Origin of the sequence: Pseudoalteromonas sp. S1650, from assembly GCF_005887195.1 — a bacterium.
GTDB classification, from domain to species: domain Bacteria; phylum Pseudomonadota; class Gammaproteobacteria; order Enterobacterales; family Alteromonadaceae; genus Pseudoalteromonas; species Pseudoalteromonas simplex.
Map to the genome: position 1 here is coordinate 1 of NZ_PNDF01000040.1, position 57,671 is coordinate 57,671.

A 57,671-nucleotide genomic window follows, 5' to 3' on the forward strand; every position below is an offset into this window, starting at 1 on the left:
GCATCAGGTGGTCATTACGTTAACGTACATACACCTGCTAACACGGGTGGCGAAATTAGAGGTCAGATCCTAACAGATAACTATCAACTCGTTACTTTCCCACTTAGTGGTATGCAAGAAGTTCCAGCGGTTGATACGATGGCATCAGGTAGTGGTTATGCCTTAGTTAATATGGATAACTACCATTTAGAATTGAGAGCATTAACCGAAGGTGTGAGTGACGCCACTGCAGCCCACATTCATACAGGTCGTATAGGCACCAATGGCGACGTTCTTGCCGCGTTAGAGCAATCAAGCGATAACATGAACCTGTGGCAAACACCTGAAAACACCATGATCAATGCAGATATTTTTGCAGTACTCGCATCAGGTGGTCATTACGTTAATGTGCATACTCCTGCTAACCCAGGTGGTGAACTACGTGGTCAAATCCTTACCGACAACTATGTGTTTGTCACCTTTCCGCTAAGTGGTGAACAAGAAGTACCTGCGGTCACAACGGATGCGTCTGGCGATGGTTATGCGCTAGTGAATACCAATGATTACAGTGTTGAGTTGCAAGTGCTTACATCAGGTGTAAGCGATGCAACTGCTGCCCATATTCATACCGGTGTAGCAGGTGAAAATGGCCCTGTGTTAGCTCCACTTGTACAAGACAGTGATGATATGAATCGCTGGATGAGTAGCACAGGCTTAATGATAGACGCCGATATCTTTTCAGTTTTAGCCTCAGGCGGTCATTATGTAAACATTCATACCCCTGCAAACCCAAGCGGTGAGATACGAGGCCAAATTCAATAAATATTAAATACAGAGGCCAACATACTTGGCCTCTTTTACTTACCTTTCAAGCTCAATTAATTTCACAATAACATCCCTCGGCGTCTGAATTAATAAACTGGCTATTAAAACCCGCTCGTAAGTTTGCAATTACTAACTCAACAAAGCCATTCTGACTTGAACACGCGAGTCCTTTTGATAATGGCCCTGCATACACAAGCTGTTGATTTTCAGAAACAAGTACTGCGGCAGGTTGAGCGGGTAATATTGCAGCAACCGCAGATGTTGGTTTAAGTTTTATTACTTCAATACCTTGCTCTGCTGCATAGCTGCTAAGGCTTGTTATGTGCGGTTGTGAGCGCTCTGAGCATACACAGGTATTTTCATCAATAATGTACAAGGTATCTGTATGGGTGATGCCAAGTCCCATACTTTGTTGAAATGTAGTCAGCCAGTTAGCTGTTGCCAGCTTTTTATCTGGATCAAAGGTGCTTGCTTGTTGAGAATAAGCAAATACCAAGGCTAATGCCACAGAGGCAACCCAAAGTAGAGTTGCCATTATCAGCCATTTGCTATTTGAATTTAGCAATACCTTGCTCCAGTACATCGATACTTACATCAATTAACTGTACGCGATCGGTGAGTTTTTCAATCATTAGATTATCGTTGGCTTGGTTAGCAATTAAGGCTTGTGAATTATCGGCAATAGCACGCGTATTACCCGCTTGATTTTGCACTACATGTGCAACCGATTGTGAGCTACTTGCAGCAACATTCACCTGCTCTGTCATCTCGGTAATTTGCAGTTTCATCTGCGAACTAATGGCCGACAACTGCTCTATAAGCGCAACACTCCCCTGCATCGACTTAGTTGATGATGCGCTGTTTTGCATCAAGCTTTCAAGCGTATTGGTGATTTTATCTGTCGTGTGTTTACTACGTGTTGCCAAGTTTCTCACTTCATCAGCCACCACTGCAAAGCCACGGCCTTGTTCTCCAGCACGGGCGGCTTCAATTGCAGCGTTTAGTGCAAGTAAGTTTGTTTGCTCAGCAATTGACGAAATCTCATTGAGTAATTCTGAGATATGCGAACATGCACTTACAAGTTGGCTAATGTTTTGATCTGCCTCTTGAAGGTTATTAGCAAGCTCAGCCGTTTTGCTGTCGGTATTCGCCACTTCATTTAATGCCTCTGTGGCACTTAAATGGAGCTGCTCAAACTGTGTTTGTAGTTCATTACTTTCTTGTTCAACATGGGCAAAGCCTTCGGCGACTCGTTCACCTGACTGCGCGATATCTGCAGATAACTGCTCACGATGAAGTGCTTGCTCATACAATTCGTCGTGTACTTCAAGTAATTGTTTAGACTGATTTTTTAAAACACTACTTTGGCTTTGAACATCACCGATCACACTCGATACAAAACCCAGTAAACGGTTAAAACCCGCTACAGCTTCACTGTGACTATCATCCGCTCTTAAACTAATATTAATGCTGTTTTCGTCGGCCATTATCTGCTCTGTTGTTGTGCTTAACGATAAGCCAGAACTACGTTCACGATGTAGGGTTTTAGCAATATAGCCGGCTACAATTGCTTCAACAATGGCATACACGGCATGAATAAGTACCGTGCTAAAATACAATCGGTCCGGGTCAAAAACGTATAAGCCCACTTCGTTTATCTGTAAAAAGTAAAAGCTCAAATGGTGAACGGCCACAAAAGCAAGTGCAGTTATAAACACGCGCCATTCAACAAACATGATCAATACGGCCATTAAAATGAAAATTTCAAAATGTACTTCAATGAGGCCGTAGCTTTGTTGGATGTGTAAAAACGAAAACATCATGCAACCGGCAGCTACAACATGAGACGTTAATTTGCTCGTTGGGTAGTGATGGAGCATCCAAAGTGGTAAAGACAGCAATAATAAACCAGTTACTACACCCGTTATCAAGGTCGAATAGATAAAGCCTAAAACCAAAGACTCAACAAACAATAAAAGGAACAAATAAGTAAAAAGGCGGCGCACACTCGTCATAGATAAAGCCTTAATGATTAAATACTTTACAAGAATACAATTAATCGAGCCAATACGGTTCGAACCGCATCGTGGTTCACTTTATTAATTGCAATAATGCTCTAAATTGATCGGTCCCTGCTTTTTCTAGCCATTGAAATATCACACTTTCTGTACAGGTAATAATAGCACCTGCTGCCAATAACTGCTTAATTGCTAACTCTTTGTGTTTTTCGTTGCGTGAGGCAATGGCATCTTCAACCACAAACACCTGATAACCTTTGGCAATTAAGTCTAAACAGGTTTGCAGTACACACACATGCGATTCTGTACCCGTCACCACTATTTGCTTACGATTGAAGCCAGCTAATTGTTGGTTAAATTGCGCTTCTTGGCATGCGCTAAAATGTATTTTGTGATAGCAATTATTACCATTTATGAAGGGTAAAAGCTGTTCACTACTTTTACCTAACTTGGTTGGGTTTTGTTCAGTAAATAAATACGGAATGTCTAAAGCTTTAGCTGCATTTATCAACTTTTCGGTGTAATTAACAGCTTGGCCAAAGTCGCTTATGACAGGCTCAAGCCCTGCTTGAAGGTCAATAATTAATAACAAGGCATGATTCTTTTGACTTATAAATGAATGACGCATAACTTTCCCTTAGGTTGCCTATGGGCTATTTATAGCACAGCTAACACTATGTTGTACCTTAATTAAACATTTACTAATTTATCTTTTCAGCTGACTCAATAACATTCATAATTGTGCTATATTTTGTTAAAAATTATATGCAAATAATAATTTAGGGTTAATCAGTCGGTGCCTAAACTTTTTCTTTTGATATTCAATTTGCTGTTCTTCACGCTCACCTTTTCAGTGAATGCACAAAACTATGCTTTGCAAATGCAGCGGATCTCTACAGATGAAGGGTTAACCCAAGGTAGTGTAACTAAAATCGTGCAAGATGATTTAGGCTTTATTTGGGTTGGCACTTATCAAGGATTAAATAGATATGACGGCTATCAAGTAGCCGCTTTTGCTGGCGAATATATACTTGATCAACGACAGATCACTTTTATGACTAAAACCAGTGATGGCAAGATTTTTGTGAGTACTGAGTTTTCAGGTGCTTACTTCATAAACCCAAAAACACTCAGTGTCGAAAAAGTCTATTCAGGAAAACTAACCCCTGAAGATGTTTATTTTTCCCCTATTCTTGCACTCGAAGAAGATGACAGCCATTTCTTTTTCGCAATCAATCAGCACCTTTATTCTTACCATAAGCAAACCAAAAAGTTTTTGCATGAGTTTTCAATCGATAAGCAAGATGACTTTATTCGTGCTTTAGCTCTGCATGATAATTTTTTATACATTGGAACAACCGCAGGACTTTTTTCAAAAAACTTAGTGGATGATCATGTTTCTCGTATTGAGCTTGCTGATGAAAATAAATTAAATAACGATAATAAAAACGCAAAATTTTTGTACCTTGATCCTCAATTAGGTCTGTTAGTTGGTACAGTCGAAGGAATGTACAACATTCCATTTAATGCAGATAAACTTCTCGCAGTAGATAAAACCAAACTATTGGTTCCTGAATTAAATATTTGGGATTTCGCATCTAGTAAATTTGGTGAGTATATTGTCACTGAAAAAGGCTTATTCGAATTTAATAGGGAAACTCTATCCGCCGAATTTATTTTGAGCTATGAGCAAAGTAAATTTTTAATGACCGACAATACAATTGTCGACGTGATGATTGATAAAACAGGATTGCTATGGCTTGCATCTCGTTCGCAGGGAGTTTTTACATGGTCCACCTTAGCAAGGCGTTTTAAGCATATCGAATCAACGTCTACTTCTGGTAATGTCAACAATAGTGTTTGGGCGGTATTGCAAGACAGCGAAAACATTATTTGGATCGGCACCGAAAATGGCATGCTGAAGTATAACCAATTAACAAACTCCATCAGCCCTTACCTAGTTAATGACGATATAAAAGCCTTTCATGGAGAACATGCTGTATATGGCATTGCACAGGCAGAAATAGAACCATCTGAACGCTTTCTGTGGCTTATGAAGTACAGAGGCTTAGCGCTCTTTGATAAGATCAGCGGTGATTTAGTGCCTTTAAAAGGCAGTAAAGAAGTGATTAATATATTAGAAAATGAGCCAAGTTGGGGCTTTCATACTTTAGGTTCAGATCAATTTGCATTTATTACTCAAGAAAACTTTTATCGCTACAATGGTAAAACAGGTGAATTACGAACTATTAAGGGACTAAAAGAACAAGTCGATATTATCAATGCGCACTCTTTTTTAAAGCCACTCTCGAGTCACCCTAACGACTATTTGTTAAGTATGTCTGGCCATTTGTATCGTTATAATGAGCAAACTGAAAAATTGACACTTGTTTATCAAGTCGAAAACTTCAATCCACTCACATTTTCTGTGATTGATGATTGGGTTATTGACCACAATGATACACTTTGGCTGGCTTCATCTAACGAAGGGTTAATTGCTGTTGACTCTCACTCCTACGCTATTAAACATCGCTTAGGCACTCAATCTGGTCTCAATGCAAAATCAGTGTATGGCTTACAAATCGACCGCTTTGGTTTTTTATGGGCTAGTTCGCAAAATGGCCTGTATAGAATTGATTTAAGTTCAAGAAGTATCAATTCGTATTTTATCCGTGATGGCCTTTCAGCTAATGAGTTTAATGTTGATGCCGATGCAACGCTAGACAATGGCCAAATTGGCTTTGGTTCGACAAGGGGCTTATTGTTAATCGCACCTGAAGACTTTTTAACTTCACCAACAGAATTAGATGCGATAAATACTGAAATTACTCATGTTTCTTTGCTCTCTCGCGAGCTGAACTATCATCCATACAAATATATCAATAACCCTCTTCAAATGACTGCTGAAGACATCGGTCTTGAGGTTAGCTTTTCTAACTTTGATACTATCAATAAGGATAAAACAACTTATAAAGTAACTTTAGAGGGACCAACGTCATTAAATTACGACAAATTAACCACTAACAAAGTATTTTTTACCAAGCTACCTCCCGGACAATATATCTTGTCTGTTGCTTCTAACTCCGAGAGCTCCAAAGTCAGTTCAGCAACAAGACAACTACAGTTTAATATTGCCTATGCGCCTTGGTCTTCACCAGTTGCGATAACAGGTTATGTGCTGCTCATTTTTGCCATACTCTTTTTCTTTTTTTGGCAATACAGAGCACGTCAACAAGTACTGAATAAAGCGCATGCTGATGTTGTTAAATCGCAACAACAAACTGAATTAGCACTGAGCAGTAACAAAAGTGGGGTATGGGAAGCCAATTTAAGCCAGCAAACGCTTTTAAATAATCGCTTTGTGACAGAGCTGGGTTACCACAAGAGTAACGAGAGTTTAGCCCTCATTGAGTTCCTTGATTTTATTCATCCAGCGGACCGTAGTGCCTACTTAAACCATTGGAATGCCTTTGCAAAACAATCAAATCAAGAACAATGGAATATCACCTACCGTTTAAATCATCAAAATGGTAAGTGGTTATGGTATCAGGACATTGGCCGTGTCGTCGAAGTTGATGAAGCAAATAAGCCAATAAAAGTAACAGGTATCTATACCAACATTACCGAACAAAGAGCAAATGCACTACAAGCAAGTGTGCTCGGTGAAGCTTTCAGCCAGATAAATGACTGGCTTTTAATTTTAGACAGCCAGTTAAAACCATTTTCAGCAAATACAAGCTTCAGTGATACATTTGCTATTACGGGCAATATAACTGATCTAACAATTAAGGACTTTGTTCGCACAATAGGTAGGGCTCAGTTCTTAAGATACATCAATGTGTTAAAAACATTAAAACCAAAACAAAACTGGAAAACAGAAGCTTATATACACACTCAAAAAAATCCAACCCACCCTGTTCATATCAGTGTTACTGCAGTTGCGAAAGATAATCAAGCGATTAGTCATTATGTGATTGTAATTTCAGATCTTACAGAACAAAAGCGTGCTGAAGATGAGTTACGTTATTTAGCGAATTACGATCCATTAACGGGCTTACCAAATCGTTCATTAATGCATTCAAAAATCAATAATTGTATAAATCATTCTAAAAAGCATAACAAGTTAGCAGCCTTGTTATTTATTGATTTAGATAAATTTAAGCCAGTGAATGACTCTTTTGGCCATGCTGTTGGTGACCAATTGCTGTGCAATATTACGCAACGTGTAAGTTTACTTTTACCTAATAATGCAACGGTTGGTAGACAAAGTGGCGATGAGTTTTTAGTGTTAGTCAAAGATCTTCATTCGCCTCAAACGTTGAGCGAATTAGTTAAGCAACTTACACAAGAATTAGCAAATAAAGTCATTATTGACGATTTTTCTATCAATATTTCAGCCAGTATTGGGGTTGCACTCTATCCTTTTGATGCTAAAACAGCTGATGAGTTAATACGCAATTCTGATATTGCCATGATGCATGCCAAACAATCTGGGCGAAACAATTTCAAATACTTTACCGAGCAGATGAATAACCAGCTCACTAAAAAGTTATTACTCGAAAATGCGTTAAAAGATGCCTTTAAAGATGATGAGCTTTTTAATAATTATCAGCCAATTGTTAATGCTAAAACGAAGCAAATTAATGGTGTTGAATTATTAATGCGCTGGAAGACAGAACAAGGTTTTATTTCACCTGCTGAGTTTATCCCTATTGCAGAAGAAATTGGTTTAATCGATGTACTTACAGAACAGGCTTTAAATCGAGCTTTAACAGAATTGCAGCCAATTTTAAGATCAAACCCTCGGTTTTACCTTTCTTTAAATGTATCGCCAACGCACATATTAAAGGCGAACTTAACCGAAAGACTCTTGTTGATCCTGAATAATTTTCGCATTAAGCCTGCGCAATTGCGCTTAGAGATTACTGAAAACACATTACTAGAAGACAAAGATAAAGCCTCAAAGCAGCTACGAAAGTTAAAAAATGCGGGTTTTAAACTATTACTTGATGACTTTGGTACCGGATATTCTTCACTGACTTACCTCAGTCAGTTTCCAATTGACGTCATTAAAATAGACCAAAGTTTTGTGCGCAATATTGGGCATGATCGAAGTAACGAATCAATTATCAAAACAATCCATGCGTTATCCGCTAATTTAGGCCTTTATTGTATTGCCGAAGGCGTTGAAACTACTGAGCAAATTAAATTTTTACAACACATGGGCTGTGATGACTTTCAAGGTTACTACTTTGCAAAACCTATGCTTTCTGAAGACCTACTTGCAGAACAAAACTTGCAATCTATTGTTGCTCGTTTAAAAGAGCTTTAAGCCATTTGTTTAAACACGCATATAATTGGTCTTTATTAATTGGCTTTGAGATAAAATCATCCATGCCAGCAACAAGGCAACGCTGCTGATCCTCTTCAAATGCATTCGCAGTGATGGCAATGATTATAGCCTGACCATACAAGTGCGGGTTCTGTTTTATTTCTTTTGTACATTGATAGCCATCCATATTTGGCATTTGGCAGTCCATAAGGATAATATCAGCTTGATAACTCTGCAGTATCTCAAGTGCTTCAAGGCCGTCATTTGCTTGTTTGAGATTACACTCAGTGGAATGCAGCATCTTTTTCAATACAATTTGATTAACAGGGTTATCTTCAACTAGTAAGATATTCAAACCTGCTAATTGGGGCGTCGCAGTGCTTTGGTTATCCACTGAGGCTGAATTACTAATAATTACAGGCATCGTGATGGTGAACTCACTACCAACGCCTTCTTGACTTGTTAGCTTAAGCTCCCCTGCCATTAACTCAATAATTCGCTTACTAATGGTTAGCCCAAGTCCCGTTCCGCCATATTTACGTGTGGTAGAAATGTCGGCTTGAGTAAACTCGGTAAACAGTTTTGCCTGCTGCTCACTTGAAATCCCGATGCCTGTATCACGAATGCTGATCTGCATTCGGTCATTAACCATAGTACAGCTCATGGTAATGTCGCCCGACTCTGTGAACTTGCCAGCATTACTCAAAATATTATTTATAACTTGGCTAAACCTTAAAGGGTCTAAACTGATACAACTTGGTACAGAGTCACTAATGTTAAGCTTAAATGTCACCCCTTTTTTTACGCTTGTACTACTAAACACCTTGGCAATTTGTTCAAGTAACTTAGTTATTTCAACTGCACGATACGCTAACTTTAAAGCACCCGCCTCTATTTTGGAGAAATCTAAAATATCATTTAAAATCAGAAGTAAGTTATTCGCACTTTGATGGATCATCACTAATTCTTCGTGTTCTTCTTCTGCTAAATCTTTATTATCTAGTAACAGCTGGGTCATCCCTAAAATACCATTTAGCGGAGTTCGAATTTCATGACTCATATTAGCCAAAAACTGAGATTTAGTGCGGTTAGCATTATTTGCAGCCCGTACTGCTTCAACCAACTCATTGGTTTTATCATCAACCTGTTTTTCTAGTTGTGCATTAAAGTCTTTCAGTCTTACGTTTAGTAATTCATTTTCGTGGTTCGCTTGATGTAGACGATTGAAGCTCAGTGCGAGCTTATTCGCAAGGCTCGAAAATTGTGATTGCAAGCGGCTCACTTCTAACCAAGTTTGCGGTAAATACGTGTCAGTATCAGCATTTTCTGGCTCAAATTTATCAATTTGTTCAGCAAGTTTGCGTATCGGTGTTGTCAGCCAACGACTTAGTTGAGTGATGAAAACGCTTGTCAGTAAAATAATAAAAATGATCATAACCAATGACTGTCCCCATGCATTTACAGCGACATCATTCGCGTGTTTTCGGTTTATCATGGTCATAACCATCCAATTATGGTCAGCTAAGCGCGCTTGCTTAGCATAATATTGCTGCTCATTGTGTGCATCAAATATGATAAAACGCTCTTCATTCGCAAATGAATCAATCTCTTCATTGCTTAGTTGTTGCATCTCTTTAAAATCATCGATGGTGCTAAACACAACTTTATTAGCCGCATCGAGTATTAGTAAATCACCTTGATGACTAAATAAACTTGGACGTAAACTAGCAAAGTAATCAAACATCAGCGAGCCTTCGACCACGCCAGTAAACATATCCTCAATATAAATAGGCGCTGAAACCGCAACAATGGGCAGAGAACCAAAACCACGCCCTTTAAAAATAGTCGAGATATAACCCTGCTTATTGGACGGTGCATGAATAAAGTAATCACGATCTGAAACATTTGCGCGAATGTTTGACTGCTGCAAACTTACAGCTAATGATTGGGGGTAAAAATGAGTAACATCTGCAAAAGCATCAGTGATGATTTGAGTTCTAAAATCTGGGTACAGATTAGCCATATTCTCAAGTGCAACCTGTTTGGGTAGCCCATGAGCAATACTTTTTGCGGTTAGAACCACTCCTTTTTTATGGTGCTCTAAATGCGAATCGATAACTCGCGCTATTTCATTCGCTTTTTCATTAAGTTGAGCGTTAACCTCATACTCTATGCGAGCATAGTGATTGTTAGTCAAAACAATTGAAGTGAGTATTACCACTAAAATGACTAACAAGCTAACCACGTAATTAAGTATTTTATCCAATGAGGAATAATATTTGTGCCAAGAGTATCGACTAAAGAAAAAGCTCAATAAATCTATTACAGACAAGTAAATAACTGCATTTAAACAGTACTTAGCCAATGCTATCAACAGAGTGAGTGTAGGTAATGCTAAAAAATAGTGCCCAAATACCCAAAGAATGGGTGAACCTATAACAAACCAAAAAAGCATCCCTCTCAAAAAGACAGGACGCGCCTTAGACAGGCAATATAATTGTAAAAATATAAGCTCTAAGGCAAAAACAATGGATGGCCAAGCATGGCCCCAGCGATAGAATATGAAGCCAGTACTAATGATAAAGGTGATAATTGCATAGCGCCAACCGAGTAAAAGCAGGCTTAAAATGACAAAAAATTGCCCAAGCAGAAACTCAGAGCTATCCAAAAAAAATACTGGCAATAAATTAACTAGACCTGCAATGCAACCAAGCAACAGCGCAGCTAAAAAGTTAATATAAAATGGCTTATTTTGAAGCAAAAAAGGCATCCTAACACCCTAGCGATACCTTTAAATTAAAAGAAAATTAAACATTTTGCCACTTTAATTAACATAATGGCATTCATGACTTTCGATTTGTAAAACACTTTTGTTTACTTTAAAGCGTGAAAGCAATAGCTGTTCTACTTTGAGTCGACACGCCTCATCATGCTTTTCCACGGTACAATGCTGCTTTAACACCACATGTGCTCCCACAACAATATCTTTGTCTTGGCGCATTACCGTTACATTATGCACATTTTGAACGTGTTCTATTGATGCAATACTTTGCTCAATAGCTGCTACATCAGGAAGCTTACTACGGTTTTCCAGTAACCCTTTAATACAGCGAATAATCACTTTAACCCCAGTGAACAATACAAAGATCGCTATGAGCATACTCGAAATAATATCGATTTCTGCCCACCCGGTTAAGTAGATTAAAATTCCAGCAAAGAAAGTAGAAACTGTCGAAATTAAGTCAAAGAACGAATGGAGAAATACCGCATATACATTAATGCTTGCCTTACGCCCTTTATACAAAACCCATGCAGCTGCGCCATGAAACAAAAATCCAATAGCAGATATAACTGACATCAAATAGCTATTGATTTGTAGTTCATGCCCATCACTGTGATGGAAATAACGTTCTCCACCTTCGTAAAGAATAACTAAGCTAATGCTTAAGTACAAAACACCATTGATCAAGCCACCGGTCAGTTCAGCTCGTTGGTAACCATCGTTAAAGTTTTTTGCAAAGTAAATCGCCATGCTTGAAGCAATAAGTGCAATAAATAAAGAACTGTTATGAACAAACAAATGCCCAGCATCAGCAAGTACAGCAAGCGAATTAGAATAATAGGCACCAATGATCTGAATAACCATAAACGAGCACGTTATGGCTAAAGCAATTAACAAGCGGCGTCTAGAAGCTTGGTGTGTTGTAATATCTGTCATGAAGAAGTGGAAAACCTATTCGCTGGAGATGGAAATGATATAAAGTCGCAATTGTAATACGTGACGCGGCTAAACGCACTAAAAAGTTATGAAAGGCGGCCAAAAACCTAGCCTCGACCGCCTTTTGTAAGGTAATGCTATTGTTTCACTCTTATAAAGGGGCTAATCATTCCAGTAAAGAAAATCCCGCCTAATAGCCACCATAATGTATAGTCAGACTCTGTCTGTTTACCTTGTTCAACCTGTTCGAGTTTTTGGCCACTCACTTGCTGGCTAGCTGAACTTACACTGTTAGCAAGTTCTGGTGCCGCTTGCCCAGGTACTAAAGGAGCAAGGCCAAAGCCTGCATTTTGCTCTTTTACGAATTCGGTAAATATTTCATTGTCTGTAACTACATCATGTTGATTAGCAATTTCAGTGTAGGTTTCAAGCATTTTCTTCAGTGTCTCGGCATCAGCTTGCCAATAACCTTTGCGAACAGCCTCTAACATTCGCTCAATGATTTGTGCTAATGCTTCAGCGTTATGTTGCTCAAAGAATTCGCGCATTTGCATATCGTATTTATCATCAACATACACTTCAAAGAATTCTTGCCATTGATCATCTCTTACCGCGTCGGGGGTCATAACTTCCCAGCCCCACATGTTATTCATACGGTCTAAAATAGCGGTAGCCCCAGCATAACCTGAGTCTTGCATCGCTTTAATCCAACGAGGGTGGAAATAACGACTGCGCATCTCGTTACTGATAAACTGATCTAAAGTTTGAATTTTCTCCTGCCCCTTACGGCGCAAATTAGAGACATACATTTGTGGTGTTTTACCATCAATATTACGAACCGCTAGGCCGATGCCACCAAAGTATTGGAACGGATCATCATTTGTCATGAGTGCATAAAGGTTACTTGAACGAGAAAACACCACCCCATCAGTGCCCGACAACACCTTTTTGTATAGCCCTGTTTCTGATAAATTTTCGCTCCAGCGAGCCTCATCTTTACCAAAACCAAAGCCCATTCGATCTAAATACAAATTAGCTAGCTTACTATCATTTTCCCAGCTATCAGAGTCAAGCGCTCCTCCCGCAAGCCCTGTACCGTATGCACCACTTTCATTAGAGAAAATACGCACAGAAGATAAGTAATCTGCATCTTCTTCACTTTTACCTTCGTCTAATAATGTTTGCTTGAGGGTCATTGAGTGACGATAAACAAAGTTATTGTCTTCTTTCATCTTTGCCACTTTATCTATTGCCTCGGCAATCCAAAGCATGACATTAGGAAATGCATCACGGTACAAGCCTGTCGCAGAAACCACTACATCAATACGTGGCCTGCCAAGCTCTGAGTATGGGATCACTTCAGTGCCAACAATGTTGCCCTGATTATTCCACTTCGGCTTTATCCCCATTGCATGGAGAATTTGTGCTTCTAACGCACCTTGATGACGCATTGTTTCAAGTGACCAAAGTGAAAAAGCAAGCTTCTGTGGGTAGCGGCCATGTTCCGCTTGATACTGCTGTACAGTTTGTTCAAGCATCTTAACCCCAGCCTGATAAGCTTCTTTTGAAGGTACTTTCGCTGGGTTAAAGCCAATTAAGTTTCGACCTGTTGGTACAGCCGCCGGATTACGAATAGGGTCATTACCGTGGCTTACTGGTATATACTGACCATTTAAACCATTTAGCAAACCGGTGATTTCTTCACTTTTGTGAAAGTTTTGCCAGTACTCTTTTGCTGTCGCAATATCACTTTGTAACGACTCAGGGATGGCTAAGTTACTATTTTCACCCAGCACTCGCGCTAGTAACTGAAATCCTTCTAATGCCTCTAACTTTACAACCTTACGTTCGTCTTCACGTTCAGACTCGCCAATAGCAATACCTATTTCTCGCTCAAATTCACCTGCTTGTTTAGTGAAATCATCACCAAGCATTTGCAAAATAGTACTGTAAAGATGGGCATTGATTGGTAGCTCACCAAAAATATGAACTCCCAGCGGCTGGCTCATCTGTGCCAGTGTGTTCAAGTGATCTTGTAAGACGGTAATCTTGTCAGCAAATTGAGCAGCTAAAGTAGCTTCATCAAGATCGAGGTCTTTTAACATATTCAATTGCTTAGCAAGCTTAATTATTTCTTGCTGCGTATTTGATTTTGTTTGCCCTTCATCCAACATTAAATAGTTGGTGATCAGTTCGTTTAATTTTGCCACCTCAGTGTATAGCCCTGCTTTTGCAAAGCCTGGGGTTAAGTGACTTATCATGGTGGCACGACCACGACGCTTTGCCTGCATCGCTTCACCGACATTATCAATAATGTACGGATAGAAAACAGGAATATTGCCTATCGCTAAGTTTGGCGCATCATAAACCGATAAGCCTCGCTCTTTACCACTTAGCCACTCTTGTGAACCATGAGTACCTAAATGCACCACCGCATCAGCATTAAAAACATCACGTGCGTATAGATAAATAGCTAAATAACTATGATTGATGACCGATTTAGTACTGTGATACTGGGCAGCATGCTGCTTTGCCGTTTCACCACGCACACCTTGAGGAAGTACAATCATGTTACCCAGTTCCATGCGAGGAATGACAAACATCATTTCGCCATTGTGCATACGCAACATACCGCTTTCACTTGGTTGGCCATATTTATCAATAATTGGCTGAGTGACATCCTGAGGCAGGCTATCAAACCAAGTTTGATAGATACTTAGCGGTAAATAATCTGCGAGTCCGAGTTTTACCAAAGCCTCAGCATCTTCACCACGATAATAAGGGCGAAGCAATTTACCCGCTTGCTCAACTAACGTGGCTGTATCCGTTTGTTTTACTTGGTAACCCTTTTCGTTCATCGCTTTTGCGATGTTAGCAATCGAACTTGGTACATCTAAAAATGCAGCGCCAATATTCTTTTCACCCGGCGGGTAGTTCCATATAAAAGTGGCGACTTTTTTATCTGTGTTTTTAATGTGCGCTAAATTGGCATGATTAAATGCCCGTTCAACCAACGCATTAAGTTGTGCTTGCATTGCCACCTTACTGCCCTTTTCATTGGCAGCAATAATAATTGGGTCGGTACTACCCGTATCTTCTGGCATTACAAGAAAGAACGGAGTGAGTGCTGGTGATACACCCGCATGATCTTCTTTAAAAGCCTGTTCATCGCCTTCGGTATAGTTAAGTGCATGAATAACAGGCACACCAATTTGCATAAACTCTGCGCGGCGTTTCTCAACATAGTGTAATGAACGATAGTTAATGATTAAATCTACCCGTGAACCAGTTTCATCACTCAGTAACTCTGGGTAGGTTAATGCTTCGTCATTGCCTTCAAAGAAAAACGCCAATGCTTTCGCACCTTTGTTCTGAAGACCTGTAATTAATGCATCAACTATTTGTTGCTGTTCGTAATCAATGACTGAACGATGAATCGCTATCGCTATAACTGGTTGAGCTGGCTTAGCATCTAACCAATTAAAAAACTGCATTTCATCAGCACTAACATGGCCGTCAAACTCAGGATGATATAAACCAACGTTTGGAATGACTTTAACTGGCTCTGCTGGCACATCTGAGAGTTTAAAAATGGCATTTGCAATATAAAGCATCATATTACGATAATTATCGCGCCCAGCATTATTGTAATAACCGCCAAGGTGAGTATGTTGCTGCTCAGATAAACCGCTATTCATTGCTGAGTTTTCCATATCACCGAGTGAGATCACTGGCACATTGGGGTACTCAGTTAAATATGGCTGATACTTAGCAAACATATATTTTGAAAGCGCAGGGTTGATGCCATCCAACAAAATCAGCTCAGCATTTTGCCAAGCTTGTTTAATCTCTTCGTCTGTTTTGCCTTTAGTACTAAAATTAGTAAAGGTGAACGGTTGATCTTCAGCAAGGCTTGTTAGCAATGCCCCTTTCGATTTAGCCACATGACCCGACATCATTATAAGCACTTCAGGCTTTTGTGCTGCATGTGAAGTCAGTGCGCTGAATAAAAGCAGCGCATACGTTATTATTCTTATCATTGTGTATTCTCTTGTTTGCCCGTTGCTGAGCCATCACTTTCGGGGACATATACAAAGCTACCGTCAGCCATTTTATAAGCCACACCAGCGCGCATGCCCTCGCCAGAACCAATTTCACCGTTAGATTTATATTGTTTAATCTCCTTGCCCTCTTTAACAATTACTTCCATATTTGGCTCACCGGCATTTTTAACAACAGTCACGTTTTCTGCCGTAAAAGGGCTGAGTGGGTTTTGTGCAATTGCAATAAGAAGTGCAGCAATAATCACCAGAAATACATCAACAAGATTAACGGCACTGACAATTGGGTTTAACTCTTCATCTTCGTCTAAAAAGCGCATGTTATTGCCCTCTTAATTTACGAATATTGATAAGTTCTTGAGCGCACCAACGTTTTTTAACCGAAGCTGGCCAAAACGTTAGGGTCGAAATAACCAAGCCCCAAATAACCGCTGCAAAGGCAATGATTAAATTTTCGCTGATCCCCTGAATGTTGCCATCGGCAAGGGCTTTTAATGCAGGTCCCATTGGGATCATAGTAGCAATTAGACCAAGCATAGGTGCGATACGGGTAACAACTCTAAGTACTTCTAGTTGTTTTAACGCAAACACTTCAAGCTCATCCTCAGATGCCGTTGGATTCGCTACATAGTAATTATGGACATAAAAGCCTCTGTAATTCGTGGCCGTTTTAGTATCGATATCTCGCTGATAAGCAAGCTGATTTTTTCTTCTGATTAGATATTCAGATACAAACCTCCCTGCTGCGAAAAACGCATAAACAAAGAGCACTGCAATCACTAAAATCACAGGTGCCATTAGAAGAGCTGACACATCAGCCATAAGTTGTTCGATTATTTGGATATTCACATTATTGCCCCAGTAAATTTGACGGGCTCAAATGTACGTGAAAACACACACCATTACAATAATGCAAATAGGAACAATTTGCATTTATATTGATCTTTATAAAAATAGGCGTATTATTCTGGCAAAAATTAAACAGTTCTCTGTACACAAATAATATAAAGCTCCAAAGGAAACCAATAATGCGCCTAGCTAAAACACATTCTTTACGCATTTTAATCGCTGCGACTCTTGCAGCTTCTGCAACACCTAGCATTGCTGATGAATCAATCAAAGCTGACGATTTAGAAGTAATTGTTGTTAGTGGCTCGCGTACTGAAAAACCATTAAAAGATGTTGCTGCGAGTATTTCTGTAATCACAAGTGACGAAATTGAAAAACAAGTTGTTACTGATATGAGTCAATTATTCTTATATGACCCAAGTATTCAGGTAACTGGCCGTGTTGGCGGTGCACAAAACATTCAAGTACGAGGTATGGGTTCTGATCGTATTCTGATGATTAAAGACGGCATGCGAATGAACGAAGGCTACGGTGCAAACGGCTTGAACGATATTGTGGGTCGTGGCTTTATTGATACCGATACTTTAAAGCAAGTTGAAGTTGCAAAGGGTGCTGCATCTTCGCTTTATGGCTCAGATGCACTGGGCGGAATCGTGGTGTTTACAACTAAAGATGCAAGCGACTATTTACAAGACGGTGAGCAGTTTGGCGGCCGTGTGAAATTAGGTTACAGCGACTTAGATGATCAAACCAGTTTAGGTGCAACACTGTATGCTCAGCATGGTAACTTTGATCACCTATTAAGTGTAACCGCTCGTGATGGCGAGGAAGAGCAAAATAAACACCAAAGCAATGCGCCATTCGAAATTGATTCACAAAGCCTTCTTTACAAACTTAAATACAACATAAACGATAAAGATTACATTAACTTCTCTGCTGATCTGTGGCGCCAAGATGTCAACGGCGACAGTGCTGATGGCCTACTTACCTATTTCCGTGGCTTAGCAGAATATGGCTACAATATTGCCACCGAAAACACGCAAACCGAAAAAGACAGCGACTCATATCGCTTTAGTTACAACAATAATTCAGCCAATCGCTTATGGGATAGCGCTCAGTTTAACCTTTACTACACTAATAACCGCCAAGACGACCAAGAATATGCGTTATTAGACATCAATGCGCCAATGTTTGGTACCGTTGAAATGCGTGACATGTGGAAAACAGGCACCTATGAGCAAACAACCTACGGTTTAATCTCCCATGCAAGTAAAGCCTTAAATAAACATCACACTCTTGGTTATGGTATTGATGTTGAAACAACCGAAAGCTTACGTACTGTGCATGAATATCGTGAAGTTGAAGGCGAAACAACCAAAGACGATACCACCAATAAGTTCCCTAAAAATGATACTCTTCGTGCTGGTTTATTCATCAATGACGAAATCTCATTACTAAACGACAAACTGGTTGTAACGCCAGGTGTTCGTTTTGATTATTACAGTATGGATCCAAACGGCGCTTTAAAAACAGATGGTGAAGAATACGCTAAAATTGATGAAAGCAACCTCTCATTTAATTTAGGTGGCTTATATTACATCAATGATATGTTGAGCGCTTATGCGCAATACGGGCAAGGCTTTAAAGTACCTGCTTATGACCTAGCTTACATTGAGCACTATAACCAACCTACCGCTGAATACATTTATGAAGTATTACCTGCGGATGATTTAGATCCAGAGAAAAGCGATACTTTCGAGCTTGGTTTACGTGGCCACATAGGCGATTTTACGGTTACAGCAGCGGTATTTCACAATAAGTTTGATGACTTTTTAGCAACCGAATTAATAGATCGTGAAACCGTATTTAATGACGACGGCTCATTTGGATATATCCACGATAAATATCAGTATCAAAATATTGATTCAGTAACCATCAAAGGTGCAGAGTTTTCTACAACTTACTATGCAACAGATGCTATTTCTGTGTTTTTGAATGCAAGTTATCAAGACGGTAAAAATGACGAAACCGATGAATACATCAGCTCAATCAACCCGCTATCAGGTAACTTGGGTGTGAGCTTCCAAGGTGACACATTTGGTAGTGATTTAATCGTTAACTTTGCTAAAAAAATGACCAAAGTGAACGAAGGCAATTACGAAACACCAGGCTATGGTACGGTTGATTGGTTAGCACGAGCAAGCTTTGGTCAAGCTAATCTAAACTTAGCTATTCGTAACTTGTTCGACAAAACTTATTATCAGCATGGCAGCCTTGCGAACCATTCAGCTTCAGATAGTTTAGAAGGGCTCGAAAGTTCTGGTCGTAGTATTTCTGCAAGCATTAGTTATAGCTTCTAATTAGTTTTTAAAACCTTGTCGAGTGCAGCAATGCACTCGACTTATGGCATTAATTTTTTTGCCTGTACACTTTTGGCGACATGCCATACCAGCGATGAAATGCATGATGAAATGCGCTAATTTCAGAGTAGCCACATAAAAAGGCTATTTCTGTGACTGATAAGTCTGTTTCGTTTAACAATGACACACTTTTTTGCTGTCTTAATCTTGCCAATTCTTTACTAAAATTTGTGCCCTCTTTTGCAAGACGCCGTTGCAACGTTTTTTCACTCATATTAAGTGCTTTTGCCATTGCTTTATTGGTGGTTTGGCCTTGAATTAAATGCTCTTCAAGTAAAATTCTCAGCACCTGCGTCACATTCGTTTGCGTCACCAGTTTCATCTGGCTTGATAACACAGGTTCACTATCGGTATTTTCGCTAAAAAATAGGCTATGGGTCGTAGCGCCGTATTCAATTTTGCAATTAAAGTGCGCATTAATCTCACTATGAGGCTCTTTACGTTGCAAGCAAATTCGCGTTGGGTGCCAATCTTTTCCCTTCACAGTGCGCGCTATTTTCACACAAAACGCCATGGGTGCCTCGTAGCTTAGCAGTGACATATCCCGCTCACCATCACTAAAGTTAAAGCGAAGTTCATACTCACTACCGTGATCGATCAAAGACACATTATGTGTATCGCCCATCAATTTTTGATAACGCAATATCAACCGAAAAGCACTCAATAGCTGTGTTGACTGAATAATAGCCATACCTACTACCGGAATAGCCCGTACATTCATGTTACTGCCAACATAAAGACCTAAATGCGTGTTTGGTAACATCGCTTGCGCCTGCTTCCAAAGCATACTGACACTCGCTTGCGGGTATCGGGCTGTTTGGCTACTTAATTCTGCTAAAGGAATATTTGCCGCTGCAAACAACTCATTAATTGGTAAGCCCTGCCATTTAAACGACTCAGCCATAGCACGAAGCCACCAGCTTGATAAGGTTCTCATGCGCGTCCTAAACAAACAATTTAATGACCTATACTATCAAGTAAATAAAAGAATAAAAGCCTATTGTTAACCTGTAATTAACAACGGAGACAACAATATGGGCACTGTAGCAAGTAAACGCGAGTTCGCGAGCTTTAAAGAGTTTTACCCTTACTACTTACAAGAACATAAAAATAAAGTCTGTCGACGCTTACACTTCTTTGGCAGTTGGGTTGTTTTGGCTATTTTGTTTACCGCTATTTATCAGCAGCAATATAGCTGGTTAATTTTATGCCCTGTTGTGGGCTATGGCTTTGCTTGGGTTGGTCATTTCTTTTTTGAGAAAAATCGCCCCGCTACTTTTACACACCCTTTTTATAGCTTTATTGGTGATTGGGTGATGTTTAAAGACATTATTATTCGCAAAGTACCATTTTAGGAAAACACCATGACCATGAAACACACAGTATCAGAACAAGAATGGCAAGCCCGTGTTGAGCTCGCTGCCGCGTATCGCCTAGTGGCTTTATATGGCTGGGATGATTTAATTTTTACCCATATTTCAATGCGCGTTCCCGGCACAGACAACGAGTTTTTGATAAACCCGTATGGCATGATGTTTCACGAAATTACCGCATCAAGTCTTATCAAAGTAGATCAACAATGTAATAAGCTGCATGACAGCGAATACCCAGTTAACCCTGCGGGGTTTAATATTCATAGCTGTATTCATATGGCGCGTGATGATGCCCATTGCATTATTCACACCCACTCACTCAATGGCACGGCAGTGTCTGCCAACAAAGACGGCTTATTGCCTATCTCTCAGCAAGCTGTTGTTGTGCACTCAGGTCTGGGTTATCACGACTACGAAGGTATTGCTCTTAATCCTGCAGAACAAGACCGTTTAGTGAATGACCTAGGTTCTAATAACTTTTTAATGCTACGTAATCATGGCCTATTAACTGTGGGTAAAACGGTCGCTGATGCATTTTTGTTTATGTATGTTTTTGAAGCGGCATGCGCTGTACAAACTCGTACGTCACAAAATACCGAACAACTCGTACAAGTACCTAGCGCGATTATTGATGGTATCAAAGGGCAAACTGAGGTTGCTACAAAGGGATTGGGTGGCGCAATTGCTTGGCCTGCCCTGCTGCGCTTACTCGACAATAAAAGCCCGGGTTACGATCAATAAGGATACACCATGCAAATTGATATCATGACTAAAATAGTGCTGCCTTTAGCACTATTTATCATCATGTTTGGCATGGGGTTAGGGCTAAAAAAGCAAGACTTCGGGGCATTATTTATTAGCCCCAAAGCACTTTCAATAGGCTTAAGCTGCCAACTACTGTTATTGCCAAGCGTTGCGTTTTTAATAGCAATGAGTTTTACCCTAACCCCTGAGCTCGCTATAGGCCTGATCTTAGTGGCTTGCTGCCCGGGTGGTGTGACTTCAAATCTCTATACCTATTTATTCAAAGGGGATGTTGCGCTATCAATAAGTCTAACAACGTTAGCAACATTTATCTCACCGTTTACCTTGCCACTAATTATGCATTTTGCCATGCAAACATTGAGTGTGCCGGGTCACGAATTCGCTTTGCCAGTGATTAAAACCATAGTGCAAATGCTAATGATAACGGTACTTCCTGTTTGCTTAGGAATGGTATTTAATCACTTTAAACCCCATTTGAGCTTGAAAATAGAACCCTTTATTCGTCGTTTTTCGAGTGTATTCTTAATTGTGATAGTGCTCAGCATTATTCATAAAAATGCTGACCAAATGCTGAGCTTTTTTGCGACTAGTGGCATTGCAACGCTGACATTAAACCTCAGCACGCTGTTACTAGGGCTGTTTTTTGCAAAAATATCGGGCTTAGATCACAAGCAACAAATGAGCATTGCGGTTGAAGTTGGGCTACAAAATGGCACCCTTGCCATTTTAATTGCAAGTACCTTAATCAATAATGCCGCGATGGCAATACCTGGTGCAACATATAGCTTATCAATGTTTGTAACGGGTTATATTTTTTGTCGCTTATTTAGCGCGCATCATACAAAGCAGCTTGCCATTCTCAACAAAGCTTAAAAGCCAAAAGTGATGACTAAAAACAAGGATGTTTTTAGCATGAAGAGCACATCACCCAAAAGTAATAACAAAGTTCATCAACCATCTTAACTAATAATTTTCTATTTATTTTTCAAAACTATACCTAAATTATTAGTTGTGAGATTAACACTGTGGTCAGTCTTGTTTAATAGCATTTTTTCATTCACTATCAATTTATGGCTTGTCATATAAGGACATATTGTGGCCGAACTTACTAACACTAAACTGCCTGTCCATATTGCTGAATTAAAGTTTGCACTTGATAACGTACCTGCATACGTTTATATAAAAAACGAACTATCCCATTATGTATATGCTAATAAACTTACACTCAGTCTACTGGCGTGCACAGAGCAGGAACTTCAATTCAAAAGCGATAAAGATTTCTTTGCGCTTAATGATGTTAAGAAACTAGCTAAAATCGATTCGCGTGTGATCAAAGGAGAGCGCACCCGAGAAGAAGTGGAGTTAAATTTCCCTGATGGAAACAAATATATTTTTTGGGAAGTAAAAACTCCAATTTTTTGTGACACAGAGCCAAATAAGGTTATTGGGATTTTAGGTATTTCGACAGATATTACTGAACGAAAACAACTTGAAAAACAGCTCCTCTATGATGCATCTACAGATCCTTTAACAAAACTCTTAAACCGCCGATATTTTTATTCTCGCCTATCACTTGCGTTACAAGTTAGTAAACAAGACCTAAACTATGGTGCTGTCATCTTTATCGATCTTAACAAGTTTAAAGAGTTAAACGACCAATATGGTCATCTCATTGGAGATGCATACCTTATAGAAGTTGCTAACAGGATGAAAGCGGTCGTTCGCGACAAAGACTGTTTAGCGCGCATCGGCGGGGATGAATTCGTAATCATGCTTGAAAGGCTTGGCCGTGATGAACAAGCCGCCAAAAAAAACGCTCATCGTGTTGCCGATAAACTACAATCAGCAATTGAAACCCAATTTATATACCAAAATGTCAATTACTTCGGCTCTGCGAGTGTTGGGGTTACTATGTTTTTTGGAACTCAAAAATCGGCCAATGAAATTGTCGCACAAGCTGACCAAAAAATGTACCTTATAAAACGAACTTTGCCTCACCATGCTAATTGTTAGTTTTTAGGACAAAAATTTAATGAGCGAATTAAAAACACAACCCAATGATGCCAATGTAGATACATTTATTAGCCGTATTGAACATCCAACCAGAAAGGCAGATGCAAACGTATTACTCGAACTATTTAGTAAAGTAACCAAACAAACTCCCGTCATGTGGGGCGACTCAATCATCGGTTTTGGTAACTACAGTTATCGCAACTCAAAAGGTGAATACAACTGGTTGATGACTGGCTTTTCGCCGCGAAAAAGTAATTTAACCCTATATGTAATGCAAGGGTTTAGCACTTTCAGTGATGAACTTTTAACGCTAGGCAAAATAAAGCACGCTAAATCTTGCCTTTACATTAATAAACTCAGCGATATAGATCTAAATGCGCTTGAACAATTTCTAATTAAAGTTGTGGCAGATATGCGAGCAAAGTACCAATGTAGTTAATGGCTATAAACTGCTTAAAATCTATCTATCTGATGTCTAGTTTTCTGAATGTAGTGACATATGCTGTTACTATTACTCGCTAATTTAGCCTTATAAATCATTGGCGCAGGTTGCTTTGTGGTGGTAATCTGAGCTGTGAAAAATAATTTTAATTGTATCTAAGGAAAGTACATGGATCCCATTTCTAGCATTTTAGACCTGTTGTTAAATGTAGAAGTCTTTCTTCTAATTTTTGTTTTAGTGCTACTAAAAAGCAGCGTTAAATTTGTGCCACAAAACCGTGCTTGGTTAATCGAACGCTTTGGTAAATACCATTCAACCAAAGAAGCGGGCTTAAACTTTATTGTGCCATTTATTGACCGTATAGCCGCTGATCGCAGTTTAAAAGAACAAGCGCAAGATGTACCTTCGCAGTCTGCGATCACGAAAGATAATATCTCGCTCATCGTCGATGGTGTGCTGTATTTCCGTGTGCTTGACCCTTATAAAGCCACGTATGGTGTTGATGACTATGTGTTTGCGGTTACTCAACTATCACAAACAACAATGCGCTCTGAGCTTGGCAAAATGGAGCTAGATAAAACCTTTGAAGAGCGTGACATGTTAAACACCAACATAGTTACCGCGATTAACCAAGCTTCTGAGCCTTGGGGTATTCAGGTTTTACGTTACGAGATTAAAGATATTGTGCCACCTAACTCTGTCATGGAAGCGATGGAAGCACAAATGAAAGCAGAACGTGTAAAACGTGCACAAATTTTAGAATCAGAAGGTGATCGTCAGTCTGCTATCAATGTGGCAGAAGGTAAAAAGCAAGCCCAAGTCCTTGCAGCAGAAGCTGAAAAAGCCGAGCAAATTTTACGCGCTGAAGGTGAAGCAAAAGCGATTATCGCCGTTGCTGAAGCACAAGCAGATGCACTACGTAAAGTAGGTGAAGCCGCCGATACAGAGCAAGGCCAAAAAGCAATTCAACTTGACCTTGCTACTAAAGCCATTGCCGCTAAAGAAGCCATTGCTCGTGAGTCATCTGTGGTATTACTGCCAGAGAGTGGCACAGATGCAAGCTCGCTTGTAGCTCAAGGCATGTCTATTATTAACTCTTTGAATAAAAAGCAACAAAGTTAGGTGAGCTAATGGCATTTTTAGATACCCATTTAGCCGAAGCACTGATGATTATTGGTGTTATCGCGCTCATTGTTGAAGTTGCTGTACTAGGTATGAGTACTTATGTATTACTGTTTTTAGGCTTATCTTTATTTGCCAGTGGCTTACTAATGAATATAGGCCTACTTGATACAAGTTACACCACCGCGCTTTGGAGCAATATTGTATTTACTCTTGGTTTTGCACTCGTGCTTTGGAAACCACTCAAACGCATGCAAGATAAAACCGATACAAAACCAATACATAGCGATTTTGCTGAACTTACCTTTGTCGTTAACGCTGATGTTGATGATAAAGGTTTAACCACGCATCAGTATTCGGGGATTACATGGCAATTAAAAAGTCACTTTCCCATTGCGGCGGGTAGCACAGTAAAAGTCACCGATAAACAAGTCGGTGTACTTTGGGTAGAGGCGATATAACTCAGCTAGCGTCAAACTTCATTTAGAGTCAAAACTCTATTTCGTTTTGTAACCGTGTTTGCTATGGTTAGAAGCATTCACGGTTACAAGCAAGGTTGCGATAATGAACAATAACAGGGCTCTCGTTGTAGAAGGTGGCGCAATGCGTGGTATTTTTGCCACTGGCGTACTGGATTCTTTTATTCAAGCTAATTACCAACCTTTTACTCAATGCTATGGTGTTTCTGCCGGAGCCACTAACATTGCCGCTTATTTGTGTGCGCAATACAAACGTAACCATGCGGTGATCACCGATTACTCTTGCAGACCTGAGTTCATCGACTTTGTTCGATTTATTAGAGGTGGCCACCTATTTGATTTAGACTGGCTGTGGCAAGAAACCATGCGTGATATTCGCCTTGATCTCGACACTTTCGAAAAACAAGCCAGTGAGTTTTATATTGTCACAACCAATATAAAAACTGGTCAGGCTGAGTATTTAAAAGCAAGTACAACACTTCTTGAAGAGCAATTAAAAGCCTCATGCGCACTACCCATTGCTTATCGAGAATTTCCCGTTATCGATAATTTACAACTCACTGATGGCGGCGTGGCAGATTCGATTCCAATTCGTAAAGCATACGAAATGGGCAATAAAGAAATCACCGTGATTTTATCTCAGCCTCTTGGCTATAAGAAAAAGCCTTCAAAAGCGCCGTGGTTTGTTAAACGTCTTTATAAGAACACCCCGGCATTAGCAGAAGCCACCTTAAGACGTGCAGAAAATTACAATCAAAGTATTGATTTTATTGCCAACCCACCAAGCGATTGTAAAATTAATATTATTGCACCACCACCCGACTTTGCTGTTGGTCGAACAACGAAATCATTTGAAAAACTCAGTGCAGGCTATGAAATGGGCTTAAATGCGGGCTCGCAATTTTTAACTCAAGTCGCCTAAGCTAACGCTTTAAAAATAGGCGCTGTTTTCAAGCGTTTTCGATGCCATTGGCTATAATTTAAAGAGTTACGTTAGCCAAGGATTGACCATGAAACTCTTCCTACCTTTTATCACTGCCTTGAGGGTATTAATACTCTCTTCTTTATGTTTATGTTCATTTTTTAGCAAAGCTATTGAGTGGCCTCAACAAGTAAAAACAAACCAAGGCACACTCATTGTTTACCAGCCACAACCCGAGAAACTAAACGGTAATACCTTAACAGCCCGTGCAGCAATGTCTTTTTCGCTTTCAGGCAATGATGCTGTTTTCGGCGTGTTTTGGTTTAGAGCTAAATTAGATACTGACCGCGAAAACGATACCGTCACCGTTCGCAATATGACAGTTACCGATGTACGCTGGCCTGAGTCAAAAGATGCTGGAGAACAAAAATTTACTGCTGTCGTTAATGAAGCAATAAAAGCCAGCCAATTCGAAACCTCGCTTTCGCAACTCACCGCCAGCCTTGAAAGTGCAGAAGCAGCAGAGCAGAGTTTAACGCAATTAAAAACCGATCCTCCAACGATTATATTCAAAGAGCAACTGTCGGTACTGCTGAGTTTTGATGGTGAACCTAAGTTTAGTAAAGTTGAAAACAGCCAATATGAGCGTGCTTTAAACACCGCCATGGCAGTGATTAAAGATAGCAAAAGTAAACTTTGTTATCTCACCGATGGGCAATTTTGGTATCAGGCAAAACAAGCCAAAGGGCCTTATGAATTCACTCAAACGCCACCGACCGAACTTGTAAAAATGCTCCCTAAAGATACTGAAAGTTCAGGTCTTAGTGCGCCACCAGCCATTGTTGTAGCCACTAAACCCACCGAACTTATTGCAACTGATGGCGCAGCTAAATGGAAAAGCTTAACCGGTGGCGAGCTCATGTATGTGTTTAACACTGAAACCCCGTGGCTACGTGAAATGCAAACGAATAACATGTATGTCTTGTTATCTGGGCGTTGGTATCGCGCAAAACAACAAACAGGCCCATGGACATTTGTTCGTGGCGATGAACTTCCAGAGAGCTTTGCCAATATTCCACCTGAATCAGATTTAGCTGGCCTCAGAGTTTCAGTTGCCGGCACAGAAGAAGCTGAGGAAGCTGTACTAGATGCAAAAGTGCCGCAAACAGCGGCTATCAGCCGTAAAGATACCAGTTTAACTGTGTACTATGATGGCAAACCTAAGTTTGAACGTATCCCGGGCACGCAAGTTTCTTATGCTATTAATACCGATGCACAAGTGCTGCAAATTAAAGGCAAATATTATGCAGTCGATAATGCGGTGTGGTTTAAGGCAGATTCCGCACAAGGGCCTTGGCTTGTTGCTGATAGCATTCCAAAAGACGACATAGCAAAAATTCCTCCAAGCTCCCCCGTTTACAACGTCACTTACGTCGAGGTATACGAGTCAACTCCTGAGGTGGTGTATGTTGGTTATTACCCAGGTTACATGTGGTCATACCCTTATTATGGCGTGCCAGTGTATGGAACGGGTTGGTATTACCCGCCATACTGGGGCGGTGGCTACTACTACCCTCGCCCACCGACTTGGGGTTTTAATATTGGCTATAACAACTGGACGGGGTGGTCGTTTGGCTTGAGCTGGAGCAATGGCTTTTTGAATCTAGGTATGAATTGGCATGTCGGCTGGCCAACAAATTACCGACCTTATCATTGCTGTAATGGCTGGTATGGCGGTGGTTACCGCGGCCCTGTTATTATTAATAATGGCAACATCAATATAGGTAACAAGATTAATGTCGGCCATAAACCAGGTCATCTTAATAAACAACCAAGACATAACATTTATAAACGCGATAAAAGTAAATCTCGTCTTGCCTCAAAGCAGCAAGTGAAACGCGATTTAAAAACCGCCATCAGCCAACGCGATAAGGCAAACAACGTGTTTGCGGATAAAAATGGAAACGTGCTCAAGCATGATGCCGATAAATGGCAACAACGTGTTGAGGGAAAATGGCAAACATTACCTTCTGATAAACAGCAACAAATCAAAGATCGGGCGCAAAACATTGACCGCCAGCAAGTGCAAAATAAATTGCAAAGCATAGATAAAAGTAAAGCGAAACAAGCATTACAGCAGCGTCAGCATATGCAAAACAGGCAGCAAAATCGTATGCAGCAATTAAATCGCGCGAACAGAGCACGTCAGCAAGGTATGCAGCGTCAACAAATGCGCCGCAATACACAAAGACAGATACCAAGGCAAATGCCTAATCGCGGCCATTAATGTAAAAATAGGAACAAAACAAAGCCAACGTGAAAATTGGCTTTGTTGCCTACAATATAAAGGCTGCATATGGTGACTTTACTAACTAAATGAGGTCTATCAAAAGAAAAACCCATCAAACAATTGCAAAAACTTGCTTAAAACCATTTCTCTATTAGTTTTAATAATAAGTCCCTACAAAAGTTTGCTCGCTCATGTTAAATAACTACACTGTTCGTACGAGATTAGCTGTCTTAGCTTTGTTACCAGTTGCTGTTTTTGTGATCACATCTATTTTCACGATGTCGATGATGTCTAATATGGTCAAAGGAATTGATAGTTTGTATAGAGACAGAGTACTTCCGTTAGAGCAAATAAAAACAGTATCGGACAATTACGCTGTTAACATTGTTGATTTATTTCATAAATACCGCGCTGATCAAATCTCCAAAGCTGACTTTCTAGCCGCAGTTGAAAACGCAAAGAATGTTGCTGACAATAAATGGAAAAGCTATTTAGCAACAAAACTCACTTCCGAAGAACAACGCTTAGTTAATATTGTTGAAAAGAATCTCTCTGTAGTCGAAAGTGAACTTAGCAGGTTTTTAAACCAAGTTAACAGTAACCAGCTAAAAGCGATCCCTAATGAGGTGTTTGTAAAAGAACTTTACGACGTGTTTGACCCTCTCAGTGAAAGTTATCAAGGTCTGATTAATTTACAGATCAATGAAGCCAACAAATTTAAAAATGCGGCAGATAAAGACTTTTCCCAAGTCACTATCGCAATGACAGCTTCGATAACTATTTTAATTATTATCTTGTTGTTTATCGCTTTTGTTATTTATCGTTCTATTCACAACCCTCTGTTATCGCTGAGCGAAACAATAGGATCAATCTCTGAAAACGCTGATTTACGGCTCCGCGCAAAAACCCATGGTAATGATGAAATAGCTCAAGCAGCAAACCACTTTAACGCTATGATGGAGCGCATTCATGCTCTTGTAAATGATGTAACCAGCGCAACACTTACTCTCTCATCTGCCGCTGAGCAAATGAACTCAATTAGCGACCAAGTTGCCAGCACTGCCACTGAACAAGAACAACAATCGGCAATGATTGCTACTGCTATTACGCAAATGAGCAGTGCTATTGAACAAGTTGCAGCTAATGCGCTTGCGACTTCAGAAAAAGCCACCCACACAGATAAGACAGCGAAGCTTGGCCAACAGTCTGTACAAGAAAATATCGATGCAATTAACCACTTGTCGCATATAGTTAATACCAATACTCAACTTATCAATGAGTTAAATACACAATCAACAGATATCAACCAAGTGGTAATGATGATTCAAGGGGTTGCTGAACAAACCAATTTACTTGCGTTAAATGCGGCCATTGAAGCAGCACGCGCAGGTGAGTCGGGTCGCGGTTTCGCTGTGGTGGCTGATGAAGTAAGGCAACTTGCGCACAACACGCAAAAAGCCACAGCGAGTATTAACGAAATGATCAGTAAACTACAAGCAATGGCGCAGCAAGCAGTGACCGCCATGGGCAATGCCGACGAAAGTGCTAAACAAAGTGTTGAATACGCAGAACGCTCATCACAATTACTGACTGAAATCACTCAAGAAATGGCACTTATTGCCGATATGAACAACGAAGTTTCTACCGCAACAGATGAGCAAACAATCGTTGCCAACGAACTTAGTTGTAATATCAATGAATTTAGCAGTAGTATTTCACTAGTTAGCGAAAGCTCGCAGCAAAACGCTCAAGCAAGTCAAGAATTAGCTTCATTAGCGTCGCGATTACAGCAACAGGTCCATGTATTCAAAGTATGATGGGCAACTGATTACTTTGCACACAGAGAACCTAATAAATGACTACAATTTGGCGCCTGTTTTTATTATTTTTAGCTTTGCATTGTTCTTACGCAATCGCGCAAAGTCAAATTGTAATCCAACTTGCTAAACCTATTTATACTGATGCAGTCAAACAGCAATACATTCATAAAATACTTACGAAAAGCTTTGCCGCGGTAAATGCTGATATTATCATCCGATATGATTCGCAACCAATGAATGATAAACGAATAGTAGAGCAACTTAGCCACAACAAAGCCATAACTCTCGCCTGGCTATCTTTACCTTCTCAGTTAAGTAATACCTTAGTAAAAACAACTATTCCTATTTATAAGGGCTTACACGGTAAGCGGCTACTAATTATTCATAAAAAAGAGCAACTAAAATTTAAAGCTATCAAAAACTTGGAACAATTAAGGCCGCTACTTGCAGTGCAACAACAAAGCTGGTCAGATTATGATGTGCTAAAAGCAAATGGTTTATCTGTAAATGGAGAGCTTGATTACGCAGGAATGGTCAAAGCACTTGAAAGTGGTCTAGCAGATTACTTTCCTCGTTCTGCATTAGCAATAGGTGTAGAACTTCAGCGACTACAACAAACAAACTTTGTCATTGCGCCAGACATTATGTTGCAATACCCCAATGACTATTACTTTTACTTAAGTAAAGAAAATCAAAATATTAGGGATTTGCTAGAACAAGGCATGCAAAAGATACAGCAATCGGGTGAACTTGAGCAGCTTTATTTACAACACTTTGGTGATGTTGAAAAGCAATTTTCTTTAAGTCAACGCCACATCATAAACTTAAAAAATAGGGAATAATAATGCTAAAAGCACTGTTAATTTTCATCATAGCATTGGCTATTTTTGCTGCGGGCTTTATGGCTGGGATATACAGTTTGCCAATTTTAACTGAGCAACCAGCCCCTGAAATCAAGACTCTTGAACAACATCAAACGAGAGCTCTGTTTAGTGCAGAGTTTAAACCTGATCTTAAAGGCTCAGATCGCCTTCATTATGGTGATGGTATGGTGTATCTAACGAATGATGCTATTTCTATGCAAGGCACGTTATCACCAGGGCCTGACTATCAACTTTATCTATCGCGAAACTTTATTGATAACGAAGCCGATTTTTTAGCACAAAAAGGCACCATGCAGCGTGTTGCAGGGGTGCGTTCGTTCAACGGCTTTAAATTAGTTGTGCCACAAGGTATTGATGTCAGCGATTACAATACTGTGATTATTTGGTGTGAAAGTTTTGAGGAATTTATAACTGCAGCACAGTATCAGTAGCTCGATGAATAAAACAAAGCCGCCTTTGGAGAGGGCGGCTTTAAAGCGGCAGCTATGGGTGTGAGCTGCCTAATCAAGAGTCGCTAATTAAGCTGCATCTTCGGTGTTTTGAATCTCATCGCTGTGGCGAATTAAGTAATCAAATGCACCTAAACTTGCCGTTGCACCACTGCCCATGGCAATAATGATTTGCTTAAACGGCGTTGTTGTTGCATCGCCTGCCGCGTAAACACCCGGTAATGATGTTGCACCTTTGCTGTCTATTTCGATTTCGCCAAAGCGAGTCAGTGCTAGTTCTGAATCTTTTAACCATTCAGTGTTTGGCACCAAGCCGATTTGCACAAAGATACCTGCAAGCTCAAGTGATTTTTCATCGCCAGAGATGCGGTCAATATAGCTTAAGCCTGTTACTCGTTTACCATCACCAACAACTTCTGTTGTTTGCGCGTTTTTGATAATCGTAATGTTGTTTAAGCTATTTGCTTTGCGAATAAGTACTTCGTCAGCACGTAAGGTATCAGCAAATTCGAGCACAGTGACATGCTCAACAATGTTTGCAAGGTCGATTGCCGCTTCAATACCTGAGTTACCACCACCGATAACCGCAACCGCTTTACCTTTAAATAACGGGCCATCGCAGTGAGGGCAGTAAGCAACGCCATGACCGCGATACTCTTTTTCACCGGGTACATTCATTTCACGCCAGCGTGCACCAGTTGCTAATACCACTGACTTAGCATTTAACACCGCGCCATTTTCTAGCGTGATTTGGTAATTACCTTGTTTAGTAAGCGATGCCGCACGTTGGTTTTGCATCACATCTACGTCGTATTCTTTTACGTGTTCTTCAAGTTGAGCAACTAATTTAGGACCTTCGGTCGCTTTTACTGAGATAAAGTTTTCAATTGCTAACGTGTCTGAAACCTGACCACCAAAACGCTCTGCCACAACACCGGTATTTAAGCCTTTACGCGCCGAATAAATTGCCGCAGAAGCCCCTGCCGGACCACCACCAACAACAAGTACATCGAATAACTCTTTATCGTTCAGTGCTTCGGCTTGGCGTGCAGCCGCTTTGGTATCTACTTTATTTAGAATGTCGGTCAGGTTAACAGCGCCTTGGCTGAATAACTCTCCATTTAAGTACACAGCCGGTACTGCTAACACATTACGCTCATTCACTTCGTCTTGGAACAAGGCGCCATCAATCATAGTCGCCGTAATATTTTCATTGTGTGCCGCCATCAAGTTAAGTGCTTGCACTACTTGCGGACATGTTTGACAACTTAATGAAATATATACTTCAAAGTTGAGTGGCCCAGGCAATGATTTAATTTGTTCAATTTCAGTCTCTGATGCCTTGCTTGGATGACCTCCAGTGTGAAGAAGTGCAAGGATCAAGCTTGTGAATTCGTGGCCCATAGGCACACCCGCAAATGTGATTTGCGTATTGTTAATAGGTGAAGATACCACCATAGACGGACGACGTACGTCTTGGTTAGGGTTATCTCGCACCGAGAATTTGTCGCTTAACGATGCTAAATCGTTCGCTAAGTTTTTAAGTTCTGTTGATTTATTGCTGTCATCCAAGGCGATAAGCAGCTCAACAGGGCTGGTAATAGAAGCAAAGTGGCTTGTTAATTGGTTTTTGATATTCGTATCTAACATGGCTTAGCCCTTGAGTTCAGAATCAATAATCTAGAAAAATTTTAGGGATAACTGCCCATCACCCGCTAATGTGCTTAATATGAGTTGTGATGGGCAATTAAGGTTGCATTGAGATAGCAAAGCAAAGCTTTGCTATCGTTTAATGCTGTGACAAATTAGATTTTGCCAACTAGGTCTAGTGAAGGAGCAAGTGTCTCTTCACCTGGCTGCCATGATGCAGGACATACTTCACCGTCGTGGTTAGCAATGTACTGTGCAGCTTGTACTTTACGTACTAACTCTTTCGCGCTACGGCCGATACCTAAGTCGTGAGTTTCGATTACTTTGATTTCGCCTTCAGGGTTCATTACGAATGTACCGCGAAGAGCAAGACCTTCGTCTTCAATCATCACACCGAAGTTACGAGTAATACGACCTGTAGGGTCACCAATCATTGGGAATTTGATTTTACCAATTGTGTCAGACGTATCGTGCCATGCTTTGTGAGTGAAGTGCGTGTCAGTTGATACTGAGTAAACCTCAACACCCATTTCTTGAAGCTGCTCGTAGTAATCAGCAACATCACCAAGCTCTGTAGGACATACGAAAGTAAAGTCAGCTGGGTAGAAGAAGAAGATTGACCACTTACCTAGCACGTCTTTTTCTGTTAGTTCTACAAAGTCACCGTTGTGGTAAGCTGTTGCATTGAATGGTTGTAGTTTTGTGTTAATTAATGAAGTGCTCATAATATTCCTCATTGATGTATTTAAAAAGTTTAATTAACGCAGCCTTGCGTCTGCTTGATTAATACAATAGAGGCCTGAGCGATTAAAATAAAATTGATTGTTTAGATTAAATTGATTTATTTTTTAGATTGAAAGATTGGAAATAGCAAAAACTACAAAGCCCTCAATAACTTACGCAATCAAGGGCCTTCATTTCAGGGAATAAAATTACTTACTAAAACCGTATAAACTCTTTGGTTTTATGTAGTTAGGCTCAATTCCTTGCTCTTTTGCAGCTGCTAACATAACTTGTTCAATCCAACCTGCATCCATAATGTTCATATAGTTGCCATCTGGGTCAAAGTTAATATTGGCTCCCATTACTATCATAAAGGTATCGGTCACTTCAGTGTTGTCTGCTGGGACTTGAAATTGATGAATCGAACCGCCTGGTTCAAATAAATAGCTACCCGCTACTTGTAAATCGTCAGGGTACTCAGTGTAGTGCCAGCTGCCCGCCATGGTATATAAATGCACAACACCAGTGTGAAAGTGCTTTGGCAAAACTGTACCCGGTTCAAATAAAACGCGTAAAACCCATACCCCATTCTCAGAATCCAGCATGAGTGGATAAATGTGCACGCCTGGTAAAGCGTTTTTAATTAGCTTTTCATCATTGGTATGAATAGTGAGTAAAAAATCTTGATGATTAATAATATCTGGTAATGCCATGTGTGTGCCCTCTTTAATGCGTGTTAGTAAATCAGCGTATTGTTGACGTTAATACATTGTTAAACTTTAATGACCTGTATTACTTTACTTTGCACGCAATTTTTTTTACTTTTTACGCCAGAACACAAAAAAGAGCATACTATGCCCCGATTAACACAAGCACCTGATCTAATTAGAGTATCTGCTCTACATGGCTATATTGAGCTGATCGAAAGCAAATTGGTGAACCCTGATATACTTTTATCACACGTTGGTTTAGACAGAAAACAACTACAAGATGCCAATAGCTTTGTGCAGTATCAGCAACTCATTCAACTGTTAGAGACCACGGCGAAAGAACTAAACCTGCCCTATTTTGGGTTAGAATTAGGGCGTTGGCAAAGCTTGAACATTTTGGGCTCTGTTGGTTATTTGGTGGGTAATTGCGACACCCTTGAATTGGCACTTAAAAATTTAACTAAGTATTATCACATTCATCAAAATAGCGCTGATTTACTCCTTGAAGTAGACCAAAACTATGTAAAACTATCATTTTTAGTTCGTAGTAGCTTAAAAGTGAGTGTCTATCATGGCGCTGATCTAGCCCTGAGTGTTGGGGTTAATTTATTAAAGAAACTAACCGATGATCAAATAAAACTGCACCGTTTGGAACTTCCCCATAGTTGTAATGAAAATCCGAGTGTTTATCGCCAAGCATTAGGTCAAGTTCCTGTGTTTAATTGTGCACACACAGCAGTCGTGTTTGAAAAAAAATACCTTAAACTCGCTATTAAGAACTCAGATAAGCAGTTGTTTTCTATACTCAGCCAACAGCTTGGGCTGATTCAAAACACCAAACGTGAAAATATTTCAGATCATGTTGAAGTGATGATCAAGCAGTACTTACTACACGAGGAGTTTGGGGTAAACCTTGTAGCCGAAAAGTTATCGATGAGTACCCGTAGCTTACAGCGCCACTTAACAAAGCATGGCACAACGTTTCGTGAATTAGTCGATGATGTACGCTGTCATTTGGCACATCAATATTTAACAGAGTCTAGCCTCAGTTTATCAAACATATCAGATATCTTGAGCTTTTCTAATTACAGCGAATTTACTCGATCTTTTAAACGTTGGTATGGTATTCCACCTAGAGATTACCGCAAGTTTCATTCCTATTAATGGCGTAAAAAGTCAAAAACAAGTCGTTTAAAGCTAAGTCTCACGTTAACAAATTGTATATATTCATTAGTCAAACAAGCTAAGGAATAACCATGAACACACATGATAACCTCACGCAATTAATTGAGCATAGTTGTAAGACTTATGCTGACTTTCCTGCCTACACAAGTGTGGGAAGAACATTCACTTTTTCTCAAGTAGAACAACAATCTCGCTATTTAGCCCAGTGGTTTCAACAGCAAAGTGGTCTTGTTGCAGGAGACAGAATTGCTATTCAACTACCTAATATTGTTGATTACCCTATCGTAACTTATGCAGCATTTCGTGCAGGATTAATCGTAGTCAATACCAACCCGCTTTATACTGCCCGTGAAATGCTACACCAGTTTAATGATGCAGATGTGAAAACCATTGTTATTCTTGATGCCCTTAGCGAAAAATTAGCAACAATTATTAATGATACATCCATTAAAACCGTTATTGTTGCAGCCGCTTTAGCTGAGCCAGCATTACAAGAGAGTCAATTTTCGTTAAACGAACTCATTCGCCAAGGTGAAAGACTTGCCCCTCTTGACGCTCATCAAGCAAGTCGTGACGATATTGCTGTTTTACAATACACCGGCGGTACCACAGGAGTTGCCAAAGCAGCGATGCTTAGTCATGGCAACATCTTAGCCAATGCCGAGCAAATGAATGAGCGCTTTGACAACATTTTAACGCCTGGTCAAGAAACCGGTATTTGCCCGCTTCCGCTTTATCATATATATGCCTTTACGGTGAACATGGTTAGCTTATTTGCCATGGGGCAATTTAATGTACTTATTCCAAACCCTCTTGATTTAGATGCCTTAGTTAAACAAATCGAACCTTTTGATATTAATTACTTTTCAGGGATTAACACCTTGTTTATTGGTCTGTGTATGCACCCAAGGTTTAAAGCTCTAAATTTTTCAAACCTAAAAATGACCGTGTCAGGAGGCGCAGCTTTAACGCATGCTGCAGCTGATGCGTGGATGAGCACCACAGGTTGTACAATCACAGAAGGCTATGGCTTATCAGAAACCTCGCCTGTTGTGACATTAAACGATTTTCAAAATGAAGAAATAGGCAGCATTGGTCGCCCACTATCAAACACCACCGTGGAAATTTGGGATGAAAACGATGAGCCCGTTGCAGACGGTGAGTCTGGCGAGATAGTTGTTAAAGGCCCGCAAGTAATGATGGGCTACTGGCAACGCCAAGATGAAACCGGTAAATGCATGAAACGTGGTTTTTTCAAAACCGGTGATGTGGGTCTGAAGCTACCAAGTGGTAATTACAAAATTGTAGACCGATTAAAAGACATGATTATTGTCTCTGGTTTTAACGTGTACCCTAACGAAGTTGAAAACATACTTTGTCAGCATCCGGCTATCTGCGAAGCGGCTGTTATTGGTGCAAAAGATGAAAAAACCGGTGAGCGTGTGTGTGCCTACATTACTTTAAAAGAGCAGGTTGATGAACAACAAGTGAGTGACTACTGCCGCGAAAACTTAAGTGCTTATAAGGTGCCTAAATCAATCATTTTTATGGAACAATTGCCTAAATCGACGGTTGGCAAAATTCTACGTCGAGAGTTACGTCAGCAATAAAGCGATCGTTTTAGCCGCCTAACTGGTATAAAATATCTACGAGTTATTTTATACCAGTTAGGTAGTTTAAAGGTCATTATGGAAAAGTTTATTAATCACATTCAACTTGGTTACTTAGGTTTACTGCCTTTTTTAGGCTGTGTAGGCTGGCCGCTTATAGCAGGTAGTAATGCCGTTAACTTAGACTTTTTCACTTTTTATAGCATCGCCATTTTAGCCTTTATGGCTGGTAATTTATGGCATGCAGGCCAGCAAACGCATGCTGATGCCATTAAAGCAATTATTCCTATCTTACCGATTGGCTTTTTAAGCTTTTTACCGTCAAGCTGGATACTGGCTTGGCTTGCTGCGAGCTTTTGGTTAGTGCTGTTGTTTGAGAAAAGCACACCGCAGTGGCAAACCTATCACGTTGATTATCAAAAAATGCGATTCGTTTTAACCTCGGTTGTGTTTGTATGCCACATATTTGTAATTGGCATGAATATCTATCCTGAGTAGCCCTTTTCTTGCGTTTGCGGTAACATCCGCGGCTCAGTTTTTTAAGGACTTGCTATGATAGATCAACTGCGCGCTAAACTAGATCACTTAGGTGAAAATTACGTAGAAAAAAACGCTCACTTTAAAATAAAAGTGATCCCATTTTTTTGTGCAATTCACATCAAAAAAGATCATAAAAACCAAGGCAACTTAAAGCTATATTCAAATCAGCTGATTGAAATATTTTTAGCTACCATGTTCTTGTTATTCGGCTTAATGCTTTTTGATACAGAAGCAGGTTTTACCCATGGCCCTATTCATATCGTTATTGCTGTTTTAATTAGTTTCAATCTAATTTTTAAGCAAATAGCCATAGAAGGCCTTAAAACTCGCTTAGCCCTTTGCCCTAAAATTTCAGTTGAAATAGCGCCAGAACAAGGCAAATAACCCCATGTATTTAGACCCTAGTTGGCGCATATTAACGGTAGGCGATGGTGATTTATCATTTTCACACTCTGTTGCTCGTTATATAAAACCAGCCAAGCTTGTTGCTTCAACTTATGATGATGCAAACACCATAGAACAAAAATATGCCGACAATGCACTTAGCGCCTTGCAACAACTTAATATTGAAACACTCACTGAGTTTGATGTAACAAGGCCAGACTCATGGCAGCGCTTAGATGGCGCTTGTTTCGATGTGGTTATTTTTCAATTTCCACTGATACCTGCATTTAAAGGTGAAGCCGCATTTAAAGCACACACCCAACAAGGGGGTATGAATGTATTAAACCGTGCTTTGTTGCATCGCTACCTAGACTACGCTAGCCAGTTTGCATTAGATAAAAACGGCCCGATGTTATGTTACATCACCTCTAAAGATGTAAAACCTTACCGCGAATGGAATATTGAGGGCAGCTTAAATCAAGGGCTTAATTGCCAATATCTTGGCCAAATGCCATTCGATATTAGCGTGTTTCCGGGCTATAAAATTCGCAATGTTGATCGCGATAAACACGTTAAAGATACTAGCGGCATTACCTATGTATTTAGCGAAAAAACTAACAATGAAATTACCCCTAAGCTTAGTTTTCCTGCTTATTTAGGTGAAAAATACTGTGCATTATGCCGCGTTGGCCCTTATATGGCCCAAGAAGATGAAGACAAACATTTGTTAAGCAAAAAACATAAACAAATGGAAAAATTTGAACAGAATTGGCAAGCATGGCTTGTACAAAACAGCGAGGAGTAACCATGAACTTTGTGATTGTAGGTACCAATTTTATAAGCGACACACTACTGAGTGCAGCCAAACAAATTGAACAATTCTCCTTATACGGCGTATGCTCTCGAGAGCAGCAAACAGGCGAGGCTTTCCTTATAAAGCACGATGCTCAAAACGCTAAAGTGTTTACCAATATTGAGCAAGTATGCGAAGACCCATTAGTCGATGCCGTCTACATTGCTGCACCAAATAGCTTACATAAAGACTATGCTGTAATGTGTTTAAAAGCTGGTAAACATGTTTTAGGTGAAAAGCCTTCGGCTGCTAATAGCAAAGAGCTTGAGGCCATCGTGCAAGCAGCAAAAACACATCAACGCTTATACATGGAAGCGATGATGACTACCCATTTACCAAACTTTGCACGCTTAAAAAGTGCCATGGCAAAGATAGGCACGCCACGCAAATATATTGGCCAATATAGTCAGTACTCATCGCGTTACGATAAATATAAAAACGGCGAACGCCCAAATACCTTCTTGCCAGAATTTGCTAACGGTGCATTAGTCGATTTAGGTATTTATCCGCTGTATATTTTACTCGCATTATGGGGCGCGCCTCAGAGTGTAAAAGCCAGTGGAGTGTTACTTGAAACCGGTGTTGATGGGGCTGGCGATGTGCTTTTGAATTACGCTGATAAGCAAGCGGTGATCAGCTATTCGAAAATCTCTCAAGGCGATAATTTTACTGAAATTCAAGGTGAGAAAGGCCGAATACGTATTGAAGCGGTGTCATTATTAAAGCGCATGCAATTTATTGGTAACGATGGCACGGTTGAAGAACTGTCTGAGCCATTTGATGATCATTTTATGCGCCATGAGGTCAGCCACTTTATTCAAGCTGCGAATGCAGGACAAATTGAGTCATCTGTTAATACTCATACACTGTCAAAACAAGTTATGGCTGTACTTGATGAAGCACGAAATCAGCTTGGCGTCGTGTATCCAGCAGACCAATAAATGCATTACTCAAGGGTGGTTGACTCTGCCCTTTTCATTTTCAACATAAGCTTAAATGACCACCTCTAAATAACTTACCCGTAATTTTTATTGAATCAAAAATTTTGTACTATGGTTAATAGTACTTACTTTCAATATGAAGGGTAATACTTTGACTATACGCTTTTTACTCAGAACCGTTTTCGCAGCAACCATTACCCTTGCAGCCGGACTTCTCTTCATTATTTTATTTTTACAATCAGGCCAAGATGAGAGTATGGAGTCGGCTCAACAGCGTTATGAGCTAAGCCATCTTGCTCAGTTTTCATCTTCAAATTCGATTCGCCTTACTGAGCTTGCTCGTCAACATGTCGTAACCTTAGATCCTCGCTATGAAGTTGAATACCATCATCTTGTTGACCAAATTCAAGGAAAAGCAGCTTGGCTCAATGGTCAGAAAAAAAACTATGTGCAGCGCTTAAAAGCCTTTAATGTCGCTACCGATGATTTGGCTTTATTACAAAAATCCAACGACTTATCACTCAAACTAGTCGAAACAGAAGAAAAAGCATTTAGCTTAGTCAGTGATTTACTTGGTCGAGATACTAACAACTTAACCGTCAGCGAGCATAAAAGATGGGTGCAAGCTATTACGCTTTTAACCAACGATGCTTACATGGCCGAAGTTGAGAAAATTCAGCAGCCTGTACAGGCCTTTTTAAATTCAATTGAGGGAAAAAGTGCAGCAGAGGTAAAAAATAATCATGACCGTGTGGTAACTTTAAGCCTAGTTAGCACCGCTTTAGTTCTAACCATCATTGCTACCTTGATAGTGTGTTATTGGCAATTAGAGAAAAAAGTGATTAAAGCAACTCATGCTTTAATTAATGAGGCCAAGCGTATCTCTGAAGGAGATCTCTCTCGCTATATTGACCATAAAGCTGATGATGAAATAGGCCAACTTGCGGTCAGCTTCAACATTATGGTTGATAAGCTCTCCCAGCTTCTAAAAGAAATACATAATCAATCAGAGCAAGCACAAGTGGCGGCGAAAAGTTTAGATGAAATATCACAGCAAGCTAAAACACTCAATGATATTCAAAGCCAAGCTATTGAGGTAATTTCAAGCTCAGTCTATGAAAACTCAACGGCCGTAAAAGAGGTTTCTCAAAACTGTGCAGAAGCGGCAAGCAGTGCCACCGCTGCTAATCAAAAAACCAAAGAAGGCCTACAGGTTGTCCAACAAGGGGTAAGCTCTGTTGAGTCAGTGGCCGACACCTTAACCAAATCGCTAACAGATCTTAATCAGCTGGAAGCCTCAGTAAATGAAGTCACTGCTATTTTAAGTGTAATAAGTAACATTGCCGAACAAACTAATTTACTAGCACTGAATGCTGCAATCGAAGCCGCAAGAGCGGGTGAACAAGGCAGAGGGTTTGCAGTGGTTGCTGATGAAGTAAGAACATTGGCTAGCCGCACACAGAGCTCAACCCTTGAGATCCAAGATAAAATTGACTCATTACAATCTGCAACCAATGCAGTAACGCAAAGGATCCGTTCAAGCGATGCGCAAATTAAAGAGGCGGTGCTCAATTCAGAAAAAGTAGGCCATATGCTTGATGAAATTAGCCTTCAAGCAAAAGCGATTTCTGATGCCAATATGACCATAGCTTCTGCATCTGAGCAGCAATCTCAAGTGACCGAAGAAATAGCCCAGCGCTTAAACGAAGTCCAAGATACAAGTCGTCAGTCGCAGCAACAAACACAAAGTATTTCAGATTCTTCAAGCAAATTGGCTAACTTAGCAAATAACTTAAACGGGCAGATTAACCGCTTTAAATTGGGCTAGTCGCTGGTTCTCCTCAGCGACTAGCGATTAGTTTATTTAAAATCGGTAAGTAACAGATGCACCGATTGTTTGTGGGTTTACAACTGCAACGTAGCCTTGTGGGTAACGGCCACTAGCAGGCTCTTTTGCAGTATACGCCTCTTCATCTAAGGCGTTGTTGATGAAAGCACTGATCAGCCACTGTTCGGTATCGTAGCTCATCGATAAACGCGTAATGGTGTAATCACCTGCAACGCGCTCTTCAGTGTTGGTTAAATCGCCATAAAACTCATCAACATAATTAGCACTTAAATTTACTTTTAAACTATCAGTAAACCAGTGAGATACACCCAAACTCGCGGTTAACTCCGGCGCAGAATTTAGTTCATTGCCAACGGCTTCTGGGAACGCAATTGATTCATCTATTTTAGTTTTCAATAAACCAAAACCGCCATGTAATTGCCACTGTTCGCCCAGCATGCTGTAAGCTTCAACTTCTAAACCATAGCTATGGGCATCTTCAATATTAGTGATTTTACGCTCAGAGCTTAGCGCTTGATAACCGTTGAAGTTGTTGTAAAACACGTTGGCACTAATATTAATATCGCCATTATTTAAAACGCTGCGTGAGCCAATTTCATAGGTATTAACCGTTTCTTCATCGTAGTAGTAATAATCTTCTGCGGTAAAATCAAGGGCGCCGCCCCCTGCATTGTAACCACGACGAGCACTAGCAAATAAAGTCGTTTCGTCGCTAATATCATATTGAATCGCGAGCTTTGGTAAACGCAGTGTGTGAGAGTTATCAAGTTGTTCAACCAGCATATCACCGCGAAATGCCATATTAAAATTACGTAATTGTTCTTCACGCTCAATGCGCAGACCCGCTGTTAATGTGAAATCGCGACTTAAGTTAAAGCTTGTTTCACCATATATTGCCGTCGATTTACTACTATCGTCACCGTAATAATTAGTCGCTCCAACACTTTCAAAGTCTTGGTCGCGGTCAAAATAGGCAAGACCCACAAAACCAGAGTAAAAATCATTGCTTAAACCAAAGTTCAATTTGGTATCGACAGTGATGTTACTCTCATCCATTGATACATCAGATTCTGCGCTTTCAAGTGGCTCATATGCTTCAAAGCCCCATTTGTAATCCATATAAGCAACTAAAACATCTAGCGAAAAATCATCGTTAATTTTGTAATCAACATTCACTTGCGTGGTGTCAGATTCAGTATCCATAATACGTTGATATAGTGGCTCATAATCAAATGGCTCATCCGCTAAAAAGTACTTACGACCCGAGTTACCCTCTTCACTATAAGTTGAATATGTTAGCTGTACTGATAAATCTTGGCTTGGTGTGTAAAGTAATTTAGCGCGTGTGCTACTGGTATTTAACTTGTTTAATTCACGATCAGTTGGGTTTGTTTCGTATACCGGCGGATTTGAAAATGTTTCGCCATCAACGTACTGAGTTGATAAACGAAATGCTAATACATCTTCAACTAACGCTCCTGATACCACTGCGGCAGTGTCTAGGTAGCTATCTTGGTTGCGATAACCGACGCGCACAGCGCCTTCAAAATCTTGAGTTGGCGCTTTAGTTGTCATGTAGACAGCACCCGCAATACTATTACGACCATTGCTGGTTGATTGCGGCCCTCGGTAAACCTCAATTTGTTCTACATCCCACAGACCCGTATCACCAGTTAAATCAGCTACAAACGGCTGGCTTACACCATCAATCAAGGTTGAGACACGAGCCTTTGAACCACCACTAAATGAGTTAAAGCCCGTTGCGCCACCATTACCAGACACACCTCGCATATCTGGCACCGAGCCCGTTAACACAACAACGTTCGCCATTTCTGACAGTGCTTCAGATATCGATGCAAGTTGGCCGTTTTCTAATAGCGACTTATCAACAACTGCCACTGACGACATCGTCTCTTTAAGTGACTTCTCAGTTTTTTCACCTGTAACAACAATGGTATCCATTGATTTTCGACTGTTTTGATCGTCGTCGGCCCACGCTGAGCATTGCGTAACAAGTAATGATGCAAGCATAACTTTGGTGAGTGAATTAAGTTTAAATGCTGTAGCCAATGTCCTTTCCCCGTAAGAGATTATTAGAATTAAACAAATTGAGTTTGATAAAAAAGCGCTAGGAAATTAACACAAGCTTAATGATATTGCAATTGAGTTTAGTTATCATTTACAATGAGATTTAATATCAACTACAACTATAATCTCATGCTCATTTTTACTGTTACTTTGCTTATCTTTTTCGCTGTCAGTATTTTATATTGCACCAGAAAACAGCAGCGATTCTTAAAAAAACCAATTAAAAAACAATGGCGATTACTTTCAATTGCGTTAACTATTTGCGCATCAATACTTGCCCTTCAACAATTCTCAGTCACAGCGGCCGTGTTCTACATCATCTTTAGTGTGATGCTAATGTTGATGCTGCTCCCTTTTGCGAGCCTGCTGCGAAGAAAAGGATAACTCATGACAAGTTCAGCTAAACGCCAACCAACTTGGTTAGGGAAAACGCTAGCAGGTGCAATTTTAGGGTTAGCACTTTCATTTATTTTCGTTGCTTTTTTTGCTTGGTATGGCCCTGGAGGCATTGATGCTCGCGATAAAGTGCAATTTAACATGTGGATGATCACGCCGGTTTGGCTAACCATTTTTAGTTTTAGTTATTTGTTCAACTCAGCAAAACAAGCTTGGCTTGTACTTGGTGGGTTAACTGTGCTGCTTTATGGCGTATTTTTTATGCTAAGGAACGCATTATGAAAGTCAGATCGGATATTCTTCGCACCTATCAAGGAGTACACACATGGACAGGCATCATTGCAGGTTTAGTGCTATTCATAGGTTTTTATGCTGGCAGCTTGACCATGTTCAAACACGAAATCCAGCAATGGGCTGCCCCCATTCAAGCTCCTAAAGTCACCAGCTCTAATTATGACTACCAAACGCTGGTAGATACGGCAATTAATGAGCAAGGCGAACAACTTGCTAAAGGCTTTAACCTTGATTTACATACCCAAGATGCACCTCTTTCGTGGTATATCAAAGGCAATGCCCGAGGCATGGAGCTTGATAAACAACTGAACTTCGCCCACCTAAATGCTGATGGCAGTTTAAACGTCAGCGTACAAACCGAAAATGAACTTGCTGATTTAGTTGATTATTTACACCGTACAGCAGGCTTTATAGGCGAAATTGGTCATGATCAATCAGGGGTCTATATTCTTGGTATTGCCTGTATTTTGTATTTTTTAGCTTTGGTCTCTGGAGTGATTATTTTACTACCGACATTAGTTAAAACTTTTTTTGCACTGCGAAAAGAAAAAGGGCCTAGTCGACTCTGGCTCGATAGCCATAACATGGTCGGTATAGCGAGTTTACCGTTTCATTTAGTCATTGCTTTTACCGTGGTGGTATTTGCATTTCATGATTTTATTTATGGTGGTTTAGCACAATTTTATGATGGTAAGCCGCTATTTCAGCGCCCTACGCCTGCGGCGCAAAGTTTTCATATTGAAAACTTGCCACGCATTGATGAGCAAGTACTCGCAGCGAAAAACTATGCCCCCGGCTATGAGCCAATCCATATTCGCTATAGTAATTTAAATTCAGCATCACCTTCTGCGGTGTTTATGATGAGTAACAATAATGCGGTAGTGCGTGGACCAGATACTGATTACCTATTCATGAACCCGTACACACTAGAAGTGGTTAACTCAAGCTACCCGCAAGGCGAAGATGCAGTGTGGGGTAACATGGTTGCCAGTATTTTCTCACTCCATTTTGGCACTTATGGAGGAGACTGGGGTCGTTGGGGTTACTTCATTATGGGATTACTTGGCGCCTTCTTATTCTATTCAGGTAATCTACTGTGGATAGACAAACGCTTCAAAAAAGATCCTAATAAACGCAGTACCTTGTTTATGGCAAAACTCACCATTGGCGTTTGTTTAGGGTCTATGATTGCCGTTGCTTTTACACTCGTCGCTGCCAAATGGCTACCTGCATTTGTTAGCAACACAAACTACGCTACCCTATACAGTTACTATGCAGCCTTTTTTGTTTTTGTAATATATAGCTTCTTAAAACCTGTGCAAAAGGCAACCACGGTTGGGTTTTATTTACTCGCAAGTCTGTGTGCATTAATGGTGTTATCTACGCTAGTAAAACTTGCCAGCGACACCAATTCACTATTTTACTCAAGCTATTTAGTTGATATTGTCGCTGCTATTTTTGCGGCTACTTTCTTTAAAGTGGCAAAACGCCAGCAGCAAAAACAGGCCACGCAAACCATCATGCCGACCTTTGAACAAGCAGGACAAAGTTAAGCACTCTCTTTATGGGTATCAAAGCAATTTGATACCCATAATTTTGCTTTATCGAAAATCTGTGTCCGTTTAACGAAAAACATTTCTTCTCCCTCAAAACATCAGTAGAATCGCCGCAAACTTGAACTATTAACTTTCATAAGGACAGTGATGCAGCGCACCATTCCACCGTTTTTTATTGCTGTTATTTGCGTGCTTCTTGCAATGGTTACCATTCAATCTGGTGCCTCTGTTGCAAAGCAATTATTCCCTTTAATAGGCCCTGAAGGTACCACAGCACTTCGATTAGGTTTTTCAGCTGCTATTTTGTGCCTGGTTTTTAAGCCTTGGCGAGCTTTTCCGCCGATAGGGCAACGCATGCCGATCATCGTTTATGGACTGAGTTTAGGTGGCATGAATATCCTGTTCTATTACGCGATTGAGCGCATTCCTTTAGGCATTGGTGTTGCTCTGGAGTTTACTGGCCCCCTTGCTGTTGCCCTACTTTCATCTCGTAAAAAGCGCGATCTGTTTTGGGTAGCCTGCGCCATTGTTGGCATTATTTTATTGCTACCTGACATGAAAGGCGAAGACAGCCTCGATCCTGTGGGCGTGATCTTAGCCCTTGCAGCAGGTGCATGTTGGGCGTTTTATATATTGTTTGGCAAAAAAACTGGAAACCAAGGCTCTGGCGGGATGACTGTAGCCATGGGGATGAGCGTCGCCGCGATTGTGCTTGTGCCTTACGGCGCCGTTTCGCAAGGCGCTGCATTATTGAGTTGGGAAGTATTACCACTTGGTATTTTAGTGGCTATTATGTCTAGCGCACTACCCTATACGTTAGAAATGGTGGCACTTCGCAATATGCCCGCACAAGGCTTTAGCATCATGATGAGTTTAGAGCCTGCGATCGCAGCATTGGCTGGTTTTATAATTCTCTCTGAATTTTTAAGTGTATGGCAGTGGCTGGCCATTTTATTAGTGATTACCGCCTCGGTTGGCAGTTCGATGTCGAGTGATTCACAAGATCAGAAAAGTCAGAAAAACAGCTAATTTAACATTAAACATGCATTTTTTAGTACTTAAAGATTAAATTTCAGACTTAAAAACAGCTTTTATCGGCATTCGTAAAGTGAGAGTTCTCACTATAATGCTCACTATTAATACAAAGTGGTCTTATCTCTTTGTGTCGCTAGAAACCTAACAGTGGGATTTACATATGTCGATAAAAGCCAAATTATTTTTATCAACCCTAGCTCTTTCAAGTAGCTTTTTGACTTCTTATGCAGTCGCTAATAGCTGTCAAGGGGAATTAGTAGCAATGAATGCCGGCAGAGGCGAATTAGGTGTTGTATTCGGTCTCGATGAACTGCAAAAAACCGCTAGAGCAGACTCTGTTGCAAAATTTAGTTCTGCTGCAATTGCATATGACGAAACAACTAACCGCACTTATTATGTGTCTTCACCTATTCCACTTGAATTCAAAGTAGATGTTAGCCACCTTGATATCAGTGATGAGCAATTTCCAAGTTTACCTATTAGAGGTGACAAGTATAAATACAGTCGCTTAGCCTATTTTGATCACGCAACAGGCGAGCATGTTGTTGTAGGTAAGACTAAATCAGTTTTCGGTATGGCATACGCTTCAGATACTGATTCATTTTTTGCAGTGAGCTTCTCAAAGCTATATCGCATAGACAAATACACTGGCGAAGAAACTGTACTAGCTGACTTCAGTGGTGTTGATGGCTTAAGCCGCGCTGATTTAGTCGTTAAAAATGGTGACCTTTTATTAGTAACAGCGACTTCGGTATATAGCATTGATCGTAATGACTATTCATATACTAAATTAGCCAATCACAACCTTGTTAATGTCACAGGTGCAACATTAAGCCAAAAAGGTGACGTTTTAATCAGTCGTGTAATTATCAATGATCATGGTGATCAAAACGAATCTAAACTTTATAAACTTAGCCCTTATTCAGGAAAAACTTGCCTTGTTGCAACCTTGCCGATTCACATCAGTGATTTAACAACAAACACATTAAACTCAACAAGTTGTTACACTGAAGCACCTTGCGCTATTGCAAATGATGGCATTCCTTACTACTCAGAAACAGTTAATAACCAACTAGGTGGTGAATGGCAGTCATTTGATTTTCAAGATCAGTATTTTACAAAACCAGCAGTGTTTTCATCAGCAGTAACCGTGCATGATGAAAATGGTGGTGTTATTCGTTTAAAGAATATTGAAACAAATAGCTCTGAGATTTCATTCCAGAATTGGCAATATTTAAACACAAAACATGACGAAACTGAGTCTTTTGACTTTTTAACAATGAATGAAGGTCGCTATACAATGAGCGACGGTACAATTGTTGAAATCGGTAGTTTTAGCTTGTCTAACTCTAGAAAGTTTACAGATGTTGTATTTACGGAAGCATTTAGCGCAAAACCTTACGTCTTTTTGCAAATTCAAACCTACAATGGCGGACACAGTGCCTATACGCGTGCCAAAAGTTTAGCAACAACAGGCTTTAAAGCAGCATTTTATGAGCAAGAAAGTTTGAATGAAGGTCATGTTCCTGAACGAGTGGCTTATTTTGCAATTTTACCTGGTTCGGGTACTTCGGGCACACTAGAAACAGTTGCAGGTAACAAAGATTACAATCTATACCAAGCCGATATTGATCATGACGGTGGTCAATTAGGCAAGCATTTCTACTTCCTTCAAGAAGAGCAATCTATGGATGAAGAATTACTTCACGCTAAAGAACGAGTACATGTTATGGATATTGAGGAAGTAAGCCTTGCTCAAACTGTTACTGTTCGTGATGAAGACACATATACCCTCCGCAGAAAATAAATACACCTAAATCAAGGCGCCTCTGGGCGTCTTTTTCATGCCTTAAATTAACTCGCCTTTTCATATACACAAAACTCTTTGACATAATTTGTTACATTTATTTGTATTAACATATCACTTTTGCGATAAATGGTGATGATAACTATTATCAGTTGTGATAACTTACCCGCCGATTGTTTCCTTATTAAAAACAATAACCCTATAAAAATTTGCTAAATAACACGCGGAGATAAAAATGAAGTTCACTCAGTTGCCTATTGCAACCGCTATTCTTTGTGCATTGTACCCTCAAATCAGTTTTGCAGAACAAACGACTGACATAGAGGCCAATGTCGAAAAAATCGAAATTGTTGGCATACGTCAGAACCGTATTAGTGAAGGCGCGACAGGTTTAGCACTCGAAATTGATGAAACTCCGCAATCAATTAGTGTGATCTCTGCTGAGCAATTAAAAAATTACTCTGCTTTTAACGTCAATGATGCTTTACGCTTAGCACCTGGTATCAATGTTGAAGAATGGGAAACTAACCGTACTAACTATACATCACGTGGTTTTGAAATTAAGAATACACAAATCGATGGGGTTGGCTTACCGAATGACTGGGGTATTGTCACTGGCGCAATGGAAGCGTACGGCTATGAAAAAATTGAAGTTATTCGTGGTGCTAATGGCTTACTTACTGGCGTAGGTAATGCTTCGGGTACGCTTAACTATGTGCGCAAACGCCCTAAAAACGAAAACGGCGGCGAAATCGGTGTCTCTGTTGGCTCTTGGGATTTTAAACGTCTACAAGCTGACTATTCACTATTATTAACCGAATCAGGTAGTTGGGCTGCACGCTTTGTGGCTGCTGCTGAAGATAAAGAGTCATATCTCGATGGACTTGAGAACAACCGAGAGTTTTTCTCTGCGGTAGTAGATGGTCAGCTTACAGATAACTCAACGGTTACTGTGGGATATTCATATCAAGATGCAGACACCGATGGCAATACTTGGGGCGGCCTTGTTTATAACTACACAGATGGCACACAAGCTAAATGGGACGAAAGCGACACAACCACCCAAGAATGGACAATGTGGGATACCATTAACACCTCTGCATTTGTTGAATACAACTATGTCTTTGCAAACGCGTGGCAACTTCAAGCGAGCTACAACTTCCGTGGTTTTGAAGAGCAAGACAAACTATTTTATGCCAGTGGCAGCATTGATAAAGACACCAATCTTGGCCTAAGTGGTTGGCCGGGTCGTTACGACAGTGAAGTAGATGCTGATTTATTTGAAATCAAAGCATTTGGTGCCTTTGAATTGTTTGGTAAAGAGCACCAAGCAAGCTTTGGTGTAAGCCATGCAAAAAGTGATGATGTGATGTATCAACACCCGTTTGATTTTGACAATACACCGGCTTATGGACCAACGCCTGCGTTTCCGTACGATTTAGATGTGATTCCAGAACCGGATTGGTTAACACCGGTTCTTTATTCGGATATTGAACAAAAGCTAACCCGTTACTTTGGCTCTGCTCAGTTAAATATTACTGATAAATTATTTACCGTGGTTGGTTTTAACGCTATTGAATTTGAACGCTCAGGCATGAATGCCGGTGCATCTATCGATAATGACGAGAGCGAAGCAAGCCCATATATCGGCTTTACCTATAAGTTAAACGATGATCTAAACTTATATGCTAGTTACTCAGATATTTATCAGCCGCAAGAGCAAGCTGATTACAACGGCCAATACTTAGCACCTACCAAAGGCACTAACTTTGAAACCGGTGTTAAGGCTTCTTGGTTTGATGATGCTCTAATGACAACATTTGCCTATTTTACTGCTGAGCAAGATAACTTTGCGCAATATGCGGGCCTCACTGAAGATGGTATTTATTACTATGAAGGCGTGTCTATTGAGTCAGAAGGCTATGAATTTGAAGTGACAGGTAAAATCACCGACGCTATGAATATCGTCGCATCTTATACGCATATTGATGTTACAGATGAAAATGGTGCCGACACCAATAAATGGGCACCTCGTGATGTTGTCGGTGTAACAGTGGATTATGCACTAACAGATGCAGTGGTGGTTGGTTTAAATGGCCGTTGGCAATCTAAAATTGAAAGCACTGATTACAATGTTAAGCAAGGTAGTTACGCCCTGCTAAACGCCTTCGCGCGTTGGAATATTAATGACCAAGTTGCAGTACAGGCTAACGTTAATAATATTACTGATGAGCAATACATCAATAGCTTACAAACCGTGGGTTATTATGGCGCACCAACAAACGGTAGCCTCACTCTGACGTATAAGTTCTAAACGCAGTTTAGAAAAAAGTGTCGCCCGCATGGGCGACACACATTTATTAATTAGGGCAATTACCTAATTCATAATACCCAGCACTAGTTTGCGCTAAGGTACTGGTATAAAAGGTGTTATAAAGACCTAGGTTATCACCTGAGCCTACCGCATAGGCGTAAGAGCCATTCGTAGTTGCGCGATTTGCTTGCACATGTGCATAGTTGCTTGAGGTGGTTTCAGTGCATTGGTAATCACCATTCGGGGTTGAGTCACACGCATCACCCACACCATCTGCATCACTATCCAGTTGATCACTATTGGCCACCAGCGGGCAGTTATCTAGGCTATCACTGACACCATCGCTGTCAGAGTCACTCGTTTCACCATCAGGAGTGCTGTCACACACATTACCAATCCCGTCATTATCGTTATCAGCTTGATCAGCATTCGCTACATTCGGGCAATTATCTGCGCCGTCGAGCACACCGTCGTTGTCTGCGTCATTAGTCGGTTCGGTGGTGGTTTTGCATGCCTGTAATGGCCCTGCACAACTTGAATCATCATCAGCGATCCACTGACATTGATTGGTACCCGCTGAATACTCGCGCATAGTAAAGGCAGCGGTTCCAAACGCTAAATAACAGGCAGAGTAACCTTCGCCCCAGCTAATATGGCCTTCGTTGATATGAAGATTGTAATCGCCTGTCACGCCAGCATCGATGACAAAACTAATGCTATCTGTTGATGTCAGCGCAGTATCATCTGTTGCGGTGATCACTATGGTATTATTGCCACCAGCCAAATTGCATTGTTCAGCAAAGTACTCAAGCCCATTCACCGTAGCCGTCACATCACCATTGCTAAAACTGACCACTACGGTACTTAAGTTTTGATTATCATCAATCACCGTTCCCGTCACTGTAGCGCACTGCCCGTTTACACTTGCCGCAGTATCACTCAGTAGCGGTGCTGTAGCTGCAGGCTCTGGCCCGACACGTACCGTAAGATTAGCTTCATCCCCCTGTTTCGCTTCGTTATCTGTGGCACTGACACGCACTTCATAAAGTCCATCGCTGAGTGCACTTGTCACCCCACTAAAGGTATTATTCGCATCGACTTGCACGTTCAGTGACTCAATTAAGCTTGCCGCGCCACCTGCTAGGCTATACACGTTAATATCAACATCGGTTACACTGCCTTCTGGGTCGACTGCACTGCCACTAATAGTGAGCTGGTTATTATTGTCTGTGGCAGTTAAATTACTAATTTCAGGGCCTGCATTACGATCAACTCGTTTATTATTAGCCGCAAAGTACTCACCGAGATAGGTTGCAAAATTAATACTGTTTGCTGCGACATAATCGCCAGACGCACCTTGTCCGCCCGACCACGAATGATCCAAATTATTAAACCACAGCATAACAACCCGATTGTCTTGCCAAAGTGACTGCTCAGCGGTACGCGTTGCATCATCACTTATTGTCGTCGTGCCTGAAAGTTGATTAACCCCATAAAGGGCAGCAAAGCCATCTGCGTTTTGTTGGTTATAACAGGTATTGACTGTGGTATCGGCAGTACCATGACCAATCACCGCTATTTGTGTGGCAAAATGATCTTTATAACTGCCAGCATAGCTTTCACAGCGGGATACAAAGGTGTTTTCAGACACTGTTTCACAGGTCGAAATCGCCCCACTTGAACTTGTGCCAATGGTCGGCCCGGCACTTGGTGCAACTCCGGCAAATACATCAGGCGCCACACAAGCCGTTTGTGCAGCCATTGCAGCCCCAGATGATAAACCTGCAATATACACTTGTTTAGGGTCAATATTACGCGTTGCATCAGCGCTCAATGTATTGGCTAAATTAATCAGATTTTTATAATCGCCAGAGCTGCGATTGATTGCTCCTTGCCAATATGACCAGCAGCTATAGCCTGCTTTATTCATAGCATCAGGAACGGCTATCACCATGCCATGGGCTTCGGCTGCATCTTCAAGATTCGCAGTTAAGTAGTTATTAATGGGTTGCACGCAGCCATGCAGTACTAGCATCAAAGAATGGCCATTGCCTATGCTTGATTGCGTATCAGGAGTGTAAATGTGAACATTATTAAAACCGCCAATGCTGACATTTTGCTGCCAACTCCCTGCAAAACTTGGCTGCGAGAAAATAGCAGCACAGAGCACTGCGAGCGGAGTAAACGACGCTGATTTTCGTTTACATAATTGTGTTACTTTTTGCATATATCGCCTTTATAGTCGTTATCATTGTTGTCTGTCAGTTGATGACTAACCCAATGTAGTAGAACTATTCAAAAAGCGAACTATAACTATAGTGCTATATAGCTTTTAAAAACCAACCCAAAGATAGTACGGACTAGTTTATTGCCATTTTCAAAACTAAAGTTAATTCCATTAACAAAGCCAACGTAACTCGTTGGCTTTGCTTTTGCTAAGGAGTCGGCTTAAAAATTAAACCCAACTGATAGCCAATAACGGCGACCATCTTCAACATATCCGTATTCAGCTTCGGTGATTTCTTTGTCAAACAGGTTATAAACACCAAACCCTAACTTAATGCTGCGGCTTAAATCATAGTTACCACCGATATCAGCCAAGGTGTAATCTGGCGCAATTAAGCTGTCTTGTGACGGACCTGTTGTCGGCTGACTTTCTTCACCACGGTAATGTACACGCAACCAGGTGCCTAGTTTATCAACCGGGCGCCAATTAACTGAAGTTTGTAAAATATGCTTTGGTAATTGGTTAAGTGGGCTGCCTTTGTATTCACCGGTTTTTTGCTCAGAATCGGTGTAGGTGTAGTTGGCACTAACATCAAGCTCACTGGTAATGTCGTAAGATACTGATAACTCAAAACCTTGTGTAACGGCCTCATCCACATTGACATAGGTCGTTGGCATCGAACCAAACTGGTTTGGTCCATCAGTACACTGGGTGAGTGGGCACGAAATACGGGTAATTTTATCTTCAAACTCGTTGTAAAATACGGTGCTTGAAAGCGATAAATCACGGTTTGCATCGTAATAGATACCCATTTCGTAGTTTACAGATTTTTCAGGGCTTAAATCTGGGTTACCGTAAATATTACCACCTCGGCTCACTTGCCCCCACGCTGCAGTAGATTGACGAATATTCGGCGCTCTAAAACCTGTAGAGATACCGCCTTTTACCGTCAACGATTTAGTTGCTGTATACACACCATACAAACGCGGGCTGAAATGGCCTGAAAAATTACCATCATGATCATAACGAAGACCGGTAGTGAGTTTAATTTGCTTGGTTGCTGCCCACTCATCTTCTGCAAATACTGACCACTGCTCGTTCTCAACATGGGTTAAGTCACTAATGCGGTTACTGGTGTAATCGTCCAGCTCTTCTTTTAAATATGACGCCCCAAATGCAGCATTATGATTGGTAAAAGGTAAAGTCCAGCTGGTTTGCGCATCGGTATTTTCGACATACATTTCGCGAGAGGTATTATCGAATTTATCGTACTTTAGGTAACTGCGTGATGAGCCAAAATCATAAAAACCATTATGGCTTAGTGAATAGCTCTCTTGGTCATACTCTGTGGTTGATGACTCAGGACAGCCATTTCGACCACAGCTTTCGCCTTCAGCTAAAGGAGCAACCGTTTTGCCTAATGTTTCGTCGAGTTTTTGTTTTGCAGAGCCTACTTCAAGCATGATTTCGTGGTTATCAGAAGGCGTTAAGATGAACTTAGCTTTGATATTACTTTGCTCTTTGCCACGAAAACCTGCTTCAAAATCGTCTTCGTCACGCTTTGAGAATTGACCAGATAACTGCATACCTAATAACTCAGGAATTAAGCCACCCGCTGTGAAAAAGCTACCTTGATTGATATTGCCCGATTCACTTGATTCTTGAATGGTGCTATCTAAGCGTAGTTCACCGTACCATTTTTCTGGTGTTTTACGGGTAATAATATTGATAACCCCACCGATTGCATCTGAGCCATATAATGACGACATAGGGCCACGGATAACCTCGATGCGCTCAATCGCTGAGATAGGCGGAGTCCATGCTCCTTCAACACCAGGGCCATCACTATTTGGGCGGGTTTCACGAGAGGTTTGACGCTGGCCATCAATTAAAATCAAAGTATATTGACTTGCCATACCACGAAGACTGATATCTTTTCTGTCGCCACCACCTGTGACAACCACACCAGGAACATCTGTCATTGCATCGGTTAGATCACGATAAAAACGCTTTTCGAGTTGCTCACGATCAATAACACTGATGCTGGCTGGTGCCTCTTTAAGCATCTGCTCATAACCTGAAGCAGAAACTACAATCACTTCCATGTCTTGCTTTTTATCATCTGCATTTGCAGAATAAGACAAACTAGCCAGTATAGCTGCCGTTAATGGTAAAATGTTCGTAACAACCCTCGTCATAATAATACTCCGTGACATTTTGTTTATTAATGATAATAATTAGCGTTTGCATACTAATGAGAAGTCCCGATTTTCACAATTTACGATTTCTTAAAACTGAATTAAGAAGGCCTGAACTATGAATTCCAAGCTGATAAAAACACTACGCGTTTTTTCTCGTACTGTAGAGACAGGCAATATGAGCGGTGCAGCTGCAGAGTTATCGATGACCACATCGGCTGTGAGTCAACACATTAAGCAATTAGAACAAGAAATCGGATTAAGCCTATTTAACCGCAGCCCACGCGAACTTACCTTAACCGAAGCCGGCCACCTGTATTATCAAAGCTGTTTAAAAATGCTGGCACTAGCTGATCAAGCCAGTACGCAATTACAACATTTGCAAAATAAGCCCAGTGGCGAGCTTAAATTAGTGGCGCCAGTGGGTTTTGGTGGAGGATTATTAAGCGAGCCGTTGGAGCGCTTAATTAACGAATTTGATGATTTACGTATTCAGTTAATTTTGACTGACGAGCCAATTGATATGATTAAATGCGGCGCTGACTTAGCAATCGCTATTGGCCCATTAACAGATTCCAACCTAGTAGCAAGGCAATTAGCAACGTGGCCACTAAAGTTGTGCGCCCATAAAGATCATCCAATTAGTCAAATAAAACAGGCTCGCTGGCAAGATCTCAACCAGTTTGCCAGAATTGGACACAGTAATGCTGACAGCAACGCATTTAACCCTTCTACATTAGAAAGCAAGCCACTGCCAAAGGCTAAAATTACAGTGAACAACATGCAAAGTTTAATCAAACTTGTGATTGATGGTGTTGGCTATGGCGTGTTACCCGAACCAGAAGTTAGGCATTTACTAAAATCGAAAGAACTGGTTGAAATAGCACCTGAATGGGCAATGCCAAACTATACTGTTTATGCTGTAACACCAGCCCGAGACAGTTTAGCGGCAAAAACAAGGACTGCCATTGATACTTTAAAACTATGCTTTAACCATGTGTCTAAGCAAGTTGAATTAGTTGATTAAGACTCATAAAGGATAATAGCCATTTGCAATATGCAGATGGCTATTATCCAACTTAGCGTTAACCTAGCGCCAGCCAAACGCCTACACCCATCATAAGCGCGCCAGCAATACGGTTTAACCACTTCACATTATCGCCTTTATCTAAAAACAGCCTTAAGCTTTTACCGCCTGTTGCGTAAATCAACATACAGATAAATTCGCTCAGCATAATAATGCTCACTAATACCGCAAGCTGAGGAGCAACCGCTAAATCAACATTAATAAACGGAGGGAGTAAAGAAATCATAAATGCCCACCCTTTTGGGTTTGCAATGGCAGTGATATAACCCTGCGAAAATAATTGCCCACGACCAATTTGTTGCTGTGTAGCATCGTTAGGTTTAAAGCTGGTTTTAGCGCACCACATATTAACACCTAAGTATATTAAGTACGCGCCACCTAGGTATTTTAAAAAGACAAATAAGTCAGGGTAATTAAGCATAATACTGGCAACCCCAATCACCGCAGCAATGGCTACCGTGGC

Annotated in this window: 44 protein-coding genes (1 of these 44 running past the window's edge); 28 read left to right on the forward strand and 16 right to left on the reverse strand. The window is 40.6% G+C overall.

Features of this window, described 5'->3' with window-relative positions; all coding sequences use genetic code 11:
• Window positions 1-801: CHRD domain-containing protein (locus tag CWB80_RS12955; protein WP_138686282.1), on the forward strand; the 801-nt coding region annotated here is incomplete at its 5' end.
• Between the two features lie 52 nt (window positions 802-853).
• Here the strand turns inward: CWB80_RS12955 and CWB80_RS12960 are convergent.
• The 3 genes from CWB80_RS12960 to CWB80_RS12970 all read right to left on the reverse strand — a co-directional run bounded on the left by CWB80_RS12960 (window position 854) and on the right by CWB80_RS12970 (window position 3,450).
• The gene (locus CWB80_RS12960) at window positions 854-1,339 is read right to left on the reverse strand and encodes a DUF6436 domain-containing protein (protein WP_138599419.1); all 486 of its coding nucleotides are present in this window, start codon (window positions 1,337-1,339) and stop codon (window positions 854-856) included.
• Between the two features lie 13 nt (window positions 1,340-1,352).
• On the reverse strand, window positions 1,353-2,819 hold the full coding sequence (locus CWB80_RS12965; RefSeq protein WP_138599418.1) for a methyl-accepting chemotaxis protein: 1,467 nt from the start codon (window positions 2,817-2,819) through the stop codon (window positions 1,353-1,355).
• 76 nt (window positions 2,820-2,895) lie between these two features.
• The gene (locus tag CWB80_RS12970) at window positions 2,896-3,450 is read right to left on the reverse strand and encodes an isochorismatase family protein (RefSeq protein WP_138599417.1); all 555 of its coding nucleotides are present in this window, start codon (window positions 3,448-3,450) and stop codon (window positions 2,896-2,898) included.
• A 252-nt stretch (window positions 3,451-3,702) separates the two neighbouring features.
• Between CWB80_RS12970 and CWB80_RS12975 the strand changes: the two genes are divergently transcribed.
• The gene (locus CWB80_RS12975; protein WP_138599490.1) at window positions 3,703-8,154 is read left to right on the forward strand and encodes an EAL domain-containing protein; all 4,452 of its coding nucleotides are present in this window, start codon (window positions 3,703-3,705) and stop codon (window positions 8,152-8,154) included.
• On the opposite strand, the gene CWB80_RS12980 is transcribed toward CWB80_RS12975, so the two are convergent.
• The 5 genes from CWB80_RS12980 to CWB80_RS13000 all read right to left on the reverse strand — a co-directional run bounded on the left by CWB80_RS12980 (window position 8,126) and on the right by CWB80_RS13000 (window position 16,782).
• Window positions 8,126-10,399 carry a response regulator gene (locus tag CWB80_RS12980; protein WP_249362580.1) on the reverse strand — a complete coding sequence of 758 codons (2,274 nt, stop codon included), beginning with the start codon at window positions 10,397-10,399 and terminating at the stop codon, window positions 8,126-8,128. The genes CWB80_RS12975 and CWB80_RS12980 overlap by 29 nt on opposite strands.
• A 579-nt stretch (window positions 10,400-10,978) precedes the next feature.
• On the reverse strand, window positions 10,979-11,872 hold the full coding sequence (locus CWB80_RS12985) for a cation diffusion facilitator family transporter (protein ID WP_054554589.1): 894 nt from the start codon (window positions 11,870-11,872) through the stop codon (window positions 10,979-10,981).
• 137 nt (window positions 11,873-12,009) lie between these two features.
• A complete protein-coding gene (gene cobN, locus CWB80_RS12990) occupies window positions 12,010-15,912 on the reverse strand; it encodes a cobaltochelatase subunit CobN (RefSeq protein WP_138599415.1) in 3,903 nt (1,300 codons plus the stop codon).
• Window positions 15,909-16,253 carry a DUF2149 domain-containing protein gene (locus CWB80_RS12995; protein WP_054554591.1) on the reverse strand — a complete coding sequence of 115 codons (345 nt, stop codon included), beginning with the start codon at window positions 16,251-16,253 and terminating at the stop codon, window positions 15,909-15,911. The genes cobN and CWB80_RS12995 overlap by 4 nt, the downstream gene beginning before the upstream one ends.
• 1 nt (window position 16,254) lies before the next feature.
• Window positions 16,255-16,782, reverse strand: coding sequence for a MotA/TolQ/ExbB proton channel family protein (locus CWB80_RS13000; protein ID WP_054554592.1), 528 nt, complete (start codon window positions 16,780-16,782; stop codon window positions 16,255-16,257).
• Between the two features lie 179 nt (window positions 16,783-16,961).
• Between CWB80_RS13000 and CWB80_RS13005 the strand changes: the two genes are divergently transcribed.
• Window positions 16,962-19,142, forward strand: a complete 2,181-nt coding sequence (locus tag CWB80_RS13005) for a TonB-dependent hemoglobin/transferrin/lactoferrin family receptor (RefSeq protein WP_138599414.1) — start codon at window positions 16,962-16,964, stop codon at window positions 19,140-19,142.
• A 49-nt stretch (window positions 19,143-19,191) separates the two neighbouring features.
• Here CWB80_RS13005 and CWB80_RS13010 read toward each other — a convergent pair whose 3' ends face one another.
• The gene (locus tag CWB80_RS13010) at window positions 19,192-20,139 is read right to left on the reverse strand and encodes an AraC family transcriptional regulator (RefSeq protein WP_138599413.1); all 948 of its coding nucleotides are present in this window, start codon (window positions 20,137-20,139) and stop codon (window positions 19,192-19,194) included.
• 97 nt (window positions 20,140-20,236) lie between these two features.
• Between CWB80_RS13010 and CWB80_RS13015 the strand changes: the two genes are divergently transcribed.
• The 12 genes from CWB80_RS13015 (at window position 20,237) to CWB80_RS13070 (ending at window position 31,743) form a co-directional block, all read left to right on the forward strand.
• Entirely contained in the window at window positions 20,237-20,557 is a 321-nt protein-coding gene (locus CWB80_RS13015; RefSeq protein WP_054553946.1) for an Mpo1-like protein, read from the forward strand.
• 9 nt (window positions 20,558-20,566) lie between these two features.
• Window positions 20,567-21,316, forward strand: coding sequence for a class II aldolase/adducin family protein (locus CWB80_RS13020; protein ID WP_212751202.1), 750 nt, complete (start codon window positions 20,567-20,569; stop codon window positions 21,314-21,316).
• A gap of 9 nt (window positions 21,317-21,325) precedes the next feature.
• Entirely contained in the window at window positions 21,326-22,213 is an 888-nt protein-coding gene (locus CWB80_RS13025; protein ID WP_138599412.1) for a bile acid:sodium symporter family protein, read from the forward strand.
• A gap of 222 nt (window positions 22,214-22,435) precedes the next feature.
• Complete coding sequence (locus CWB80_RS13030) at window positions 22,436-23,353, forward strand: sensor domain-containing protein (protein ID WP_138599411.1); 918 nt, start codon at window positions 22,436-22,438, stop codon at window positions 23,351-23,353.
• Between the two features lie 19 nt (window positions 23,354-23,372).
• Window positions 23,373-23,792 (forward strand): DUF1801 domain-containing protein, encoded by a 420-nt coding sequence (locus tag CWB80_RS13035; RefSeq protein ID WP_138599410.1) that lies wholly within the window; start codon window positions 23,373-23,375, stop codon window positions 23,790-23,792.
• Between the two features lie 171 nt (window positions 23,793-23,963).
• The gene (locus CWB80_RS13040; RefSeq protein ID WP_130052753.1) at window positions 23,964-24,917 is read left to right on the forward strand and encodes an SPFH domain-containing protein; all 954 of its coding nucleotides are present in this window, start codon (window positions 23,964-23,966) and stop codon (window positions 24,915-24,917) included.
• 8 nt (window positions 24,918-24,925) lie between these two features.
• A complete protein-coding gene (locus CWB80_RS13045; protein ID WP_138599409.1) occupies window positions 24,926-25,378 on the forward strand; it encodes an NfeD family protein in 453 nt (150 codons plus the stop codon).
• Between the two features lie 103 nt (window positions 25,379-25,481).
• Entirely contained in the window at window positions 25,482-26,318 is an 837-nt protein-coding gene (locus tag CWB80_RS13050) for a patatin-like phospholipase family protein (RefSeq protein ID WP_138599408.1), read from the forward strand.
• An 88-nt stretch (window positions 26,319-26,406) separates the two neighbouring features.
• On the forward strand, window positions 26,407-28,605 hold the full coding sequence (locus CWB80_RS13055; protein ID WP_138599407.1) for a DUF3300 domain-containing protein: 2,199 nt from the start codon (window positions 26,407-26,409) through the stop codon (window positions 28,603-28,605).
• Window positions 28,606-28,799: 194 nt separating this feature from the next.
• Window positions 28,800-30,425, forward strand: a complete 1,626-nt coding sequence (locus tag CWB80_RS13060; RefSeq protein WP_054553954.1) for a methyl-accepting chemotaxis protein — start codon at window positions 28,800-28,802, stop codon at window positions 30,423-30,425.
• Between the two features lie 38 nt (window positions 30,426-30,463).
• Window positions 30,464-31,270: a substrate-binding periplasmic protein gene (locus CWB80_RS13065; protein ID WP_054553955.1), complete on the forward strand. Its 807-nt coding sequence runs from the start codon at window positions 30,464-30,466 to the stop codon at window positions 31,268-31,270.
• A 2-nt stretch (window positions 31,271-31,272) separates the two neighbouring features.
• Window positions 31,273-31,743, forward strand: a complete 471-nt coding sequence (locus tag CWB80_RS13070) for a DM13 domain-containing protein (protein WP_138599406.1) — start codon at window positions 31,273-31,275, stop codon at window positions 31,741-31,743.
• Between the two features lie 87 nt (window positions 31,744-31,830).
• Here the strand turns inward: CWB80_RS13070 and ahpF are convergent, their stop codons facing one another.
• From ahpF to CWB80_RS13085, 3 genes are all read right to left on the reverse strand, one after another.
• Window positions 31,831-33,411 carry an alkyl hydroperoxide reductase subunit F gene (gene ahpF / locus CWB80_RS13075; RefSeq protein WP_138599405.1) on the reverse strand — a complete coding sequence of 527 codons (1,581 nt, stop codon included), beginning with the start codon at window positions 33,409-33,411 and terminating at the stop codon, window positions 31,831-31,833.
• Window positions 33,412-33,566: 155 nt separating this feature from the next.
• Entirely contained in the window at window positions 33,567-34,136 is a 570-nt protein-coding gene (gene ahpC / locus CWB80_RS13080) for an alkyl hydroperoxide reductase subunit C (RefSeq protein ID WP_054553958.1), read from the reverse strand.
• Window positions 34,137-34,343: 207 nt separating this feature from the next.
• Window positions 34,344-34,847 carry a 2,4'-dihydroxyacetophenone dioxygenase family protein gene (locus CWB80_RS13085; RefSeq protein WP_054553959.1) on the reverse strand — a complete coding sequence of 168 codons (504 nt, stop codon included), beginning with the start codon at window positions 34,845-34,847 and terminating at the stop codon, window positions 34,344-34,346.
• 141 nt (window positions 34,848-34,988) lie between these two features.
• On the opposite strand from CWB80_RS13085, the gene CWB80_RS13090 reads away from it, so the two are divergent.
• From CWB80_RS13090 to CWB80_RS13120, 7 genes are all read left to right on the forward strand, one after another.
• Window positions 34,989-36,008, forward strand: a complete 1,020-nt coding sequence (locus tag CWB80_RS13090) for an AraC family transcriptional regulator (RefSeq protein ID WP_171041529.1) — start codon at window positions 34,989-34,991, stop codon at window positions 36,006-36,008.
• A gap of 92 nt (window positions 36,009-36,100) precedes the next feature.
• Window positions 36,101-37,639, forward strand: a complete 1,539-nt coding sequence (locus CWB80_RS13095; protein WP_138599403.1) for a long-chain-fatty-acid--CoA ligase — start codon at window positions 36,101-36,103, stop codon at window positions 37,637-37,639.
• Window positions 37,640-37,717: 78 nt separating this feature from the next.
• Window positions 37,718-38,137 (forward strand): DUF3429 domain-containing protein, encoded by a 420-nt coding sequence (locus CWB80_RS13100; protein ID WP_054553962.1) that lies wholly within the window; start codon window positions 37,718-37,720, stop codon window positions 38,135-38,137.
• Window positions 38,138-38,191: 54 nt separating this feature from the next.
• A complete protein-coding gene (locus CWB80_RS13105; protein WP_054553963.1) occupies window positions 38,192-38,563 on the forward strand; it encodes a hypothetical protein in 372 nt (123 codons plus the stop codon).
• Window positions 38,564-38,567: 4 nt separating this feature from the next.
• Window positions 38,568-39,368: a class I SAM-dependent methyltransferase gene (locus tag CWB80_RS13110; protein WP_054553964.1), complete on the forward strand. Its 801-nt coding sequence runs from the start codon at window positions 38,568-38,570 to the stop codon at window positions 39,366-39,368.
• Between the two features lie 2 nt (window positions 39,369-39,370).
• A complete protein-coding gene (locus CWB80_RS13115; RefSeq protein ID WP_138599402.1) occupies window positions 39,371-40,357 on the forward strand; it encodes a Gfo/Idh/MocA family protein in 987 nt (328 codons plus the stop codon).
• Between the two features lie 151 nt (window positions 40,358-40,508).
• Entirely contained in the window at window positions 40,509-42,185 is a 1,677-nt protein-coding gene (locus tag CWB80_RS13120) for a methyl-accepting chemotaxis protein (protein WP_171041530.1), read from the forward strand.
• A gap of 36 nt (window positions 42,186-42,221) precedes the next feature.
• Here the strand turns inward: CWB80_RS13120 and CWB80_RS13125 are convergent, their stop codons facing one another.
• Window positions 42,222-44,237, reverse strand: coding sequence for a TonB-dependent receptor (locus CWB80_RS13125; protein ID WP_171041532.1), 2,016 nt, complete (start codon window positions 44,235-44,237; stop codon window positions 42,222-42,224).
• A 444-nt stretch (window positions 44,238-44,681) separates the two neighbouring features.
• Here CWB80_RS13125 and CWB80_RS13130 point away from each other — a divergent pair, with 444 nt between their 5' ends.
• The 5 genes from CWB80_RS13130 to CWB80_RS13150 all read left to right on the forward strand — a co-directional run bounded on the left by CWB80_RS13130 (window position 44,682) and on the right by CWB80_RS13150 (window position 51,696).
• The gene (locus CWB80_RS13130; protein WP_054553967.1) at window positions 44,682-44,972 is read left to right on the forward strand and encodes a hypothetical protein; all 291 of its coding nucleotides are present in this window, start codon (window positions 44,682-44,684) and stop codon (window positions 44,970-44,972) included.
• Entirely contained in the window at window positions 44,969-46,537 is a 1,569-nt protein-coding gene (locus tag CWB80_RS13135) for a PepSY-associated TM helix domain-containing protein (RefSeq protein ID WP_138599399.1), read from the forward strand. The genes CWB80_RS13130 and CWB80_RS13135 overlap by 4 nt, the downstream gene beginning before the upstream one ends.
• Window positions 46,538-46,687: 150 nt before the next feature.
• Window positions 46,688-47,569, forward strand: a complete 882-nt coding sequence (locus tag CWB80_RS13140) for an EamA family transporter (protein WP_138599398.1) — start codon at window positions 46,688-46,690, stop codon at window positions 47,567-47,569.
• Window positions 47,570-47,735: 166 nt separating this feature from the next.
• Complete coding sequence (locus CWB80_RS13145) at window positions 47,736-49,382, forward strand: hypothetical protein (RefSeq protein ID WP_138599397.1); 1,647 nt, start codon at window positions 47,736-47,738, stop codon at window positions 49,380-49,382.
• A gap of 235 nt (window positions 49,383-49,617) precedes the next feature.
• Window positions 49,618-51,696 (forward strand): TonB-dependent siderophore receptor, encoded by a 2,079-nt coding sequence (locus CWB80_RS13150; RefSeq protein WP_138599396.1) that lies wholly within the window; start codon window positions 49,618-49,620, stop codon window positions 51,694-51,696.
• A 46-nt stretch (window positions 51,697-51,742) separates the two neighbouring features.
• Here CWB80_RS13150 and CWB80_RS22720 read toward each other — a convergent pair whose 3' ends face one another.
• Together CWB80_RS22720 and CWB80_RS13160 are read right to left on the reverse strand one after the other, a co-directional pair.
• Entirely contained in the window at window positions 51,743-53,923 is a 2,181-nt protein-coding gene (locus CWB80_RS22720) for an extracellular catalytic domain type 1 short-chain-length polyhydroxyalkanoate depolymerase (protein WP_138686283.1), read from the reverse strand.
• A 221-nt stretch (window positions 53,924-54,144) separates the two neighbouring features.
• Window positions 54,145-56,121, reverse strand: a complete 1,977-nt coding sequence (locus CWB80_RS13160; protein WP_138599395.1) for a ligand-gated channel protein — start codon at window positions 56,119-56,121, stop codon at window positions 54,145-54,147.
• 118 nt (window positions 56,122-56,239) lie between these two features.
• Between CWB80_RS13160 and CWB80_RS13165 the strand changes: the two genes are divergently transcribed.
• A complete protein-coding gene (locus tag CWB80_RS13165) occupies window positions 56,240-57,148 on the forward strand; it encodes a LysR family transcriptional regulator (RefSeq protein ID WP_138599394.1) in 909 nt (302 codons plus the stop codon).
• Window positions 57,149-57,206: 58 nt separating this feature from the next.
• On the opposite strand, the gene CWB80_RS13170 is transcribed toward CWB80_RS13165, so the two are convergent.
• Window positions 57,207-57,671, reverse strand: partial view of a LysE family translocator gene (locus CWB80_RS13170; protein WP_138599488.1) — the 3' portion only. The gene runs 153 nt beyond the window's last position; only the last 465 of its 618 coding nucleotides appear in the window; the start codon falls outside the window, past its right edge; it ends in the stop codon at window positions 57,207-57,209.

What these genes read in the sequence shown, in the direction of transcription:
- CWB80_RS12960 (WP_138599419.1), bottom strand. Translation starts at nt 1,339, where the DNA reads ATGGCAACTCTACTTTGGGTTGCCTCTGTGGCATTAGCCTTGGTATTT.
- CWB80_RS12965 (WP_138599418.1), bottom strand. Translation starts at nt 2,819, where the DNA reads ATGACGAGTGTGCGCCGCCTTTTTACTTATTTGTTCCTTTTATTGTTT.
- CWB80_RS12970 (WP_138599417.1), bottom strand. Translation starts at nt 3,450, where the DNA reads ATGCGTCATTCATTTATAAGTCAAAAGAATCATGCCTTGTTATTAATT.
- CWB80_RS12975 (WP_138599490.1), top strand. Translation starts at nt 3,703, where the DNA reads ATGCAGCGGATCTCTACAGATGAAGGGTTAACCCAAGGTAGTGTAACT.
- CWB80_RS12985 (WP_054554589.1), bottom strand. Translation starts at nt 11,872, where the DNA reads ATGACAGATATTACAACACACCAAGCTTCTAGACGCCGCTTGTTAATT.
- cobN (WP_138599415.1), bottom strand. Translation starts at nt 15,912, where the DNA reads ATGATAAGAATAATAACGTATGCGCTGCTTTTATTCAGCGCACTGACT.
- CWB80_RS12995 (WP_054554591.1), bottom strand. Translation starts at nt 16,253, where the DNA reads ATGCGCTTTTTAGACGAAGATGAAGAGTTAAACCCAATTGTCAGTGCC.
- CWB80_RS13005 (WP_138599414.1), top strand. Translation starts at nt 16,962, where the DNA reads ATGCGCCTAGCTAAAACACATTCTTTACGCATTTTAATCGCTGCGACT.
- CWB80_RS13010 (WP_138599413.1), bottom strand. Translation starts at nt 20,139, where the DNA reads ATGAGAACCTTATCAAGCTGGTGGCTTCGTGCTATGGCTGAGTCGTTT.
- CWB80_RS13015 (WP_054553946.1), top strand. Translation starts at nt 20,237, where the DNA reads ATGGGCACTGTAGCAAGTAAACGCGAGTTCGCGAGCTTTAAAGAGTTT.
- CWB80_RS13020 (WP_212751202.1), top strand. Translation starts at nt 20,567, where the DNA reads ATGACCATGAAACACACAGTATCAGAACAAGAATGGCAAGCCCGTGTT.
- CWB80_RS13025 (WP_138599412.1), top strand. Translation starts at nt 21,326, where the DNA reads ATGCAAATTGATATCATGACTAAAATAGTGCTGCCTTTAGCACTATTT.
- CWB80_RS13035 (WP_138599410.1), top strand. Translation starts at nt 23,373, where the DNA reads ATGAGCGAATTAAAAACACAACCCAATGATGCCAATGTAGATACATTT.
- CWB80_RS13040 (WP_130052753.1), top strand. Translation starts at nt 23,964, where the DNA reads ATGGATCCCATTTCTAGCATTTTAGACCTGTTGTTAAATGTAGAAGTC.
- CWB80_RS13045 (WP_138599409.1), top strand. Translation starts at nt 24,926, where the DNA reads ATGGCATTTTTAGATACCCATTTAGCCGAAGCACTGATGATTATTGGT.
- CWB80_RS13050 (WP_138599408.1), top strand. Translation starts at nt 25,482, where the DNA reads ATGAACAATAACAGGGCTCTCGTTGTAGAAGGTGGCGCAATGCGTGGT.
- CWB80_RS13055 (WP_138599407.1), top strand. Translation starts at nt 26,407, where the DNA reads ATGAAACTCTTCCTACCTTTTATCACTGCCTTGAGGGTATTAATACTC.
- CWB80_RS13060 (WP_054553954.1), top strand. Translation starts at nt 28,800, where the DNA reads ATGTTAAATAACTACACTGTTCGTACGAGATTAGCTGTCTTAGCTTTG.
- CWB80_RS13065 (WP_054553955.1), top strand. Translation starts at nt 30,464, where the DNA reads ATGACTACAATTTGGCGCCTGTTTTTATTATTTTTAGCTTTGCATTGT.
- CWB80_RS13070 (WP_138599406.1), top strand. Translation starts at nt 31,273, where the DNA reads ATGCTAAAAGCACTGTTAATTTTCATCATAGCATTGGCTATTTTTGCT.
- ahpF (WP_138599405.1), bottom strand. Translation starts at nt 33,411, where the DNA reads ATGTTAGATACGAATATCAAAAACCAATTAACAAGCCACTTTGCTTCT.
- ahpC (WP_054553958.1), bottom strand. Translation starts at nt 34,136, where the DNA reads ATGAGCACTTCATTAATTAACACAAAACTACAACCATTCAATGCAACA.
- CWB80_RS13085 (WP_054553959.1), bottom strand. Translation starts at nt 34,847, where the DNA reads ATGGCATTACCAGATATTATTAATCATCAAGATTTTTTACTCACTATT.
- CWB80_RS13090 (WP_171041529.1), top strand. Translation starts at nt 34,989, where the DNA reads ATGCCCCGATTAACACAAGCACCTGATCTAATTAGAGTATCTGCTCTA.
- CWB80_RS13095 (WP_138599403.1), top strand. Translation starts at nt 36,101, where the DNA reads ATGAACACACATGATAACCTCACGCAATTAATTGAGCATAGTTGTAAG.
- CWB80_RS13100 (WP_054553962.1), top strand. Translation starts at nt 37,718, where the DNA reads ATGGAAAAGTTTATTAATCACATTCAACTTGGTTACTTAGGTTTACTG.
- CWB80_RS13105 (WP_054553963.1), top strand. Translation starts at nt 38,192, where the DNA reads ATGATAGATCAACTGCGCGCTAAACTAGATCACTTAGGTGAAAATTAC.
- CWB80_RS13110 (WP_054553964.1), top strand. Translation starts at nt 38,568, where the DNA reads ATGTATTTAGACCCTAGTTGGCGCATATTAACGGTAGGCGATGGTGAT.
- CWB80_RS13115 (WP_138599402.1), top strand. Translation starts at nt 39,371, where the DNA reads ATGAACTTTGTGATTGTAGGTACCAATTTTATAAGCGACACACTACTG.
- CWB80_RS13125 (WP_171041532.1), bottom strand. Translation starts at nt 44,237, where the DNA reads ATGCTTGCATCATTACTTGTTACGCAATGCTCAGCGTGGGCCGACGAC.
- CWB80_RS13130 (WP_054553967.1), top strand. Translation starts at nt 44,682, where the DNA reads ATGACAAGTTCAGCTAAACGCCAACCAACTTGGTTAGGGAAAACGCTA.
- CWB80_RS13135 (WP_138599399.1), top strand. Translation starts at nt 44,969, where the DNA reads ATGAAAGTCAGATCGGATATTCTTCGCACCTATCAAGGAGTACACACA.
- CWB80_RS13140 (WP_138599398.1), top strand. Translation starts at nt 46,688, where the DNA reads ATGCAGCGCACCATTCCACCGTTTTTTATTGCTGTTATTTGCGTGCTT.
- CWB80_RS13145 (WP_138599397.1), top strand. Translation starts at nt 47,736, where the DNA reads ATGTCGATAAAAGCCAAATTATTTTTATCAACCCTAGCTCTTTCAAGT.
- CWB80_RS13150 (WP_138599396.1), top strand. Translation starts at nt 49,618, where the DNA reads ATGAAGTTCACTCAGTTGCCTATTGCAACCGCTATTCTTTGTGCATTG.
- CWB80_RS22720 (WP_138686283.1), bottom strand. Translation starts at nt 53,923, where the DNA reads ATGCAAAAAGTAACACAATTATGTAAACGAAAATCAGCGTCGTTTACT.
- CWB80_RS13160 (WP_138599395.1), bottom strand. Translation starts at nt 56,121, where the DNA reads ATGACGAGGGTTGTTACGAACATTTTACCATTAACGGCAGCTATACTG.
- CWB80_RS13165 (WP_138599394.1), top strand. Translation starts at nt 56,240, where the DNA reads ATGAATTCCAAGCTGATAAAAACACTACGCGTTTTTTCTCGTACTGTA.